Raw genomic sequence first — 55,348 nt, 5'->3', positions numbered from 1 at the left:
GGTTTCCCGGACGCGCTGCGCCGGGGAACCGGTCCGTCTTCCACGCGCATCGGCAGGCCAAACGAATTCATGGCATCCAGGAACTCCGGATAGGAGATGCGGTAGGCGTTGGGATAGCTGAGAGTGCTGCGTCCTACGGCACCGGAGGCAGCGACAGCGAGGGACATCAGGACCCGGTGGTCGTTAAAGGAGGAAAGATCCGCTGCCGTGAGGGTTTCCGTGCCCCGCACCACCAGGTCGTCTCCCGTGGTTCTGATCCCCGCGCCCATCGAATTCAGCTGGGCCATCGCTGCCACCCGGTCGGACTCCTTCAGCCGAACATGGCCGACATTCCGGAAAACACTCTCCCCGTCTGCGCGGGCTGCCATGGCGGAGAGAACCGGAAGCATGTCCGGCACCAGCCGGCAGTCGACGTCCGCAGGCTGCAGCCGGAGCCCGTCGTGCCGGATCCGCACGCCGTCCGCTCCGGCGTCGTAAGCCATCGGCAGCCCCATCTCCGCCGCAATGTCGAGGAAGTGGGACTCGGGGTGGTCTGTTCCGCGGGAGGTGAGGGAACGCAGGCCGCGCAGCAGCAGGTCGGAAGGGTGCAGCGCGGCGGCAGCCAGGCCGAAGGCAGCCGAGCCGATGTCTTCCGGAATCCTCAGCTGTGCGGGCACTGCCTCCTGGGCGGGTGGTATCTCGAAACGGTGCCAGTCCTCACCGACATCGACCTGCAGGCCGAAACTGCGCATCATCCGGACCGTGAGCTCCAGGTAGGTGCGTTCATTCAGCGGCCCGTCCACCACTACGGACGTGGGGCGCTTCGCGAACGGCGCAAGCAGCAGCAGGCCGGAGATCCACTGGGACAGCGTCCCTGCAATGTGGACTTCGCCCCCGGCCGGCCGGCGGGCACGCACCCGGATCGGCGGGCAGCCGGTAGGGGAGTCGACGTCGAGTCCCATCTGGGACAGGGCAGCCAGGAGAGGGCCAATGGGGCGGCGCTGGAAGTACTTCTGGCCCGTCACTGTGACGTCCCGCGTCCCCAGTGCTGCCAGTCCCACCATGAAGTACAAGGTGGTGCCTGAACTGCCCGCGGACACTTCGTTCCGGGAAGGCCGGTATGCTCCGCCGTGCACTACGTACGTGCCGCCGTCAATGTCGATCCGGGTGCCCAGCTGGCGGAGCATGGCCACGGTGTAGTGGACATGCCGGGCATCGGTAAGACCGGTGATCCTGGAGATACCGGGGGCCAGCGAGGCAAGAATCAGGGCCCGGTGGGCGTGGTACTTGGAGTTGGGCACCTGTGCTTCACCAAAGATGCGCTGCTGGGTTCCCAGGACCGAAAGATACATGGCAATCACGCCCTTCCGCCGGACTATCTCTGGCGGCCACCCCGGGGCTGACGTTACCAGTTGCCCCAGGGGGCCGGAACAGGCCGGAGACGCAGCGGGCCCGATGTGGCGGCATTAGTTGCACGGGCTCGGGTTTTCAACATACGGGCACGCCGCCAAGCACGTTCGGCGAAGGCCATCTAGGATGGGTTGGTCTTGACATCCAGGAGGAAAGCAGCAGGTCATGGGGGAGATTCTCTTTTTTCTCGTCGTCGCGGGCGCGGGATTTGCCGTTGGCCGGCTGACCTCCCGAAGACGGTCACTTCCCGGCAGTGATCCCTACGGGTATGGCAGGACGCTGCCCCATCCGGCGCAGATCTTCGAGGAAGGCTATGCTGCAGGACGGCGTGATGCCGTGCCAGCCGCGCAGCCTTCCGCTGCCCCACATCCTTCCGCTGCCGCATATCCTTCCGCTGCCCCGCAATCCTCCTTTGCACCGAAGGGCAGCTACGCGCCGCCTGCCGCGTCTCAATCCCCGGCGGCCAGTCCCTCAACTGCCCCGGCGGCCGCGCCCGGCCCTGCGCCCGTGGCCGGCCCTGCGCCCGCGCCGTCCCTGACCTGGCCGGCTGCGCCTCAGCCGTCCGTTCCCCGGACCGCCGGGCCCAACGCGCCCGGCTTGCCCCTCCCCGCGCCGCCGTCCGGGCTGCCGCCCCGACCGCCTGCCGGCCCCGGAGCGCCCCGTCCCGGCAACCCGGTTCTCAGCGAGGCAGGCGCACCGGCACGTGCCGTCCCGCCCCAGCGCCCTCCGCTCACTGAAGCGGAACTTCAGGAGCAGAAACGCCGCAGGGACCTTCGCAACATCAACATCACGCTGTACTCGGGAAGCCTGCTGCTGGTGGCGGCAGCGGCCCTGTTCATTGGGATTTCAATTCCGGAGCAGGCCCGGTTCGCGGGCGTGGCAGTTCTGGCAGCGCTCTTCTATGCCTCCGGGCTGGCGATCCACTCACGGAAGCAGGCCCTCCGCCCCGCAGCAGTGGCATTCACCGGAACCGGCCTGGCCCTGATCCCCGTGGTGGGGCTGGCGTTCTACAACCTGATCCTCGCCGAACCCGTGCTGGCCTGGCTTCTCACCTCGGTGGTTGGAACTGCAGCCTTTGCCTACGCAGCCGCCAGGCTGAACAGCAGGGTGGTGTCCTATCTGGCTCTGACATTCCTGCTCTCCACGGCACTGGCATCGGGTGCCGCACTCCGTTCCGGCATCGTGTGGTACTTCATCTGCACGGTGCTCCTGGCCACGCTGATCAGCCTCGCGGCGATCCGGAAACCGGGCTGGCTGCGAAACGTCTATCTTGAAGCATTCGTCACCTCGCATCGTTTCCTGGTGCCGGCAACCGCCGCAGCTGCCGTCCTGACAGCGCCGGACCTGGGCTCAGGACCGCTTTCCCTTCTCTTCCTGGCCTTTGCCGCCTACTACGGCGTACTGCTCTGGACCGCGCCGCGGAGCCAGGCACTGCTCCACAGCTACGGCTTGCGGTCAGCTGCGACGGCAGGCTTCGCGATACTTGCGTTCCGCCTAACGGACAGCTGGCCGGCTACGCTGCTGGCTGCCGCAGTCCTGCTCGGCGTGCAGGCTGCCCTTCTCTTCACCGGCCGGCCGCGGTACCTGCTCTTCGCGGCAGGTGCTGACCTGCCCGGTGCGGCACGTCCATCCCGGCGCGCCGGGATGGACGAAAGGGCCAGTAACGGCCGGAAGCGGGCCGAACGGACCTACCTGACGGATGTCCTGGTCATCCTGGCCCTGCAATACATGACCGGAACGGCAGCTGCGGTGGTGTACGCCCTGGACTCGCAGGGCGGCTCCGGGGAAAGCGTCCTGTTCGCCGTGTCTGCGGCGGCAGTGCAGGTGACACTGTGCGCGTCAGCCTGGCGACTTTCACAGCGGGCCGAATTACTGGCCGGTGCCGGTGTGCTTCTTCCCGCTGCAGCCAGCCTGTCAACCCCCGCTTCCCAGCTGTGGCCGGTGCTGCTGAATCTCGGTATCCTCACCGGCTACTTTGTCCTCCGGGCAGTGCGGTCCCGCGCCCGCGTGCGCTCCGGTTTCGTCCTGGCAGCCCGGGCCTCAGCCGCCGTCGCGCTGCCGCTGACAGTCTTCCTGGTGCTTCGGACCCAGGACGCAGGGACGGCGGGGAGCTGGACCGTAACGGCCGCCTTCCTGGCGGCAGCCGGCAGCCAGCTCTGGTCCGTGCTGGCCGCAGCGTCGGGCCGGAACGAACTGTTCCCGCGGACCGTGCCCGCCGTGTCCGCCGGTGCCGCAGTCCTGCTCGCCGCACTGCTGCGCTTCGAAGACCTTCCATCCACCGCACCGGCCGTGGGCGCTCTGTGGATCATTGTGCTGCTCAACGCTGCCTACTCCCTGCTGCCCATGCGCAGTAACCGCGAACTGGCGGCAGCTTACGCACCGGTTGGTTTCGTCACGGCGGCCGTCCTGGGTGCAGGGTTGTTCGGTGTGCGCGGGTACGGGCTGCTCACGGCAGCCGCTCTGGCCTACAGCCTGCTCCAATCCCTGAAACCGGTAGTCCCCGCACAGCGTGCCTGGCACTTCACCGCAGCACAGGTGCTGATGGCAGTACTGGCCGCACTCGCGGCTGCGGACCTTGGACTCGGAACAGACGGGGTCTTCGTCGTTGTTGCAGCGGTCCTCGCAGCCCAACACGCGGCCCGGACCCTGCTCGGGCGGCGGCTGGAGAAGTTTGGGCCCGTACATGCGCTCCGCTGGGGAACGCTGCTGGCGCTGGCCGCCGTGCCACCCTCGTACTACATGCTGCTTCCGTCTGAGGCGCGGGCGGAGACTGCGGCCGTTCTGCTGCTGACAGCCGCCGGAAGTGCGGTGCTCGCGCAGCTTGCTGCCGCACTGCGACCGCTGAGGGCTGGAGGCTTCGCCGGTGCGCCGGCGGCAGCTGCCGGGTTGGTTCTCCTACTCGCTGTGGGGGTGCGTGCCGCCGAGTTCCCGGCGGCGGCCCAGACACTGTGGGTGCTCTGGCTGGCCTTCACAGCCAACCTGCTGACAGCCGTCCTGCATCGGCGTACACGCCTTGCCTTCATGGCCCCAGCCGGATTCGCCGCCGCGACGCTGCTCGGAGCCGGCGTCCTTGGCATACGCGGCTATGAACTGATCCTTGCTGCAGCGCTCGCTTACTGCATGGCGCTGCTCCGGGACCGTTCGACGGGATTGCGGGGCATCTACCTCGCCGGCTCGCAGGGTGCCGGTACAGTCCTCGCGGCCCTGCTGGCGGCTGACGCAGCCGGGAACTCTGCCAGTGCCTTCGCCGCTGCACTGGGCCTGGGCCTGGCCGCGGGCCAGATCCTGCGGACCGTCCTCCACGACAGGGTGAAGGCGCTGGGCGCCGCCGAGACCCTGCGATGGGGCGGGCTCGCGGCGCTGGCCTTGGTTCCTGCTTCCTGTTTGCTTCTCGACGACTTGGTCGATCCGGCTGCGGTGCTCACCGCCGTGCTCAGCGCCGCAGCGGCGTTCGCAGTCAGCCAGCTGGACGCGGCACGCAGGAACGGCCGCGGCGTGCCCCTGCCGCATGCTGCGGCATTAATATTGGCTGCTGCAGCCGGTGCCGCCCTCGCCGTGCCGGCGGTGCGGGGAATCGACGGGCCTTATGCTCTCTGGGCACTGGCGGTTTTGTGGATTGGGCTTGGGGCCAACCTGGTTTGTTCGCTTCTGCTTGGACCGGGCCGCTGGGAACTCCTGGCAGCGGCGGGCTTCACCGTCGCCGCGGTTAGCGGTGCAGGACTGCTGGGACTGCGTGGGTACGAGCTGCTGGTCCTGGCGGCACTGGCCTGCGGATTGTTCCTGGCCCGGCACCGAAGGGCGCACCGGGGACAATACCTGCTGGCGGCGCAGTTGCTGGCGGGAATCCTCGCACTGCTGGTGGCGCGTGACGCCGGAGCAGACATTCACGGCCTGGCGGCCGCCGGCACCGCGGCCCTTGCAGCAGCGCAATTGCTTCGGACCGTCCTGGAGCCAAGGCCCGCAGCACCGTGGGCGCGGGCGGCACTGTGGACGAGTGTGGGCATCCTGGCGCTGACGCCTGCAGCCTACGCAGCCCTGGCGGAGGCGCCACACCGGGACGTCGTCACGTTGCAGCTGCTCCTCCTTCTGGCCGTCAGCGCCGCGGAGTTTGCCCGCAGCCGGCACACGCCGTCGCTGTTCCCGGGACTGTATGCGGTTGGCGCACTTCCGCTTGTCCTGTCCGACGCCGTCGGGCTGGCGTCCGGCGCCGTGCTCACCGGGGCGGTTATGCCGGCCGCAGCGGCGGGACTGGTCCTGGCGACCCTGAGTGCGGGAGCGCTCGCTGGGCATATCAGGGTGCACAGTCATGCCCGCCCGGCAACCGTGCTCCTTGCAGCTTCGGCCGCGTATGCCCTGGCCGTGCTGCCGGCTGCCGCGGCAGCCGACGGGAACCTGCTGCTGGCGGCTCTCACCCCCGCGCTGCTTGGTGCTGCCGTGCTGGCCGGATCCTATACCCGGAGCATTCCGTGGCTGGCGGCCGGAACGCCCGTGCTGCTGCTGGCTGCGGCCCTGCTCGCTGCAGCTGGATTCGAACAGGAGCTGCTGAACCGTCCGTTCCCTCCGGGGTACGGGCTGCTGTGGCCGGTCTGGGGGACTGCGCTTGCGCTGCAGGCCATTCGGCTGTTCCTATGCCTGGGCGAAAGCGTATCCACGCTGCGCGTACGCATCATGGGTGCTGCATCCTCCGCCGTGCTCCTGCTGGGCGCAGTGCCGGCGATGGCGGAATACAACGCTTCATCGGTAGCCGGGGCGCTGACCCTCGTTGCGGCTCTCGGTCTTGCCGTGCGGGAAGTTCCCGGGCCGTTGCGGGAGACGGCGGCCGAGGCAGCGTGCCTTCCGGCAGCACTCGCCGTGCAGCGGATTGCCTGGTTCACTGCCGGCAGCGTGGATGCGTTCTGGTCGGTCCAGTACTGGGTTGTGGTCCTCGCCGGGATCGCAGCTTGGGAATACCTGCGGAACCGCCCACGCCGGGGAACGGCGCTGCTCTCAGGGGCCGCGGTAATCCTCTCCGCCAGCGGACTGGGTACTGTCGTCTCCGGGGGGACGGGGGAACAGCTCTGGGCGCTCGTCGCCCATACCGGGCTCCTGGCCTTTGGCCTGCTGGCCAGCCGGAAGCTCTTTACGATGTGGGGAGCCGCAGGAGTGGCGCTCGCCGTGCTTTGGTACCTGCGGGGATACACGTTCCTGCTGCTCGCACTGCTGGCGGCGGGACTGATCGCACTGGCAATCTGGCGCCTGACACGTGTACGGACCGCACCGGAACAGCCCGTGGAAGAGGTACTGGAAGAGCGATGAACACGGGGAGGGGGAGCGGAACGGCCCGAGCCACCCGGCCCGCCCCGCTCCGGGCCTCCCCGCACTCGCTTGTGCCCGCCGCGGGCACGGGCCACCCTCGGCACGAGCCCCCCGGCCCTCGGCCCGACTATCGTGGCCCCAGCGGTCCGGCACCGGCTGGACCGTGGTTAGGGCGGGGCCTGACAGGGTGCAGTGCGCTCCGCTAGGCTCGGGGGATGGAGCTATTGATTTTCCTGATCGTTGCGGCAGTCGTTGTAGGCGGGCTGGCCTGGGGCCGCCGTCACTTCTCCCACGAAATTGACCGAGCCAAACGCATTCGCCGGTCCAACCGGGACCAGCGCTGACCGGACACAGTCCTGGCCAGGGACACGGACGTGGACAGATGCAGGTACATGGCAGGTACAGGTGCAGGCAGGGCTAGGTGTACTGAGACAGCACGTTAGTTACACCTGGTGATGGGTGCTTTGCCTCCGAGGCTGCCGTGTGGGCGTTGGTGGTTGTAGAAGTCTAGCCACGGTTGCAGGGCATCGGTGCGGGCTTGGTTGGAGTCGAAGACCTGCCGGTAGGCCCAGCCTTCCTGCAGGGTCCGGTTGAAGCGTTCGGCTTTGCCGTTCTGCCAAGGATGGCGGGGCTTGATCAGGATGTGCTTGGCACCCAACGTGGACAGCACCGCCTGGAAGTCATTGGAGAGCCGGTAAGCGAACGCGTTATCCGTCATGACTCGTTTCACCGGCGCTCCGTGCGCGGCCATGAACGCGGCAGCCCGCTGCAGGAACCCGGCGCAGGTCGGACCCTTCTCATCGGGGTGGACTTCCACGAACGCGAGCCTTGAGTGATCGTCCACGGCGACGTGGACGTAGTCGAAACCGACTCTCGTGTGGCCGGTGCTGTGGTTGCGAGCGGACTGATTCGGGTCTGCCCGCCAGCCGCCCCCGTCCGGGATCCGGCCGAGTTTCTTCACATCGATATGGACCATGTCCCCGGGAGCGTCGCGTTCATACCGGCGCTCCGTTGCCCGGGCGGCACGGATGCGGATACCGGTCAGCGGATCCAGCTCCCAGAGCTTGGGGACACCGGAACGAAGAAGGATCCGGGACACCGTGCGGACGCCTACCCCGGTGCGGGATGCGATATCGGCCGGCCCGGTGCGGTGCTCGGTACGGGTTGTTAGGACCTCGGCGGTTTTCTCCGGGCTGGTCGCGTGCGGGCACGTTTTGGGCTTCGAAGAACGGTCTTCCAAACCGGGCGGGCCTTCTTCCCGGTACCGGTTGACCCACCGGTAAGCGGTGGGCCGGGAGATACCCATTTCCTTCGCGACATGGGCTACCGGCCGCCCGGAAGCGACGCGCTGGACCAGGATCATTCTTCCGGCCGGAGCCAGACGGGCATTACCGTGGGACATGAAGACCTCTTGGGTTCGGCTGTGTGTGGTAACCACCAAACCTAAGAGGTCTTCACCCTATTCACGTGTAACTAACGTGGTGTCTCAGTACAGCTAGGGCCGAGGCCTGATTTCAGCACCAAACGGTGCTGGGTTAGACTTGGAAGAATGACGCGCCGCGAACCGGGGAATTCAGGTTCAGGGCAAATCCATATGCCAGAGGCCAGATGCAGCCGCAGGGCGCTGATTAGCGTTCCGGCCGGTGATCTGGCAGACTAGAGAAGTTGTTCAAGCGCTTTTGTGCCCGCACGCGCTTCAGCAGGCTGCTAACGCGGCACTGTGTGCGTGATGAGATCGCGTCCCGATCAGGATAATGCCTGGTGCAGGGTCGAATCCTTCAGGGGAAAAGCCCATATATAACCCGCCCCCATTCTTGAACGGGTGTTGCCAGTTTCGAATCTGCGACACGCCCGAGCGCGGGGGTCGGAGCCTCGGCAGGTTGAGGAACCCGGAGCTTCCGGATTCAGCTTGTTGGAGGAGCGCCGGGGCCAACATGGCCGCCAGGGGCAAAAACTGTACAGAGAGCAATACTCGAAGAAAGAGGCACGACGCCATGGCGGGACAAAAAATCCGCATCCGGCTGAAGTCGTATGACCACGAGGTCATCGACGTATCAGCACGGAAGATCGTTGAGACGGTCACGCGTGCAGGCGCAACGGTAGTAGGCCCCGTGCCGCTGCCCACGGAGAAGAACGTGTACTGCGTTATCCGTTCGCCGCACAAGTACAAGGACAGCCGCGAGCACTTTGAAATGCGCACGCACAAGCGTCTGATCGACATCATTGACCCCACGCCTAAGGCCGTTGACTCGCTGATGCGTCTTGACCTGCCTGCAGACGTGAACATCGAAATCAAGCTGTAGGGGGGAGCAGATACTTATGTCTTCTTCACTTACCCGCCAGGTTAAGGGCCTCCTGGGCACCAAGCTGGGCATGACCCAGGTCTGGGACGAGAACAACAAGCTCATCCCCGTCACCGTGGTCCAGGCTGATTCCAACGTCATCACCCAGCTGCGCAACGCGGACAAGGACGGCTACACCGCGGTTCAGATCGGCTACGGCCAGATTGATCCCCGCAAGGTCACCAAGCCGCTGGCCGGCCACTTCGAGAAGGCCGGCGTTACGCCGCGCCGCCACGTTGTTGAGCTGCGCACCGCTGACGCTGACACCTACGAGCTCGGCCAGGAACTCTCCGTTGAGATGTTCGAAGCCGGCCAGAGGGTCGACGTCGTCGGTACCTCCAAGGGCAAGGGCTTCGCAGGCGTTATGAAGCGTCACGGCTTCCACGGCGTCGGCGCTTCCCACGGTGCCCACAAGAACCACCGCAAGCCCGGCTCCATCGGTGGCGCATCCACCCCCGGCCGCGTCTTCAAGGGTCTCCGGATGGCCGGCCGCATGGGTGCCGTCCGCCACACCACGATGAACCTCACCGTCCACGCTGTGGATACCGAGAAGTCGCTGCTGCTGATCAAGGGTGCCGTTCCCGGCGCCCGCGGCCAGGTCGTCCTCGTACGCACCGCCGTGAAGGGAGCTTAGTCTCATGGCTAACAAAGCAACTGTTGAATTCCCCGCAGCAATCTTCGACGTTCAGACGAACGTTCCGCTGCTGCACCAGGTAGTTGTGGCCCAGCTTGCTGCTGCCCGCCAGGGTACGCACAAGACCAAGACCCGCGCCGAAGTTTCCGGTGCAGGCCGCAAGCCGTTCAAGCAGAAGGGCACCGGCCGCGCCCGTCAGGGTTCAATCCGTGCTCCTCACATGACCGGCGGCGGCGTGGTCCACGGACCGACGCCCCGCGACTACAGCCAGCGCACCCCCAAGAAGATGATTGCCGCCGCACTGCGCGGAGCACTCTCTGACCGGGCACGCAACGGCCGCATCCACGTGCTTGAATCCCTGGTAGCCGGAGAAACGCCGTCCACCAAGGCTGCACGCGAAGCGCTGCGTTCACTTACCGACCGCAAGAACATGCTCGTTGTCATCGAGCGCGCCAACGACGTTGCTGCACTGTCCGTGCGCAACCTCACCGATGTTCACGTGATCTACGTAGATCAGCTGAACACCTACGACGTGCTTGTTGCTGACGACGTGGTCTTCACCCAGGCCGCCTACGACGAGTTCGTCGGCAAGAACACTGTCAAGGAGGACGCCAAGTGAGCGCGACCACCGCTAAGGACCCTCGCGACGTGGTGCTTGCACCCGTCGTCTCGGAAAAGAGCTACGGCCTGATCGACGAAGGTAAGTACACCTTCCTGGTCGACCCCCGCTCGAACAAGACCGAGATCAAGCTGGCCGTGGAGAAGATCTTCTCCGTCAAGGTCGACTCGATCAACACCATCAACCGTGCCGGTAAGCGCAAGCGCACCAAATTCGGATGGGGACAGCGCAAGAGCACCAAGCGTGCGATTGTCACCCTGAAGGAAGGCACAATCGACATCTTCGGCGGTCCGCTCAGCTAGGGCGGAGACCACTTTAACGAGGAATAAATAATGGGAATCCGTAAATACAAGCCGACTACCCCGGGCCGCCGCGGCTCGAGCGTAGCCGACTTCACCGAAATCACGCGGTCGACGCCGGAAAAGTCGCTGGTACGTCCGCTGCCCAAAAAGGGCGGCCGTAACAACACCGGTAAGATCACGACCAGGCACAAGGGTGGCGGACACAAGCGCCAGTACCGCCTGATCGACTTCCGCCGGCACGACAAGGACGGCGTCAACGCCCGCGTTGCCGAGATCGAATACGATCCGAACCGCACCGCCCGCATTGCGCTGCTGCACTACGTTGATGGCACCAAGCGTTACATCATTGCGCCGAACAAGCTCAAGCAGGGCGACTTCGTCGAGGCCGGCGCCGGGGCTGACATCAAGCCCGGCAACAACCTGCCGCTGCGCAACATCCCCGTGGGTACCGTTATCCACGCCGTTGAACTGCGCCCGGGCGGCGGTGCCAAGATGGCTCGCTCCGCCGGTGCATCGGTTCAGCTGGTTGCAAAGGAAGGCCGCTTCGCCCAGCTGCGTCTGCCTTCCGGCGAAATCCGCAACGTCGACGTCCGCTGCCGCGCCACTATCGGCGAGGTCGGCAACGCCGAGCAGTCCAACATCAACTGGGGCAAGGCCGGCCGCATGCGCTGGAAGGGCGTTCGCCCGACCGTCCGCGGTGTCGCCATGAACCCGGTTGACCACCCGCATGGTGGTGGCGAAGGCAAGACCAGTGGTGGACGCCACCCGGTTAACCCGAACGGTAAGCCCGAGGGCCGTACCCGCCGTCCCAACAAAGAGAGCGACAAGCTTATTGTGCGTCGCCGTCGTTCCGGCAAGAACAAGCGATAGGAGCCTGGAAACATGCCACGCAGCCTGAAGAAAGGCCCCTTCGTCGACCAGCACCTCTTCCTTAAGGTGCAGGCCGAAAACGAGAAGGGCACCAAGAACGTCATCAAGACGTGGTCCCGCCGCTCGATGATCATCCCCGACATGCTCGGGCACACGATCGCCGTGCACGACGGACGCAAGCACATTCCGGTGTTTGTCACCGAGTCGATGGTCGGGCACAAGCTCGGCGAATTCGCTCTGACGCGTACATTCCGCGGCCATGTGAAGGACGACCGCAAGGGCAAGCGCCGCTAGGCGCTGCTCTTTCGGCAGAAGACGAGAGAAGGAAAGCAATGGAAGCCAAGGCAATTGCGCGTCATATCCGCGTAACGCCTATGAAGGCCCGGCGCGTCGTCAACCTTGTTCGTGGCAAGCAAGCGAATGAGGCATTGGCAATTCTGAAGTTTGCCCCCCAGGCAGCTTCGGAGCCGGTATTCAAGGTAGTTCAGTCGGCAATGGCCAACGCACGAGTCCTCGCGGACCGTGACGGCGTGGCCTTCGACGAAGGTGACCTCTACATCAGCGAAGCATTCGTTGACGAAGGACCCACCATGAAGCGGTTCCAGCCGCGGGCCCAGGGCCGCGCCTACCGCATCAACAAGCGGACCAGCCACGTCACCGTGGTAGTCGCAACCCCCGAGAACGAGGAGGACCGTTAAGTGGGACAGAAGGTAAACCCGCACGGGTTCCGACTCGGCATCACCACTGACCACGTTTCGCACTGGTTTGCTGACAGCAACAAGCCGGGCCAGCGTTACAAGGACTTCGTCCGCGAGGACATCAAGATCCGTCAGCTGATGTCCACCGGCATGGACCGCGCCGGCATCGCCAAGGTTGAGATCGAGCGCACCCGCGACCGTGTCCGTGTGGATATCCACACCGCACGTCCGGGTATCGTGATCGGCCGCCGCGGCGCTGAAGCGGACCGCATCCGCGGCGAGCTCGAAAAGCTCACCGGCAAGCAGGTCCAGCTGAACATCCTCGAGGTCAAGAACCCCGAGATGGAAGCACAGCTGGTTGCCCAGGGTGTTGCAGAGCAGCTCTCTTCCCGCGTGGCTTTCCGCCGTGCGATGAAGAAGGCCATCCAGTCCGCACAGCGTGCAGGCGCCAAGGGTATCCGTATCCAGTGCTCCGGCCGACTGGGCGGCGCTGAAATGAGCCGTTCGGAGTTCTACCGCGAAGGCCGTGTGCCCCTGCACACCCTGCGCGCGAACATCGACTACGGCTTCTTCGAAGCCAAGACCACCTTCGGCCGCATCGGCGTGAAGGTTTGGATCTACAAGGGCGACGTCACTTCCAAGGAACTGGCTGCACAGCAGGCTGCTGCACCGTCCCGCGGACGTTCCAACGACCGTCCGGGCCGCGGCCCGGCCGACCGCGGGGACCGTCGTCGTCGTAACGACCGCGGCGACAAGGCCGCCGCGCCTGCTGCAGAGGCTCCGGCCGCTGAGGCAGCTGCCCCCGCAGCAGAAGGAGGACAGGCTTAAATGCTTATCCCACGTCGAGTCAAGTACCGCAAGCAGCACCACCCGGGTCGTTCCGGCGCTGCAACCGGTGGCACCGCTGTCAGCTTCGGTGAATGGGGTATCCAGGCTCTCACGCCTGCGTACGTAACCAACCGCCAGATTGAAGCTGCACGTATTGCCATGACGCGCCACATCAAGCGCGGCGGCAAGGTCTGGATCAACATCTACCCGGACCGTCCGCTGACGAAGAAGCCGGCCGAAACCCGCATGGGTTCCGGTAAGGGTTCGCCGGAGTGGTGGGTTGCAAACGTCAAGCCGGGGCGGGTTCTGTTCGAACTCTCCGGTGTTTCCGAAGAGGTAGCTCGCGAGGCACTGCGCCTGGCGATCCATAAGCTGCCGTTGAAGGCACGCATTGTGCGTCGCGAGGGTGGTGAATAGCAATGGCTATCGGTTCAAAGGAACTTGCAACTGATCAGCTGGACGGGTTCGACAACGAGCGTCTCGTTGAAGAACTTCGCAAGGCTAAGGAGGAGCTGTTCAACCTCCGCTTCCAGTCCGCCACCGGGCAGCTGGAGAACAACGGACGGCTCCGTGCCGTAAAGCGCGACATCGCCCGCATCTACACGGTGCTCCGCGAGCGTGAACTGGGAATTCGTCCCGAGGCAGCTGCTCCCGTTGAGGAAGCAGCCCCCGAGAAGAAGAAGTCCAAGAAGAAGGCTGCGGAGTCCGAAGCTGCGGTTGCCGAGGATGATGCCAAATGAGCGAAAACAAGAATGAGGCAGCAGTGACAACTGACGCAAACGGAGCCGATGCCCGCGGGTACCGGAAGACCGCTCGCGGCTACGTGGTCTCCGACAAGATGGACAAGACCATCGTCGTCGAGGTCGAAGACCGCGTGAAGCACGCACTGTACGGCAAGGTTCTTCGCCGCACCGAGAAGCGCAAGGCCCATGACGAGCAGAACGCTGCCGGCATTGGTGACCTGGTGCTGATCGCCGAGACCCGCCCGCTTTCCGCTACCAAGCGGTGGCGCCTGGTGGAGATCATCGAAAAGGCCAAGTAGCCAAACGCCGCAAGGCAACAGCTGCAAAGCACAAAACAGGCCGGAGCGTGTGCCGGGGGAGAGGCTTTAGGGCAGATCCTTCGGCACACAGGCGCCGTCCACAGCGTCAGGGCCCCGGCGGCGAAATCATGCGATTTCGTTTCCGGGGCCTTTTCGCGGTAAACTTGAAATCTTGTCTGTGTGGTGCGGAAGCATGTCCTCTTTCGGATGCCCTTCCTCACCGCCGAATAAGGCAAAAGCCCGATAATCTTGTTCAGCATGGTGCTGCGGCTTGCGCTGCAGAGCGGCCCGTAGGGGCCGGTGCTGAGTACCAGTATTACGGGGTCCACCCATATCCGTTCCGCAAGGCTCAGGAAGACTGAGAACCAGCGCGACGACAGGAGTAATAAGTGATTCAGCAGGAGTCGCGACTGAAGGTCGCCGACAACACGGGTGCCAAGGAAATCTTGACCATCCGCGTTCTCGGTGGATCCGGCCGTCGCTACGCAGGCATTGGCGACACCATTGTTGCCACCGTCAAGGACGCAATTCCCGGCGGCAACGTCAAGAAGGGCGATGTGGTCAAGGCCGTCATCGTCCGTACCAAGAAGGAACGCCGCCGCCAGGACGGTTCCTACATCAAGTTCGATGAGAACGCTGCAGTGATCTTGAAGAACGACGGTGACCCCCGCGGTACCCGTATCTTCGGCCCGGTCGGCCGCGAACTTCGCGACAAGAAGTTCATGAAGATCATTTCGCTGGCTCCGGAGGTGCTGTAGATCATGGCAAAGATCAAGAAGGGTGACCTGGTTCAGGTCATCACCGGTGCCAAGGCTGAGCGCGGCGGAGACCGCGGCAAGCAGGGCAAGGTTCTGAAGGTTTTCCCCGAGACCAACCGCGTGCTCGTTGAGGGCATCAACCGCGTCACCAAGCACACCAAGGTTGGCCAGTCCTCCCGTGGTTCCAAGACCGGAGGCATCGAGGTTGTTGAGGCCCCGATCCACGTTTCGAACGTGGCCGTCGTGGATCCCGAGACGAAGAAGCCCACCCGTGTTGGCTACCGCACCGAAACCGTCGAAAAGGACGGCCGGACCCGCACTGTGCGAATCCGCGTCGCCAAGGGCTCTGGGAAGGACCTCTAATGACTGAGACTGTCACCAAGATCGTTCCCCGTCTGAAGACCCGCTACGCAGCGGAAATCAAGCAGACTCTGCAGGACGAATTCAACTACGCAAACGTCAACCAGGTTCCGCGCCTCGTCAAGGTCGTCGTGAACATGGGTGTTGGAGATGCCGCCAAGGACTCCAAGCTCATTGATGGTGCTGTACGCGACCTGACGGCCATCACCGGCCAGAAGCCGCAGATCACCAAGGCACGCAAGTCGATCGCACAGTTCAAGCTGCGCGAAGGCATGCCGATCGGTGCGCACGCTACGCTGCGCGGCGACCGCATGTGGGAGTTCGTAGACCGCCTGGTCACCCTGGCGCTCCCGCGTATCCGCGACTTCCGCGGCCTCAGCGGCAAGCAGTTCGACGGCAACGGCAACTACACGTTCGGTCTCACCGAGCAGTCGATGTTCCACGAAATCGATCAGGACAAGATCGACCGCGTTCGCGGTATGGACATCACCGTGGTTACCACCGCAAAGACCGATGACGAGGGACGCGCGCTTCTGAAGGCGCTCGGCTTCCCGTTCAAATCCGAAGACTAATTACTACGTAAAAGGTCTGTTGCTTAACGCAGGGCACGCTCCGCGCCGAGCAGCAGAAACCGTTACGAGGGAGGGCTAGAGCCCACATGACAATGACAGATCCTGTCGCAGACATGCTTACGCGTCTGCGCAACGCAAACTCGGCATACCACGACACAGTGTCCATGCCGTACAGCAAGCTCAAGGCACGCGTTGCCGACATCCTGAAGGCCGAGGGTTACATCGCCGGTTGGAAGGAAGAAGAGGCACAGGTTGGCAAGACGCTGACCCTGGACCTCAAGTTCGGTCCGAACCGCGAGCGTTCAATCGCCGGCGTACGCCGCATCTCCAAGCCGGGCCTGCGTGTATACGCAAAGTCCACCAACCTGCCGCGAGTTCTCGGTGGGCTGGGTATCGCCATCCTGTCGACGTCGTCAGGCCTGCTGACCGACCGCCAGGCCGCCAAGAAGGGTGTGGGTGGGGAAGTCCTCGCCTACGTCTGGTAGCAGGGAAGGGAAAGAATAATGTCACGTATTGGACGTCTGCCCATCTCTGTCCCCGCCGGTGTCGAGATTGCCATTGATGGCAACACCGTCACGGTCAAGGGTTCCAAGGGCGAGCTGAGCCACGTTGTGCCCAGCCCGATCTCGGTTTCCATGGACGAGAACACCATCACCGTCGCCCGCCCCAATGACGAGCGCGAATCCCGTTCCCTCCACGGCCTGACCCGCACCCTGATCTCCAACATGATCACCGGTGTGACCGAAGGCTACAAGAAGGACCTGGAAATCGTAGGCACCGGTTACCGCGTGCAGGCCAAGGGCTCGGACCTCGAGTTCGCCCTGGGCTACAGCCACCCGGTTTCCGTGAAGGCTCCGGAGGGTATCACGCTCACCGTTACGGGCCCCACGAAGCTCACCGTTTCCGGCATTGACAAGCAGCAGGTCGGCGAGGTTTCCGCCAACATCCGCAAGCTGCGCAAGCCTGACCCCTACAAGGGCAAGGGCATTCGTTACGCCGGCGAGATTGTCCGCCGCAAGGTCGGAAAGGCTGGTAAGTAATCATGGCCATCAGCATCAATAAGAAGCGCAATTCCAAGAGCAAGTCCGCTTCCCGGAGCCGCCGCCAGCTGCGGATCCGCAAGCGCATTGCCGGCACCGCGGCTCGTCCGCGCCTGGTCGTCAACCGCTCTGCCCGCCACGTATTCGTCCAGGTTGTCGATGACAGCCGCGGCGTAACCGTTGCATCCGCGTCCACCATGGAAGCAGACCTGCGTTCCATGGAGGGCGACAAGACCGCCAAGTCCAAGCGCGTCGGCGAGCTCGTTGCCGAACGTGCCAAGGCTGCCGGCGTCGAAGCCGTGGTGTTTGACCGCGGCGGCAACCGCTACCACGGCCGCATCGCGGCTGTCGCAGACGGCGCACGCGAAGGTGGGCTGGCACTGTGACCGAGGCAAACAAGGAAAAGGAAAATCAGGTGACTGAAGCTACATCTGCTGAGGCAACTGAGACCAAGGAAACCGCTGCCGCAGGCAACGACGACCGCCGCGGCGGCCGCCGGGGCGAGCAGCGCTCCGACCGTGGAGGCCGTGACCGCGGCGGACGCGGCGGACGCGACGGCGGACGCAATGATGACAAGGACAAGTTCATTGAACGCGTCGTGACCATCAACCGCGTCGCCAAGGTGGTCAAGGGTGGTCGTCGCTTCAGCTTCACCGCCCTGGTTGTTGTCGGTGACGGCAACGGCATGGTCGGCGTTGGCTACGGCAAGGCAAAGGAAGTTCCCTCGGCTATCGCCAAGGCAGTCGAGGAAGCGAAGAAGTCCTTCTTCCGCGTTCCCCGCATTGCCGGCACCGTCCCGCACCTGGTGCAGGGCGAGGCAGCCGCAGGCGTCGTCCTGCTCCGTCCGGCTTCCCCGGGTACCGGTGTTATCGCCGGTGGTCCGGTTCGTGCCATCCTCGAGTGCGCCGGTATCCACGACGTGCTTTCCAAGTCGCTGGGTTCCTCCAACGCGATCAACATCGTGCACGCCACGGTTGACGCGCTGAAGCGCCTCGAAGAGCCCCAGGCCGTGGCTGCCCGCCGTGGCCTGCCGCTGGACGAAGTTGCTCCCGCTGCGATGATCCGCAACATGCAGAAGGCTGGTGCATGATGACTACTCCGAAGCGCGTTGCCGTCAGCTCGGCACAGCTGGAAATCACCCAGATTAAGTCCACCATCGGTGGTAAGCAGAATCAGCGCGACACGCTGCGTTCACTCGGCCTGAAGCACATCGGCGACACCGTCGTCCGCAGTGCAGATGCCGTGACCGTTGGCATGATCAACACGGTTCCGCACCTCGTGAAGGTTGAGGAGGCGAAGTAAAATGGCCGAAGATAACAAGGCTCTGAAGGTCCACCACCTGCGTCCTGCTCCGGGTGCCAAGACGGCTAAGACCCGTGTTGGCCGCGGTGAAGGTTCCAAGGGCAAGACCGCTGGCCGCGGTACCAAGGGTACTGCCGCCCGCTACCAGGTCAAGGCCGGCTTCGCGGGCGGGCAGCTGCCGCTGCACATGCGCCTGCCGAAGCTGCGCGGCTTCAAGAACCCGTTCAAGGTCGAGTTCCAGGTTGTGAACCTGGACAAGATCTCCGAACTGTTCCCCGAAGGAGGCGAGGTCACCGTTGAGGCCCTCGTTGCCAAGGGTGCCGTGCGCAAGAACCAGCCCGTCAAGGTGCTCGGCACCGGTGACATCACCGTCAAGGTCAATGTCACGGCGGATGCGTTCTCTGCAAGCGCCGCTGAAAAGATCGCTGCAGCAGGCGGATCGACCACGGCGCTCTAAGCACCGTGTTCTTCCGCGCACTCACCGAGCTGCCGGTCCCGGGATTCCCGGGTGCCGGCAGCCGGTTGTGCGCCAAGCAGCATGACACTAAGCTCCCGGCAGGCCTTCAAAGGGCCGGCCGGGGGCTTGGTGCCTTTAACGCTCCCGCCGCTGTTATGTTCAATAACGCAACAGCGGCCCTGAGCGGATAGACTCAGGTTTTGTTCGGGTCCCGCCGGGACTCACTTCCACACTTTTCTTCAGGAGGACGCTTGCTTAGCGCTATTGGCCGGGCTTTCCGGACGCCAGACCTGCGACGCAAGCTGTTGTTTACGCTGGGAATCATCACTATCTTCCGCATGGGTGCTTTTATCCCGGCCCCGGGTGTTGACTACGGCAATGTGCAGCAGTGCTTGGCTCTTGGTGCCACCTCGGGTGGCCTTTACGAGTTCGTAAACCTCTTCAGCGGCGGCGCCCTGCTGCAGGTCTCAGTCTTTGCCCTCGGCATCATGCCGTACATCACCGCCAGCATCATCGTGCAGCTGCTGCGCGTCGTGATCCCGCACTTCCAGGCACTGTATGAGGAAGGCCAGCAGGGACAGTCAACACTTACGCAGTACACCCGCTACCTGACTATCGCCCTGGGCCTGCTGAACGCAACCACCGTGGTCTCCCTGGCCCGTTCCGGCGCGCTGTTCAACAACCAGTGCTCGGTGCCGATCATCCCGGATGACAACATCATCACCATCCTGCTGCTGATCATCACCCTGACTGCCGGCACCGGCCTGATCATGTGGATGGGCGAGCTGGTGACGGAGAAGGGCGTCGGCAACGGCATGTCCCTGCTCATCTTCACCTCGATCGTCGCGAGCTTCCCCAGCGCCCTCGGCGCCATCCTGACCGCCCAGGGCTGGACCATCTTCCTCGGCGTGATCGCCATCGGCATCGTCACCGTCGCGCTCGTGATCTTCGTGGAGCAGTCCCAGCGCCGCGTCCCCGTGCAGTACGCCAAGCGCATGGTGGGTCGGCGCACGGTCGGCGGCACGAACACCTACATCCCGATCAAGGTCAACATGGCCGGCGTGATTCCCGTGATCTTTGCGTCCTCCATGCTTTACCTGCCGTCGCTGCTGGCCCAGTTCAACACTCCCTCGGACGGATCTGCTCCGCCGGAATGGGTTGTCTGGATCAACAACTACCTGACGTCGGGTGACCACCCGCTGTACATGGCCGTGTATTTCCTGATGATCGTGTTCTTCACCTACTTCTACGTGTCGATCACCTTCAACCCCGAGGAAGTCTCGGAAAACATGAAGAAGTACGGCGGGTTCATCCCCGGCATCCGTGCCGGCCGCCCCACCGCCGAATACCTGCAGTACGTGCTTTCCCGCATCACCCTGCCCGGCGCCATGTATTTGGGCATTGTTGCCCTCATTCCGCTGATTGCCCTGGTGCTGGTCGGGGCAAACCAGAACTTCCCGTTCGGCGGAACCTCGATCCTCATCATGGTTGGTGTGGGACTCGAGACGGTCAAACAAATTGACGCGCAGCTCCAGCAGCGTCACTACGAAGGGTTATTGCGATGACACGTCTGCTCATTATTGGGCCCCCAGGTGCCGGCAAGGGAACACAGGCAACGCGTATTTCCGAACGGCTCGGTGTCAGCGCCATCTCCACCGGAGACATCTTCCGGCACAACGTGAAGAACCTGACCCCGCTTGGCATCGAAGCCAAGAAGTACATCGACGCCGGTAACTTCGTTCCGGACGAGGTCACCAACAACATGGTGCGTTCCCGCCTGCAGGAAGAAGATGTCCAGGACGGGTTTCTCCTGGACGGGTACCCGCGCACCGTGGCGCAGGTTGAGGAACTCGATGACATCCTCGCTGCCGGCGGCGACAGCCTGGATGCTGTGCTCCTGCTGACCGCCGATGACGAGGAACTGGTTTCCCGCCTTCTGCGCCGTGCTGAAATCGAAGGCCGCGCTGACGACAACGAGGAAGTCATTCGTCACCGGCTGGAGCTGTACAAGCAGCAGACCGCCGACGTCGTAGCCCGCTACGAGGACCGGGGAATCGTGACCCGCGTGAACGGCCTCGGAGACATCGATGAAGTCACCGAGCGCGTCATGCAGGCACTCAAGCAGACCAGCTAAACAGATAGAAGGCGAGACGTTGGCCCAGCCGCGGATCCAGTACAAGACAAACGCGCAGATGCGCACCATGCGCGAGGCAGGCCTCGTGCTCATCAAGGCACTGGACGCGGCGGTAGCCGCTGCGCGTCCCGGCATCACCACGGCGGAGATCGACAGGGTCTTCGCCGGGGTGCTGGCCGAGGCGGGCGCGACGTCGAACTTCCTGGGGTACTACGATTTCCCGGCCACCATCTGCACCTCGGTCAACGAGGAAGTAGTGCACGGCATCCCGGGCACCAGGGTGCTGGCCGACGGGGATATCATCTCGATCGACGGCGGTGCCGTCGTGGACGGCTGGCACTCCGACTCTGCGCGGACCGTCATCGTCGGCACTGCTGATCCGGAAGACCAGCGGCTGTCCGACGTCACCGAGAACGCCATGTGGCACGGTATCGCAGCTGCTGCCAAGGGCAGGTTCATCGGTGACATCGGTGCCGCGATCGACGATTACGTCAGTTCCGTTCCTGGAAAGCCGCTGGGCATCCTCGAGGATTACGTAGGCCACGGTATCGGCTCGGAAATGCATCAGGCCCCGGATGTGCTCAACTACCGGACCAGCCACCGCGGTCCCAAGCTGAAGCCGGGTATGTGCCTGGCCATCGAACCGATGCTGGTGCGCGGAGGCATTGAGACCGTGACGCTGGAAGATGACTGGACCGTAGTGACTACCGACGGCGCCAGGTCCTGCCAGTGGGAACACACCGTGGCGATCCACGACAAAGGAATTTGGGTGCTCACGGCTCCCGACGGCGGTGCCTCGCGGCTCGCGCCGCTAGGCGTCACACCGGTGCCTGTTCCCTGACGCCGGCTCTGCCGGCACCCCCACCGGGTGCCTGACCGAAAGGCCCGTCCTGCCCACCGGCAGGACGGGCCTTTCGGCTCTCCGGGCCTTTCCCAGGCACAGCCGGTTACCCAGCACGTCTTATCCTGGCACGGCCGAGTATTCGGGCACCGCCGGTGCGAAACGCCGCTGCGCCGGGCCCCGGTACCACTGGAGGCAGAAAATGATCATAACGGCGAGCTCCACGGCACCCCCGGCGTAGTACATTGCCATGGCTCCGGCCTCTGCTTCATCCGCTGGAATGCCCGCGGGAGGCTGGGCATAGAGGGACTTTGCCAGGACGTTGTGCGCGGCGGCGGTAAGGAGCAGGACCCCGGCCCGCAACGGCAGGCCCGCCCGGTGCGGGTTGGGGTCGCGTCCAATCAGTGCTGCCGTCCACAGGTACCCTGCCGCCACCAGGTGGAATGTGATGATCCAGTGCACGGGCGCGTGGGTACGCATGGCGTCAAAGAGGGGAGTGCGGAACATCAGGTACATGCCGCCGATGTTGAGCACCGCTGCGGCAAGGGGCCCGGAGAGTATTCGGGCCGGGGTGCTGCGCAGGATCCTCACGGTGCGCAGGGCTGGAATCCGGTCCATGGACCGCAGCGCGAGGGTAACGGGACGGGCAAGCACCAGGAGCACCGGAACCACCATCCCTGCCACAACGTGGGAAAGGGACAGGACGGTGAAGCTGCGGTGCGCGAGGCCGGGCAGCGGACCCAGGATGGTCAGCACGGCAAGAGCCACACCCAGGATAAACACCGCGGTGCGGCGCTTCGGCCAGCCGCGTGCCCTTCGCGAGCAGGCGCCGGCCACATAGGCAGCGGTCGCTGCGACTGCAGGGATCAGGAAGAACGCCTCGGCCGGGAACGTCCCCCCTGAATGGTCCATCAGCGCCGTGGATCGGACGGACGGGTGCGGAACAGCAGGAATATGCCCGCGCCGATCATCAGCACCGCGGCACTGTTCCACGCCAGGTCGTAGGGGAGAACTTCAACGTCGTAACGGATCTGGTGCAGGGTCAGCAGCTTGTGCTGGACGGTGCCGTCGTAGAGCTGGAAGGCTCCGGTGCCGAGCAGGACCGCTCCGGTCCACCGAACGGGGATGAATACATCGTGCCGGCGCAGGTCCGCGAAGAGGAACAGGCCGGCGACGACGGCGAACCACCCAAAGGCGTGGAACAGGCCGTCCGAGAACAGACCCGCCGACGCGGTGGACTTGTCGTAGAAGTGGTGCCATTGCAGCAGCTGGTGGAAGACCACTTCGTCGACGAATGCGGCAATGCCGATACCAACCAGGACTCCGGAGAGCACGTTCCTGCGGGCGGGCCTCAGCACTTCGGCACGTGGGGAGCTCATGAACCCGACCCTAGCAAATGTGCGCTGGACGGACCCGGCGTCACAAAGTGAACGCTCCCTTAACCCCTGTTGAAAGCACTTCCAACGGACGCTGAAGCCTTCGCTGCCCGGCCGGATACGGAGGCTGCGACCGGTTCAGGAAATCTACGCTGGAGGCGTCACCCAGCTCCCGACGAAGGTCTCACCTGTTATGTCTTCAACTATCTTGTCCCCGCCGGGGCATGGCCCCTCCCCGAGGCCGGGCTCCCCTTCCGCGGCGGCGGACTCCCCGCGTGCACGGGCCAGGCCCAGACCAGCAGGACGGCGCAGGGGCAGGCCCTCCAACTGGCTGCTGTTCGCGCTGCTGGCGGGCCCCAACATCGCCCTGCTGCTGGTCTTTACGTACAAGCCGCTGCTCCAGTCGCTGTACTACTCCACGCTCCAGTGGAACATCGGCTCGGCGATCGCGCGCCCGGTCGGCCTCCGCAACTACACCGACTGGTTTACTGCGCCCGGCACGCCGCAGATCGTCACGGTGACCGTGGTTTTCACCCTGGCAACCGTTGGCGGCGGGATGATCATCGGGCTCGCCCTGGCACTGCTCCTGAACAGCAAACTGAAACTGAAGGGGGCGGCACGCACCATCGTCGTCGCGCCCTACGTGCTCTCCGGCGTCGCCGTCGGGCTGCTGTGGCTGTTCGTCTTCGATCCGAATTTCGGCATCACCTCGGCGGTGCTGCAGGGCCTCGGAATGTCCTCGCCGGACTGGTACAACGACCCGGGGTACGCCCTGGCAATGGTCATCATCGTCTACCTCTGGAAAAACGTGGGGTATGTGGCCCTCATTTATCTGGCGGGCCTGCAGGCAATTCCCAGGGACCTGCTGGAAGCCGCGTCCCTGGACGGGGCAGGACGGATCCGCACGCTGCTGGGGATCACCCTGCCGCTGCTGGGGCCCACCACCTTCTTCCTCTCGGTGACGACGCTGCTTAGCTCGCTGCAGTCCTTCGACATCATCCAGGCGATGACCAAAGGCGGGCCGCTCGAAGGAACCACCACCATGATGTACCAGATCTACCAGCAGGGTTTCGTGGCGGGAACCGCCGGATACTCCTCGGCGATTGCCACCATCCTGTTCCTGGTGCTCCTGGCCGTAACGCTCCTGCAGCTCAAATTCGTTGAACGGAAGGTGCACTACTCGTGAGCACCGCAGTGCCCTCTCTCCAGCAGTCCGCGAAGCCGGGGTCCCGTGGCCGCCCACCGCGAAACCACGCCCCGGGGGGATACCTGTGGATGTTCGCGGCCGTGGCGGTGATGATCCTGCCGCTGGTCTGGATGCTGCTGGCCAGCTTCAAGGAACCGGAAGAAATCTACACGGTACCGATCCAGTGGCTTCCCGCAGGCTGGGACCTGTCCAACTATGCCCAGGCCCTGGAACGTGTTCCGTTCGGCTCTTTCTTCGCGAACTCGCTGCTCGTCACGCTCATCGGCGCCGGCCTGAAGATATTCCTCGGCCTGACCACCGCCTACGCCCTCGTGTTTGTGGACGTGCCCTTCAAGAAGGTGTTTTTCGCCGTCGTTGTCTTTGCCCTGCTCGTTCCGCAGCAGATCGTGATTATTCCCAACTACACCCTGGTGGCCGAGCTGGGCTGGCTCAACACCTACCAGGGGATCATCCTGCCCGGACTTGCCAGTGCCTTTGGCACGTTCCTGTTCCGCCAGCACTTCCTCTCGCTGCCGGCGTCGGTGATGGAGGCTGCGGTGCTCGACGGCGCCGGGCACCTCCGGCGGCTGTTCCAGTTCGTGGTCCCGATGTCAGCGCCCACCATCGCCGCCGTAGCGCTGGTCTCCGTCGTCAACGAGTGGAACGAGTACCTGTGGCCGCTGCTGGTGGTGGACCGGGCCGAAATGATGACCCTCCCCGTCGGCCTGACCCTCCTGCAGAACAACGACGGCGTCACCAACTGGGGAGTGCTCATGGCCGGAACCGTGCTGGTCACCGTCCCCGTCCTAGCCCTGTTTTTCGTCCTCCAGCGGCGGATCGTCTCCGGCCTGACCGCCGGAGCGGTGACCGGCTGACCAAACCGGCACCACCGCTTCCCCAACCAACATGCTCGAAGAACCCAACCCGAAGGAAATCATGAAGAACCGTTCTGCCTCCCGCCTTGCCTCCGGCACTTCGGCTGTCCCCGCGGGCCTCAGCCGCCGGAACCTCTTGACCCTCGCCGGCATCCTCGGCGGTTCCGCCGCCCTGGCTGCCTGCGGCGGTCCGTCCACCGCCGGTACCGGGGGAGCAGTGGAAAAGGCAGGGACTGACTGGGCCTCCGTCACGCCGGCCGGCAGGATTACCTGGTGGTCCAACCACCCTGGAGCTTCGAAGCCCATTGAAGAGGAACTGATCCGCCGGTTCACCGCTGAGACCGGCATCGAGGTGGACCTGGTAACTGCGGGTGCGAACTACGACGAGGTTGCGCAGCGGTTCCAGGCCTCGGCCGGAACCAACAACGTCCCGGACCTCGTCGGCGCCAGCGACGTCTGGTGGTTCCGGTACATGATCAACGGGCAGATCCTTCCCGTGGACGATGTGGCTGCCCACCTGGGAATCGACACGGCCGACTACAACACCGGCCTGTACAACGACTACGAGTTCGACGGCAGCCACTGGGCCTTCCCATATGCCCGTTCCACACCGCTCTTCTACTACAACCGCACCCTGTTCAAGGCCGCCGGGCTGCCCGACCGGGCGCCGAAAACCTGGGACGAGTACACCTCCTGGGCCCCGGCCCTCGCGGCGGCCAACGGCGGCGCGGTGCCCATGGCGCTGGGCTCGGACACCTCCTGGTCCGCCTGGTGGTTCTGCAACATCATGTGGGGACTCGGCGGACAGTACTCAAAAGAATGGACGCTGACACTGGATGATCCCAAGACGCTCGAAGCCGGGGAGTTCCTCCGCCGAATGATCCACCGGGACCAGACAGTTGCGGTTTCGGCCGCCGACTACGTCGCGGACTTCACCGCGGCCGTGAGCTCCTGCACCATCGCTTCCACGGGCTCACTCAGCGGGATCATGGAGGCGGCGAAGTTCGACGTCGGCACGGGGTTCCTGCCGGAAGGTCCGGCCGGTCCCGGCTGCCCCACCGGAGGCACCGGCATAGCGATCGCGGCCGAGAAGTCTCCGGAGCAGCAGCTTGCGGCGGCCATGTTCCTTCAGTTCATCGGCGAACCCGAGCAAACCGCGTACTTTTCCGCGAACACCGGCTACATGCCGGTTCGGACCTCGGCCGCGGACAGTGACGAAATGCAGGCCGTCTACGCCAAGGCACCCCAGTTCCGCACCGCCGTCGACCAGCTCGCCGCCACCCGGGTGCAGGACTGGGCACGTTCCTTCGTTCCCTCGGGGGACCAGCACTTGACCACGGCCCTGGAGAAGATCATGCTTCAGGACACACCCGCAGCGGAGGCCTTAGCGGCGGCAGCTGACGCCATCGCCAAGTCATTCGAACAGAACGTTGAGCCCTACCTGTGAACCTGCTGAACATAGCGCACCGCGGAAACTCATCCCGCGCACCCGAAAACACCCTCGCCGCCTTCGCATCAGCGGCCGCCGCCGGGGCCGGGATGATCGAAACCGACCTGCAGCTCAGCGCGGACGGGACAATCGTGCTCATCCACGATGAAACACTGGACCGCACCGGCGGGCGGAACGGACGGGTAGCGGAACTGTCCGGCGCCGCGCTGCGCGAGGCAGACGCCGGCAGCTGGTTCTCCTCCGAATACGCGGGGGAGGGCATACCGGACCTGGAAGACCTGGCCCGCTTTGCCTCTGCCAACCCGCAGCTGCGCTGGCTGCTGGAGTTCAAGGGGGAGTGGACCCCGGAACAGGCCGGCGTCGCCGCGCGCACTTTGAGGGAAACCGGGATCGCCGGCCGCTGCGTGCTTCAGGGTTTCTCCCGGCACACCGTGCGGAGCCTGTACGAGGCCGCGCCGGACATAGACCGTGGCCTGCTTATCGTGGCTGCGCCGGCACCTGCACGGCAGGAACCCCTGCTGGAGTTTCTTGCGGAGACCGCAAGCTCGTACTGCAACCCCCACGGCGGGGTATTGCGGGCATCCCCGAACCTGGTCCCGATGCTGCATGCCGCGGGCGTTCAAGTTCTCGTGTGGACCCTGAATGAAGCAGGGCAGTGGACGGAGGCCGCCGGGGCAGGCGTGGACGGGATCATCACCGACCGCCCCGGGGAGCTTGCTGCGTGGTCCGGGACGGACGCCTAAACCACGACACCGCCTGCCGCGGCCGGAACCGGCCTGAAGGATTTAACATAATCGGAGCTGTGCCGTAGAGTTATCTGTTGGTTGTCTCTACATTCGTGCCCTTTTCCATCCGCCTCCACGCGGGCTGGGACGGGGTTCGGCGAGAGAGGCCATCAAACACCAAAAACCGCTGCCCAAGCCAAATTGGGGCGGCACAGACGTTAGCGGAGGATATGGCCAAGAAAGACGGCGTCATAGAGATTGAGGGCTCGGTCAACGAAGCCCTGCCCAACGCGATGTTCCGCGTTGAGCTGGCCAATGGCCACATTGTGCTCGCACACATCTCGGGAAAGATGCGTCAACACTACATTCGCATCCTCCCCGGAGACCGCGTTGTGGTGGAACTTAGCCCGTACGACCTCACCCGGGGCCGTATCGTCTACCGCTACAAGTAACAACCAAGGCTCCGGTTCACTCCTCCGGGAGGGAACTGGAGTTCAACCCTGCAACCACGCAAAGGAAAACCATGAAGGTCCAGCCGAGCGTCAAGCAGATCTGCGATAAGTGCAAGGTGATTCGCCGTAACGGCCGAGTCATGGTGATCTGCGAGAACCCGCGCCACAAGCAGCGCCAGGGCTAACCAGCGGCTCCTGCTCCGGCCCGGTGCCGGAGCGCGCTCAGCCCACGCGTAGTAATTGAATATGAGCAGTACAGCGTCTGATACGCGTGACGCACACCCCCGGTACGGAGGCCGGGGACCTGGCAACAGGGACGTACTGCTTCAGACCTCCGGTAACACCAAAGGAGAACCGCCAATATGGCACGTCTCGCCGGCGTAGACATTCCCCGCGAAAAGCGGGTTGTCATTGCGCTTACCTACATCTACGGCGTGGGCAAGACCCGTGCAGAGCAGACCCTGGCAGAGACCGGCATCAGCCCGGATACTCGCGTCAAGGACCTCACCGACGCTGAACTCGTTCAGCTGCGTGACTACATCGAGGGCAACTTCAAGGTTGAGGGTGACCTCCGCCGCGAGGTAGCAGCCGACATCCGCCGCAAGGTCGAGATTGGCAGCTACCAGGGCATCCGCCACCGCCGCGGCATGCCTGTCCATGGCCAGCGCACCAAGACCAACGCTCGTACCCGCAAGGGCCCGAAGCGCACGGTTGCCGGTAAGAAGAAGGCCGGCCGCTAAATAACGCGGTCCAGGCCATGACCTGCACAGCCAGGTCACCTAAACCAAACTCTTTGTAGGAGAAGTAATGCCCCCCAAGACTCGTGGAGCGGTACGCAAGCCGCGTCGCAAGGATAAGAAGAATATCGCGCTGGGCCAGGCGCATATCAAGAGCACTTTCAACAACACCATCGTGTCCATTACGGACCCGACCGGTGCTGTCATCTCATGGGCTTCCGCCGGTGAGGTTGGCTTCAAGGGCTCCCGTAAGTCCACCCCGTTCGCTGCGCAGATGGCTGCTGAAGCCGCTGCCAAGCGCGCACAGGAGCACGGCGTCCGCAAGGTCGACGTCTTCGTGAAGGGTCCGGGATCCGGGCGCGAGACCGCAATCCGTTCGCTCCAGGCCACCGGCCTGGAAGTTGGCACCATCCAGGATGTCACCCCGAGCGCACACAACGGCTGCCGTCCCCCGAAGCGCCGCCGCGTCTAATTCGCATTCGTTGCCGGTGCCTGCGCCGCGTATCGGTTTCCTGCAGGGCAGGGAACCGGACGCGGCACAGGCCCGGGTGCGAGGCTGCTAGCCGTCCAAGACGCGCGCGGGGTGTCCCCGTCGTCGTCGTTTCCACCATTTGTGTTGCGTCATATAGCGGACGCTCGCTGAAAGGAAATGCAAGTGCTCATTGCACAGCGCCCCACCCTCACTGAAGAAGTAGTAGCCGACAACCGCTCCCGGTTCATCATCGAGCCGCTGGAGCCGGGCTTCGGCTACACGCTTGGCAACTCGCTTCGCCGTACGCTCCTTTCCTCCATCCCCGGTGCTGCCGTAACCAGCATCCGGATCGACGGAGTTCTGCATGAGTTCACCACCGTTCCGGGCGTTAAGGAGGATGTCACTGAGATCATCCTGAACGTCAAGAACCTCTCGGTGTCCTCCGAGCACGACGAGCCCGTCGTGGCCTACCTGCGCAAGCAGGGGCCCGGCGTCGTCACTGCCGCGGACATTGCTCCGCCGGCCGGCGTCGAGTTCCACAACCCGGATTTGCACATCGCCACCCTGAACTCGAAGGGCAAGTTCGAACTCGAACTGACCATCGAGCGTGGACGCGGCTATGTTTCCGCAAGCCAGAACAAGTCCGGCGACCAGGAGATTGGCCGTATTCCGGTTGACTCCATCTACTCGCCGGTCCTGAAGGTGACCTTCCGCGTGGAGGCCACCCGTGTCGAGCAGCGCACCGACTTCGACCGCCTGATCGTCGACGTCGAAACCAAGGATGCAATTGCACCGCGCGACGCCGTCGCCTCTGCAGGCACCACCCTGGTGGAGCTCTTCGGCCTGGCCCGCGAACTGAACACTGCAGCAGAAGGCATCGAAATCGGTCCGAGCCCCACGGACGCCGCACTGGCAGCCGACATGGCCCTGCCGATCGAGGACCTCGAGCTGACCGTGCGCTCCTACAACTGCCTCAAGCGCGAAGGCATCCACACCGTGGGTGAACTCGTAGCCCGCTCCGAGGCTGACCTGATGGACATCCGCAACTTCGGTGCGAAGTCCATCGACGAGGTGAAGGCGAAGCTGGTTGAACTGGGTCTGTCCCTGAAGGATTCCCCTCCCGGGTTTGATCTGGCCGCCCGCGCCGCAGCCATCGAAGAGGACGAGTCCGAATTCTCGGACGACGAGCTCTAAACACGCAAAATCTTGCCGTTAGTGCCAAGGAGCACTGCGCGGCACCGTTTGAGGAGAAAATGTAATGCCTACACCCACCAAGGGTAAGCGCCTCGGAGGCAGCCCGGCTCACCAGCGCCTGATGCTGGCGAACCTGGCAGCCCAGCTGTTCGAGCACAAGCAGATCACCACCACGGTGACCAAGGCCAAGCGCCTGCGCCCGTATGCCGAGCGCCTGATCACCTTCGCAAAGCGCGGAGACCTGTCTTCCCGCCGCCGCGTCCTGGCCCTGATCTCCGACAAGGGCCTCGTCCACGAGCTCTTCACCGAGATCGCGCCGGCCGTAGCACAGCGCGACGGCGGCTACACCCGCATCACCAAGATCGGCAACCGCAAGGGCGACAACGCTCCCATGGCCGTCATCGAACTGGTGCTGGAGCCGCTTTCCGCCAAGCAGTCCGTCGTGGCTGAGGCTTCCACCGCTGCTGCCGCCGCTGCTCCGGCTCCGGTTGCAGAGTCCGCCGATTCGGCTGACTCCAGCGATTCCGCCGATTCTGCTGAGTCTGCCGACTCGGCGGAATCCGCAGAGTCTGCAGACTCCGCTGACGAAGCTGCCGAGGAAACCGAAGAGAAGAAGTAATTCTCGGATTTCCGCGCTGTGCCCTTAATATTGGGGCATGACGATCGAGAGGCCCGCTGTCCCTAACCCGGACGGCGGGCCTCTTCGTATTCGGCTTGACCTTTCCTACGACGGCGCTCCGTTTGCAGGCTGGGCCACGCAGCCGGGGCTGGTGACCGTCCAGGGAACACTGGAGGTTTCACTGGCGGTGCTCTTCCGCCGTCCGGTGCGCGTTACTGTCGCAGGACGGACCGATGCCGGGGTACACGCACGCGGGCAGGTGGTGCACTTCGACGCCGCCGCTGATGAATGGACCGGCCTGGCCCGGAGTACTGACCTTCCTCCGGACGAAGCGTTCAGGCGCAGGCTGCGCGGAGTCCTGAACCGTGAGCTGACGGTACCGCTCAAGGAAGCCGGCCTGTCACGAAGGGCCGTGGAAGCCATGGCCGGCGCCATCGAGGTTCACCGGGCTTCGCTTGCCCCTGAGGGCTTCGACGCCCGGTTCTCGGCGCTGTGGCGCCGCTACAGCTACCGCATCGCCGACAACCAGCAGGGCTGGGATCCGCTGCAGCGCGGCACCACCCTGTGGCACAAGGCGGAACTGAATGAAGCAGCGATGAATGAGGCTGCTTCGGGCGTGCTTGGCGTGCAGGATTTCCTCTCCTTCTGCAAACCCCGCGAGCGTGCAACGACAGTGCGTGAACTGCAGGAGTTCACGTTTACCAGGCGAGAGGACGGCATCCTCGAAGCACGGCTGAAGGCCGATGCCTTCTGCCACAACATGGTCCGCTCCCTGATTGGCGGTTCGCTGCTGGTGGGAACGGGGGAAAGGGCCCCGGGCTGGCTGGCCGAACGGATGTTCGCCAGGGTCCGGGACTCAAAGTCCAAGCTCGCCCCGCCCCATCCGCTGGTGCTTGAAGAAGTGAAGTATCCCGGGGAGGCCGAGCTCCGCGCCCGGGCGGAAGCAACGCGGGCCCGGAGGGAATAGAATAGTCCCGGACAGTGGCATGCCTGCCGGTACTTTGACCTGACCCGGCAAGCAGGCTATTGTTTATAGTCGTTGTGCGTGTCCTACCTCGATAGGCCTATGCCCACGGGAGCGGCTCAGTTGCAGAGCCACCTGGCCCCGGGGAGATAGCCGAGATCTCAGGACCACTGGTTAATTCAGTCCTCACCTGACCATCCGGTAACGCATAGAGAAGCTGCACTGCGTATGGCATCCATGCGCAGCGCGCCACCTAAGAAGAAGAAACGAAGGCAAAAACCGTGCGTACGTACACCCCGAAGCCCGGCGACATCAACCGCCAGTGGCACGTCATTGACGCCACCGACGTTGTCCTAGGCCGTCTTGCCAGCCAGACCGCAACACTGCTGCGCGGAAAGCACAAGCCGACCTTTGCTCCCCACATGGACATGGGCGATTTCGTCATCATCATCAACGCTGAGAAGGTTGCCCTGACCGGCGCCAAGCTCGAACAGAAGCGTGCCTACCGCCACTCGGGTTTCCCGGGCGGCCTGTCCTCCGTCAACTACGCCGAACTGCTGGAGAAGAACCCGGTGCGCGCAGTTGAGAAGGCCATCCGCGGCATGCTGCCCAAGAATTCCCTTGCTGCACAGCAGATGGGCAAGCTGAAGGTGTACAAGGGTGCCGAGCACCCGCACGCCGCCCAGCAGCCCAAGACCTTCGAAATCACCCAGGTCGCCCAGTAGTTCTGGCCCGCCAACTAAGAAATAAATTCAAGGAGAATCGTGGCTCAGAACACTGAAGAGCTGAATGAAAACACCGAGGAGCTCACCAGCTACACCTCGGAATCCCCTGACGCTGCCGAATCGGCCGTTAAGGAGCGCCCGGCCCTGACCGTTGCAGGTTCCGCAGTTGGCCGCCGCAAGGAAGCAATCGCCCGCGTGCGCGTTGTTCCCGGTACCGGCAAGTGGATCGTTAACGGCCGCGAACTGGCTGACTACTTCCCGAACAAGCTGCACCAGCAGGAAGTCAACGAGCCGTTCAAGCTCCTCGACCTCGACGGCGCCTACGACGTCATCGCCCGCATCCATGGTGGCGGCGCGTCCGGCCAGGCCGGCGCACTGCGTCTCGGCGTGGCCCGCTCGCTGAACGAGATCGACCGCGAGAACAACCGCCCGGCACTGAAGAAGGCCGGCTTCCTGACTCGTGATGCCCGCGTCATCGAGCGCAAGAAGGCTGGTCTCAAGAAGGCCCGCAAGGCGCCTCAGTACTCCAAGCGCTAATTCAGCGCTACCCAAAGGGCAGGCGCCGGAGCGCCTGCCCTTTGGGGCCCTCGCGCCGAATTGGCGCTTGGCTCCACAAGCGCTAAAACGCGCCGTCCCGATCGGCAGGTGCTGGAGCGCCTGTCCTTTTGGGGCCCTCGCGCCGAATTGGCACTTGGCTCCACAAGCGCTTGTTTGGGCGGGTGGAATCAGAGGGTTTATGCGGAAGGCCCCCGGCAGTTGCCGGGGGCCTTCCGCATGCCCGGCCCTATGTAGGCCCGTTAAGAAGCAGAACCCGGGGCCTCCAGGTGTTGGAAACCAGAGTTGGAGCCGGCACAGCGGGGGCGGCCCGGAGCGGGTGCCAAGCGGGTAAGTGTGCCGCATCGGACACCGAAGGGCTGAAGTCCCAAGCCAGCGCGGGATTCCCGGACCTGTGGAAAGAAAAATACGCCCATTCGACCCGACGGGAGGGGCCGGGGGTTTCGCCGCGGACGATAATGTGGTGGCAGAATGGGCGCGGGGGTCGTGCCTGCCCCCGGCCGGGCAGCCCCCCACGTTCCCGGTTCTTCCTGGCGGCCGCATGCTTTAAGGATATTTTTATGACACGACTGTTTGGTACCGACGGGGTTCGGGGCCTGGCCAACGGACTCATTACCGCAGAGGTCGCCCTGGGACTGGCGCAAGCGGCAGCGGTGGTGCTCGGTCACCGGCAGGTGCCCGGCGGTAAGCGTCCGGTTGCAGTGGTGGCGCGGGACCCGCGTATCAGCGGCGACTTCATCTCCGCAGCCGTGGAGGCCGGACTGGCCAGTTCAGGGGTGGACGTCTTCGACGCCGGGATCCTGCCCACTCCGGCTGCAGCGTTCCTGGTAGCGGACCTTGAAGCAGACTTCGGCGTCATGATCTCCGCTTCCCACAACGCCGCACCGGATAACGGCATCAAGTTCCTGGCCCGCGGCGGGCAGAAGCTCGACGACGCACTTGAAGACGCCATCGAGGCCGAGATGCAGGTACCCAGCCTCCGGCCTACCGGAGCCGCAGTGGGACGCATCAAGCGTTTTGCGGACGCTGAGGACCGCTATGTAGTTCACCTGCTGCAGACTCTTCCCAACCGGCTTGACGGCATCAAGGTGGTGCTGGACTGCGCGCATGGTGCTGCCAGCGGCTGCTCACCCCAGGTCTTCGCAGACGCCGGGGCGGAGGTAGTTGTCATCGGCGCCGATCCTGACGGCGTCAACATCAATGACGGCTACGGATCAACGCACCTGGGGCAGCTGCAGGCCGCTGTCCTTGAGCATGGGGCGGACCTTGGCATCGCGCACGACGGCGATGCGGACCGCTGCCTCGCCGTGGACGCCGAAGGCAGCATTGTGGACGGTGACCAGATCATGGCGATCATGGCCGTAGCCATGAAAGCGTCGGGAGAACTCAAGGACGACGCCCTCGTCGCCACGGTCATGAGCAACCTTGGCCTCAAGCTGGCGCTGCGCGAGGCCGGCATCAGCATCCGCGAAACCGGGGTTGGGGACCGGTACGTGCTCGAAGCCATGCGCGAAGGCGGTTACAGCCTGGGCGGTGAGCAGTCCGGCCACGTCATCTTCTCGAAGTACGCCACCACCGGTGACGGCGTCCTGACCGGCCTGCAGCTGGCCGCTCAGCTGGCCAAGACGGGCCGCAGCCTCAAGCAGCTTGCGAGCATCATGGACAAGCTCCCACAGGTGCTCATCAACGTCAAGAACGTAGACAAGACGGCAGCGGCCACCAACGAGGCTGTCCGCCAGGCCGTCATCGATGCCCAGGAGAAGCTTGGGGAAACCGGCAGGGTCCTGCTGCGGCCGTCGGGAACCGAACCGCTGGTGCGCGTCATGGTTGAAGCGGCGGACATGGACACCGCGCAGAGCGTCGCGGCGAAACTCGCCGAGGTCGTCGAAGCTAACCTCTCGCTGAAAGCCTCTGAAGGCGCGGGAGTCTAATCCGGCCAGCCCCGGGCGGGACTAGTGCTTGGACCCGCCCGGTGCCTGGGCCGCGAGGACGTCCCGGATCTCGGTCAGCAGCATGACCTGGGGATCCGCACTCTCTTCCGGTGTTATTCCCAACCGGCGGTTCCGGCGTTCAATCATCCTGTTCATCGGCAGCACGATCACGAAGTACACGGCTGCTGCCACGAGCAGGAAGTTGACGACGGCCGTGAGCAGGAGGCCGAACTGGATTTGGTTCCCGTTGAAGTCAATCGAGGCGAAACTGTCGAAGTTCGGCGACCCGACGAGCCCGGAGATGAACGGCATAAGCACCGCGTTGACCAGGGCGTTCACAACAGTCGTGAACGCAGCACCGATGATCACGGCGACTGCCAGATCCAGCACGTTGCCCTTCAGGATGAAGTCTTTGAATCCCTTTAGCATTCCGCCAGCGTAACTGTCCGGGCCCGGGGCTTCGCACGCCGCAGGTGTCAGGTCTTGCGCAGCAGCATGCGCCGTACGGAATGGTCAGCGTCCTTGGTCAGTACCAGCTGGGCGCGGCCGCGGGTGGGAAGCACATTGGTTACCAAGTTGGGTTCGTTGATCCGCTTCCAGATATCCAGGGCAGTCTCGCGGGCTTCGTGGTCGGTGAGGGCCGCATAGCGGTGGAAGTACGATGCCGGATTGGCGAACGCACCGCTGCGCAGTGACTGGAAACGCTGGACGTACCACTCCTCTATGTAGGAGGTACGGGCGTCAACGTAGATCGAGAAGTCGAAGAAGTCGCTCAGGGCCAGGCCGGACCGGCCGTCCGGACGGGTACGGGCCGGGGCCAGCACGTTCAGCCCTTCGACGATGAGGACATCAGGGCGCCGGACCACGATTTCAGAATCGGGAACTATGTCATATGTCAGGTGTGAATACCGCGGCGCCCGCACTTCCTCCGCCCCGGACTTCACTGCGCTGACGAAACGCAGCAGGCGGCGGCGGTCGTAGCTTTCCGGGAATCCTTTGCGCTCCATGAGTCCGCGGCGCTTCAGTTCCTCGTTCGGGTACAGGAATCCGTCGGTCGTGATCAGCTCGACGTTCGGGGTGTCCGGCCAGCGCCGCAGCATCTCCCGCAGCACGCGGGCCGTGGTGGATTTGCCGACGGCGACCGAACCGGCGACGCCGATGACGAAAGGAGTGCGCCTCGTCTGCTCACCCAGGAAGGTCGTCGTGGCGCTGTGAAGTTTTCCGGCCGCTGCCACGTAGAGGTTCAGCAGCCTGGACAGCGGAAGGTAGACCTCCCGAACCTCGTCGAGGTTCAGCTGGTCACCGAGCCCCCGGAGGCGGGTGATGTCCTCCTGGTTCAGCGGGGACTCGATTTCATGGGACAGCCGCGACCAGGTTTGCCGGTCCAGCTCAACGAAGGGCGTGAAGTTGCTCTCATGGCCGTTGCCTGGCGCCGGCTTCGGAGTTGGTTCGGTCACTCTAGGAATTGTGCACTGCCCCGGCGGGCAAACCAAACGGGGTGGGCGCCTGTCCGACTCACCGAAGCCGCAGGGGAACCGTGCCCTTTGGACCGGCAGCGGCTCCTGCCGGTAGTCTTAGCCCCATGTGTGGAATCGTAGGTTATACAGGCCGCCCGGGCGCGGCCGCAGCAGTTGGACACAGCGCCCTGGACGTTGTCATGGAGGGCCTTAAGCGCCTCGAGTACCGGGGCTATGACTCCGCCGGAGTAGCTGTCCTCGCCCCCGGGGGAGTCGATTCGAGGAAGAAGTCCGGCAAGCTCGCGAACCTGGTCGCTGAACTGGAAGCCGCGCCCCTGCCTGAGGCAACTACCGGCATTGGCCACACCCGCTGGGCCACCCACGGCGGACCCACGGACGGCAACGCCCACCCGCACCTCGCGGACAACGACCGTCTTGCGCTGATCCACAATGGAATTATCGAGAACTTTGCCGAGCTGAAGGAAGAACTCCTGGCAGCCGGCGCGGTCTTCCGCTCCGAAACCGACACCGAGGTGGCCGCGGCACTGCTGGGCAGCATTTATGCCGGTGACGGCAACAAGGACCTCGCCGTAAGCATGCAGCTTGCCTGCCAGCGCCTTGAAGGTGCGTTCACCCTGCTCGCCGTCCATGCCGATTCCCCTGACACCGTGGTGGCCGCACGCCGGAACTCGCCGCTCGTCGTCGGCCTCGGTAACGGCGAGAACTTCCTGGGTTCCGATGTTTCAGGGTTCATCGACTTCACCCGCCGGGCCGTGGAACTGGGCCAGGACCAGATCGTCATCATCACCCCGGACAGCGTCGAAATCACGGATTTCCACGGAGCACCCGCTGAGGGTACCGAGTTCGACGTGAACTGGGATGCAGCCGCCGCTGAGAAGGGCGGTTACGACTCCTTCATGGAAAAGGAGATCAATGACCAGCCCCAGGCCGTGGCAGACACCCTGCTGGGCCGCTCGGACGCGGACGGCCGGCTGACGCTGGACGAGCTGCGCGTGAGCCCCGAGGAACTGAAGTCGATCAACAAGATCATGGTCCTGGCCTGCGGAACCTCCGCCTACGCCGGCCAGGTGGCCAAGTACGCCATTGAGCACTGGTGCCGGATTCCCGTGGAGGTCGAGCTCAGCCACGAGTTCCGTTACCGGGATCCGATCGTTGACGCCAACACGCTGATCGTGGCGATCTCCCAGTCGGGGGAGACCATGGATACGCTCATGGCTGTCCGGTACGCCAAGGAGCAGGGAGCCAAGGTCCTGGCCATCTGCAACACCAACGGTTCCACCATCCCGCGTGAGGCAGACGCCGTGCTGTATACCCACGCAGGCCCGGAAATCGCAGTGGCATCGACGAAGGCGTTCCTTGCCCAGATCACCGCCACCTACCTGCTGGGCCTTTATCTTGCGCAGCTCCGCGGCAACAAGTTCCAGGGCGAGATCAAGGACATCCTGACGGACCTGGGCAAGGTTCCATCCAAGATCCAGCAGGTCCTGGACAGTGCAGGGGAGGTCAAGGAACTTGGCACCCTGATGTCCGGCACCTCCTCAGTCCTGTTCCTGGGCCGCCACGTGGGCTTCCCCGTAGCCATGGAAGGCGCACTGAAGCTGAAGGAACTGGCCTACATCCACGCCGAAGGCTTCGCCGCCGGCGAGCTGAAGCACGGGCCGATTGCACTGATTGAAGAGGGCCAGCCGGTCTTCGTGGTGGTGCCTTCGCCGCGCGGACGGGATTCGCTGCACGCCAAGGTGGTTTCCAACATCCAGGAGATCCGCGCCCGCGGCGCGAAGACCATTGTGATTGCCGAAGAGGGCGACGACGCCGTCAAGGCCTACGCTGAGCACGTCTTCTACGTGCCGGAGACGCCTACGCTGCTCGCTCCGCTGCTGACCACGGTTCCGCTGCAGATCTTTGCCTGTGCCCTGGCCACTGCCAAGGGATACGACGTAGACCAGCCGCGTAACCTGGCCAAGTCAGTCACCGTCGAATAAACGGGCAGCAAGGAACCAGGGGGAACGCCATGATTGTCGGTATCGGAGTGGACGTGGTGGATGTCCCGCGGTTCGGGCGGCAGCTTGAACGCACGCCGGGCCTGCGGGCCCGGCTGTTCGTCCCGGCAGAACGGGAACTGAACCTGCGGTCCCTGGCAGCCAGGTTCGCTGCCAAGGAAGCGGTGGCCAAGGCACTCGGCGCGCCGGCAGGCATGAACTGGCAGCACTGCCAGATTGAACTTGACGCCGCCGGTGCACCCAGGATCCGGATCGAGGGGACGGTTGCCGCAGCCGCCGAGGCACGCGGTGTACGGGTTTGGCACCTGTCGCTGAGCCATGACGGGGACCTGGCCACTGCCATGGTGGTCGCGGAAGGCTAGTCTTGTACGCATGATGAGTGCGTACTCCGGGACCGCGGTCCGGGCAGCCGAGCGTCCGCTGTTGGATGCCGGTGCTGACGCGGAGCTTATGCAGCTGGCGGCTCACGGGCTTTATGCGGTCTCCGCCGCGCTGCTCAAAGAACGCCGCGGCCGAATCTACGGTGCCTCCTGCGTAGTCCTTGCCGGCGCGGGCAACAACGGGGGAGATGCGCTCTACGCCGCAGCCCGGCTGCTCCGCCGGGGCTGCGCAGCCACCGCAGTCCTCACGTCATCCTCCGCGCACGCCGGTGCCCTTACAGCGTTCCTGGCCGGTGGTGGACGGGTACTGGAGCTCAGCGAAGATAACGCTGGGGAGGCCAGGCGCCTCTGTGAAGACTCGGATGTGGTCCTGGATGGAATTCTCGGCACAGGCGGGAAGGGAGGCCTGCGGGGGTCCGCAGTCCATCTGGCCGGCCTGTCACCTGCGAGGCTGCGCCGCGGACAGGCGCCCGCCGTTGTCGCGTGCGACCTGCCCAGCGGCATCGACACGGACACGGGACGGGCTCCCGGACCACACCTGAGTGCCGACGTCACCGTGACTTTCGGTTCCATGAAAACCGGCCTCGTCGCCGGACCCGGCGCGGAAGCCTCTGGACGCATCGAGATAGTCGACATTGGAATCACCCCATATCTGGGAACACCGGCAGTAAGGCGGCTGCAGGCGCCGGACATTGCGGCCATGCTGCCCCGGCCCGCGGCCGGGGACCAAAAATACAGCAGGGGAGTACTCGGCATCGCGGCCGGATCTGACACCTATCCGGGGGCGGCCGTACTGGCGACCGGCGCTGCGCTGGCCACCGGAACCGGCATGGTCCGCTACCTGGGGCCGGAGCCGGTGCGCCGGCTCATCAACCAGGCGCATCCGGAGGTTGTCTGCGCGGACAGCACCGTTCCCCTCACACATGTCCAGGCCTGGGTCGCCGGACCCGGCGCAGGTACGGATGAGGCGCAGCGCCGCCGCGCCGTGGACGCAATGGCGTCAGGCCTGCCGTGCGTGATTGACGCTGATGCGCTCTCCGCCGTCGAGCCGGGAGCCGGCGAGCAGGTGATTCTCACCCCGCATGCCGGTGAACTGACCGCGCTGCTGAACCGTCTCGGCGAAAAGACAGACCGGGAAACGATTGAAGCCGATCCATTCACGTGGGTGCAGACGGCTGCAGCCCTGACCGGTGCAACAGTCCTCCTGAAGGGATGGGCAACACTGGTCGCAGCACCCGCCGGCCCTGTCTTCAGCCAGGCGGACGCCACTCCCTGGCTGGCGACGGCGGGAAGCGGGGACACCCTCTCCGGCATCCTTGGGGCGATGCTCTCCACCGCCCGGGAGTCTTCCCACCGGGCCGGATATTACGCAGCGGTGGCCGCGGCGGCGGCCAGTATCCATGGCCGGGCCGGAAGGCTCGCCGCTGAACAGGGCCCGGTGCAGCCATCGCTTCTTCCCGAAGCCATCCGCCGGGTGGTCTCGGCCATGGAACAGTGGCGTCCGGGGCCCGGAGAAGCTGGCATACTGTAGAAAAGTAAGCAGGCATAGTATTTTGCCTGCTACCCACGCAGCGAGGAGCTTTGAATGGAAGTGTGGCCCGGAGATGCCTACCCGTTGGGAGCAACTTACGACGGAAACGGCACGAACTTCGCTCTCTACAGTGAAGTCGCGGATTCAGTAAATCTCTGCCTGTTTGACGACGACGACACCGAAACCTGCATTTCACTCACCGAAGTGGATGGCTACGTGTGGCACTGCTATCTGCCGCACGTGGTTCCGGGGCAGAAGTACGGCTACCGAGTGGACGGACCGAACGACCCTGAACAGGGCAACCGCTGCAACCCCAACAAGCTGCTGCTGGACCCCTATGCCAAGGCTGTCTCCGGCCAGATTGACTGGAACCAATCCCTGTTCGGCTACAACTTTGGCGACGAAGATTCCCGCAATGACGAGGACTCGGCGCCCCACATGATGAAGGCCGTGGTGGTCAACCCGTTCTTCGACTGGGACGGTGACCGGCGTCCGCGCACTGAATACCACCAGTCCGTGATCTACGAGGCCCACGTCAAGGGCCTCACCGAGCTGCACCCCGAGGTGCCCGAAGAGCAGCGCGGCACTTATGCCGGCATCGCCCACCCCGCCGTGATCGCGCATCTGGAGAAGCTGGGTGTGACGGCACTCGAGCTGATGCCCGTGCACCAGTTCGTGAACGATTCAACGCTGCAGGAAAAAGGCCTCTCCAACTACTGGGGCTATAACACCATTGGGTTCTTCGCCCCGCAGAACACCTACGGCTCCACTGGTGAGGACGGACAGCAGGTCCAGGAGTTCAAGGCCATGGTCAAGGCCCTGCATGCGGCCGGCATCGAAGTGATCCTGGATGTGGTCTATAACCACACGGCCGAGGGCAACCACATGGGACCCACGCTCTCCTTCCGCGGCATCGACAACGCGGCCTACTACCGGCTGGTGGAAGACGACAAGCGCTACTACATGGACTACACGGGCACCGGCAATTCCCTGAATGTCGGCAACCCGCACTCCCTGCAGCTGATCATGGACTCGCTGCGCTACTGGGTGACGGAAATGCACGTAGACGGATTCCGTTTCGACCTCGCTTCGACCCTGGCCCGCGAGTTTTACGATGTGGACAAGCTGTCCACGTTCTTCGAGCTTGTGCAGCAGGACCCGGTTGTCTCCCAGGTCAAACTGATCGCCGAACCGTGGGACATCGGACCGGGCGGCTACCAGGTGGGCAACTTCCCGCCGCAGTGGACGGAATGGAACGGCAAGTACCGTGACACGGTCCGGGATTTCTGGCGCGGTGAGCCCTCGACGCTGGGTGAATTCGCCTCCCGCATCACGGGTTCGGCTGACCTCTACGAGTCCTCGGGACGCCGTCCCGTCGCCTCCATCAACTTCGTCACGGCCCACGACGGGTTTACCCTGCGGGACCTGGTCTCCTACAACGAGAAGCACAACGAGGCCAACGGCGAAGACAATAACGACGGCGAGTCCCACAACCGTTCGTGGAACTGCGGCGCCGAGGGTCCCACGGATGACCCGGAGGTCCTGTCACTGCGCGCCCGGCAGCAGCGCAACGTCCTGGCCACGCTGCTGCTATCCCAGGGCGTTCCCATGATCTCCCACGGCGACGAGCTGGGCCGTACCCAAAACGGCAACAACAACGGCTACGCCCAGGATTCCGAGCTGACCTGGATCAACTGGGAAAACATGGATGCCCCGCTGATGGAATTCACCGCCGCGGTGAACCGGCTGCGCGCCGAGCATCCGACGTTCCGCCGGCGGCGGTTCTTCGATGGACGCCCGGTGGAGCGAGGCGAAGAAGACGTCCTTCCGGACATTGTCTGGCTCAACGAGGACGGGTCGCCGATGAAGCCCGAGGACTGGGACAGCCAGCTGGGCCGTTCCCTGGGCGTCTTCCTGAACGGGCAGGGCATTCGCGGCAACGACCGCCGGGGCCAGCCGATCACGGATGACAGTTTCCTGCTGTACTTCAATGCGGCCGACGAGGCCGTGACCGTGACCCTTCCTCCGCAGGAGTACGGGGATCTCTGGGACCAGGTCATCGACACCGCAGGGCAGGGGGCGGACTCCGATCCCATCGGCAGTGACGGCAAGCTTGAGGTGGCAGCCAAGTCCATGATCGTGCTGCGCGCCCACCGGCAGGAAGACGAAGTCCACGACCACTCCGTTGCGGCGTCCCTCGCGGTGCTCGCCGAAGCCAGGACCCGGGAGAGCGCGGTATGAGGGCACCCCGCTCCACGTATCGGCTGCAGCTGCATGAGGGTTTCACCCTGCACGACGCCGCCGCCCTGGTCCCGTACCTGCAGGACCTGGGTGCGGATTGGGTCTATCTCTCCCCGCTGCTGACAGCGGAGGAGAGGTCAACGCACGGCTACGACGTCACGGATCCTTCCACCGTCGATCCGGTCCGCGGTGGTGCGGAAGGGCTGCAGGCGCTGGCGGATGCCGCCCATCAGGCCGGTATGGGTGTGCTGGTGGACATTGTTCCGAACCACATGGGCGTCGCGACGCCGTCAGCCAACCGGTGGTGGTGGTCGGTGCTTCAGGAGGGCCGCGGATCCCGGTATGCCGAGGCTTTCGATATCGACTGGGACGCCGGTGCGGGACGGCTGCGGCTGCCGGTGCTGGGGGATAACAGCGATGCGCTGGATGAACTGCGGATCGGGGACGGTGCCCTGCACTATTACGAGCAGTCGTTCCCGATCTCCGAAGGTACCTACGCGCCCGGAGACACGCCCCGTGAGGTCCACGACCGCCAGCACTACGAATTGGTGAGCTGGCGCCGTGCCGACGCTGAACTCAACTACCGGCGGTTCTTCGGCGTTAACAGCCTGGCCGGTGTCCGCGTGGAAGTTCCGTGGGTCTTCGAAGAAACCCACGCCGAGGTAGGACGCTGGTTCCGCGAGGGACTGGTAGACGGCCTGCGGATTGACCATCCGGACGGACTGGCAGATCCAGCTGGTTACCTGGAACAGCTCAGCGAGCTTACCGGCGGGTCCTACATCCTGGTGGAAAAGATCCTGGAGCCCGGCGAGAAGCTTCCCGAACGCTGGCCCGTAGCCGGGACCACCGGCTACGACGCGCTCGCCGAGGTGGACCGGCTGTTCGTGGACCCGCAGGCTGCGGCGGTGCTCACTGACGCTTCCGACGCCGAGCCCTACCGCCACATGATCCACGACACCAAAAGGGCCGTTGCTGATGGCCTGCTGCATTCCGAGGTGCAGCGTCTGGTGCGGCTGCTGCCCGAAGGCTCCGGCCTGGATGCACCGACGGCTGCGGATGCGATTGCCGAACTGCTGGCCTGCTTCCCCGTGTACCGAAGCTATCTTCCCGACGGCGCCGCGTACCTGGAGGAGGCCGGACTGAACGCCCGGGTGCGGCGGCCCGACCTCGAACCGGCCTTCGATGTCCTGCTGCCACTGCTGCACGGTGAGGGCAGCGGGTCTTCCGCCGGGCTGGGCGAACTGCCCCTACGGTTCCAGCAAACGTCCGGCATGGTGATGGCGAAGGGAGTCGAGGACACCGCGTTCTACCGCTATTCCCGGCTCACATCGCTGAACGAGGTTGGCGCCGACCCCTCCATTTTTGCGCTGGAGCCGCATGACCTGCACCTTGCCATGATGGTGCGCCAGCAGGAAGCCCCGCTGGCGATGACCACCCTGAGTACCCACGACACCAAGCGCAGCGAGGACACCCGGGCGCGGATCAGCGTCCTGTCGGAGATCCCGCACGAGTGGACCGAAGCCGTGGCCGCCCTCGGGGAAATCCTGCCCCTGGGCGACCGTCCGCTGGCAGACCTGGTGTGGCAGGCCCTTGCCGGAACCTGGCCGCTGGAGCGCGACCGCGCTCACGCGTACGTTGAGAAGGCCGCCCGTGAGGCCGGACAAAGCACTGCCTGGACCGCACCGGACGAAGCCTTCGAAAAGCAGCTCCACGCGCTGGTGGACGGCGCCTATGACCACCCCGAAGCCAATGCCCTCCTGTCCTCCGTGGCCGAGCGCATCACCGGAGCCGGGCGGACCAACGCCCTGGGCGCCAAGCTAGTGCAGCTGACCATGCCCGGTGTCCCTGACGTGTATCAGGGGACGGAACTTTGGGACCACTCCCTGGTGGACCCGGACAACCGGCGCCCGGTGGACTTCTCGCTCCGTGCGGCTGCGGCCGCAGCCGGACAGGGCACACCCGGACCGGTGGACGAGTCGGGAGCAGCGAAGTTCCGCGTCACCCGGGAGGCCCTGCGCCTGCGCCGGGAACGGCCGGAACTCTTCAGCGGCTATTCAGCCCTCGGTACTGAGGGGCCGGCAGCGGAGCACGTCTTTGGATTCGACCGCGGAGGTGCGCTGTCCGTGGTGACCCGGCTTCCCCTGGGGCTTGCGGCCGCAGGCGGCTGGCGGGGCACGACCGTTCATCTCCCCTCCGGCAGCTACACGGACCAGCTGAGCGGCAAGAGACACGAGGGCGGGAACGTGAAGGCAGAAGAGCTGTTCGAGTACTACCCCGTGGCGCTGCTGGTCCGCCAGGAGGAATCATGAGCAGGAAATTCAGCGTCTGGGCTCCCCAGGCACAGTCCATGCGGCTGCTTGCGGGCGGACGCGAGGTGCCCATGGCCGCCGGGGCCGGGGGATGGTGGCATGCCGACCATGCACTGGACGCGGAAACGCCCGGCACGGAGATCGACTACGGGTACCTGATTGATGACGCCACCACCCCGGTTCCGGATCCGCGTTCCCGCCGGCAGCCCGACGGCGTCCACGGCCTCTCGCGGACCTTCGATCCCTCCGCGTTCCAGTGGACGGACTCCGGCTGGGTCTCTCCCGGGATGGCGGGCGGAGCGATCTACGAACTGCACATCGGGACTTTCACGCCCGAGGGCACTCTCGATGCGGCCGCGGCGAAACTGGGCTATCTGGCGGATTTGGGTGTGCAGTATGTGGAGCTGATGCCGGTCAACGCTTTCAACGGCACCCATAACTGGGGTTACGACGGCGTGCTCTGGTACGCGGTCCATGAGGCCTACGGCGGGCCAGCGGCTTACCAGCGTTTCGTTGACGCTGCGCATGCCCACGGAATCGGGGTCATCCAGGACGTTGTCTACAACCACCTGGGTCCCAGCGGCAACTACCTGCCGCGGTTCGGACCGTACCTGCAGCAGGGCAGCGCCACCTCGTGGGGTGATTCGTTGAACCTGGACGGTCCGCATTCGGACCCGGTCCGCGAGTACATCCTGGACAACATGGAAATGTGGTTCCGTGATTACCACGTAGACGGCCTGCGCCTGGACGCCGTGCATGCTCTGCGGGACGAGCGCGCCATCCACATCCTGGAGGAAATGGCCGCCCTGACGGACGACCTCTCGGCGGACCTGGGCGGAGCCCTGTTCCTGATCGCCGAGTCGGACCTGAACAATCCCCGGCTGATCACGCCCAGGCAGCTGAACGGCTACGGGATTGGGGGCCAGTGGTCCGATGACTTCCATCACGCTGTGCACAGCAACCTCACCGGCGAAACCCAGGGGTACTATGCGGACTTCGATTCGCTGGAGGCGATCGCGAAGGTCATCACCGACGGCTACTTCCATGACGGCAGCTTCTCCTCCTTCCGGCAGCGAAGCCACGGCCGGCCGCTGGACAAGTCAGTGATCACCCCGCGGCAGCTGGTGGTTGCGGTGCAAAACCATGACCAGATCGGCAACCGGGCGGCGGGGGACCGGAACACGGCTGCCCTTAGCTATGACCAGCTGGCACTCGCCGCAGTCCTGAACCTCTCGTCGTCGAACACTCCCATGATCTTCATGGGTGAGGAGTTCGGTGCTTCCACTCCGTGGCAGTTCTTCACGTCCCACCCGGAAGAGGCATTGGGCAGGGCTACGGCTGAGGGGCGGCTCGCGGAGTTCGAGAGGATGGGGTGGGACCCGTCCCTGGTTCCCGACCCTCAGGACCCCGAGACTTTTACGCGCTCAAAACTCGACTGGTCCGAAGTCGGAGATGACGGGCATGCCCGGCTGCACCGGCTCTACCGCGACCTGCTCATTCTGCGACGGACAGTGCCGGAACTGACAGAACCGGACTTTCGGAAGATCAGCGTGGACTTTGACGAAATATCGCGCTGGCTGACCATTCACCGCGGCGGCGTCGTCGTTGCCCTGAATTTCGCCGACTCTCCCCGTGAGCTGCCTGTTCCCGTAACCGGAGGTGCGCAGGTCCTGCTGGAGACAGCACCGGTGCGGACCTACGACGGCGGAGTGGAACTTCCTGCCTACGGAGCGGCAATCCTCGCCGGAAACATCAACCAGGACTAACAACACCGCCTCCTCGATTCGCGAGGGCAGCGGTGGCAGGATGGAGCCATGACTTTTACTCCCGCTGAAGACCGCTACGAAACCATGCCGTACCGCCGTGTTGGCCGCAGCGGACTGCAGCTGCCGGCCGTGTCGCTGGGCCTGTGGCACAACTTCGGAGACGACGTTCCGTTCGAGACCCAGCGCTCCATCCTGCGCCGGGCCTTTGACCTGGGAGTCACGCACTTCGATCTGGCGAATAACTACGGACCGCCTTACGGCAGCGCGGAAACCAACTTCGGCCGGCACCTCAAGGACGACTTCCGGCCCTTCCGGGACGAGCTGGTCATTTCCAGCAAGGCCGGTTATGACATGTGGCCCGGCCCCTACGGCAACTGGGGTTCCCGGAAGTACCTGCTGGCCAGCCTGGACCAGTCGCTGGAGCGTATGGGACTGGACTACGTGGATATTTTCTACAGCCACCGTCCGGACCCGGAGACGCCGCTTGAGGAGACCATGGGCGCGCTCGACACCGCCGTTCGGTCAGGCCGGGCACTGTACGCGGGCATCTCGTCCTACTCTGCGGAAAAGACCATTGAGGCCGCGCGCATCCTGCGAGAGATGGGCACGCCGCTGCTGATCCACCAGCCTTCATACTCCATGCTCAACCGCTGGGTGGAACAGGGCGATCCGAACCTGTTCCACGCCCTTGAAGAGACCGGTGCGGGGTCCATCGCCTTCTCCCCGCTCGCGCAGGGCCTGCTGACCAGCAAGTACCTCGGGGGGGTCCCGGAGAATTCCCGCGCCGCCGCCGGAAAGTCCCTCGACCCGTCGCAGCTCTCGGAGGAGAACCTGGACCGGGTCCGCGGCTTGAACCGTCTTGCCGAGTCCCGCGGACAGACGCTGGCCCAGATGGCCATAGCCTGGGTGCTGCGGCCGCAGCGCAACGGCAACTCCATCACGTCCGCACTGGTGGGTGCTTCCAGCGTCAAGCAGCTCGAAGACAGCCTGGCAGCGGTGCAGAACCTCGGGTTCACGGACAAGGAACTCGCAGAGATCGACACCTTTGCCCAGGACTCGGACATCAACCTGTGGGCCGCCGCCCTCGACGCCTGAGCCGAGTCTTGGGACCTTGGATTCGGGAAGCCGCGGACGGAGACTGGCCGGACCTCTGGGCAGTCATGGAGCCTATCGTGCGGAGCGGTGAAACATACTGCTGGGAGCGGGACATGCCGGAAGAAGCTGCACGGTCCATCTGGCTTGAGCCCCGCCCAGCGTATGTCTATGTCGCGGAGGAAGCCGGAGAGGTCCTTGGGACGGCGCAGCTGCACCCCAACCGCGCCGGCGCGGGCAGCCATGTGGCCAACGCATCATTTATGACAGCGGGGTGGGCGAGCGGCCGGGGTATTGCCCGGGCGCTCGCCGCCCACGTGCTGGAGCGGGCCGCGGCACAGGGCTACCGCGCCATGCAGTTCAACGCCGTCGTCGAGACAAACACGCGGGCGGTCGCGCTCTGGCAGTCCCTCGGTTTCAGGATCCTCACCACAGTTCCGGAAGCTTTCGCCCACCCGGTCCACGGATTCACCGGCCTGCACATCATGCACAAGCACCTCGCGGAGCCGGGCCGGTGACTTGCTGCCGGGGACGCAGTGGAAGAATGGATCCGTGAACTACCTCGAAACTGTCCCAGCGGCGGAGCGCAGCGCCGTCGTCGATCTCGCCGCGATCCGGCACAATGTCAGCCACCTGGCCGAAATCGCCAAGCCCGCCCGGATTATGGCGGTGGTCAAGGCCGACGCGTACGGGCACGGCGCACTGGAAGTAGCCCGCGCTGCGATCGACGCCGGAGCCTCTTGGCTGGGCACGGCACATATTTCCGAGGCCCTGGCCCTGCGCACGGCGGGAGTATCAGCGCCCGTACTGGCCTGGCTGCACACGGCAGACAGTGACTTCTCCGCGGCCATCGCCGCGAACGTCGACATTGGCGTTTCCGGCTGGGAGCTTGAAGCCGTGGTGGCCGCAGCCCGCGAACTGGAAGTTCCTGCCCGGGTGCACCTGAAGATTGACACCGGGCTGGGACGCAACGGCTGTCCAGAAGAACTGTGGGAGTCCTTCGTCGGCGCCGCGCTGGCGTACCAGGAAGACGGCCTCCTCCGGGTCGTGGGCATCTTCTCCCACCTTGCAGTAGCCGACGAGCCGCGACGGCAGGAAACCGACCAGCAGCTGCAGAAGTTCCGCGAAGCAGTGGCGGTGGCCGAGGACGCAGGGGTGGACCACGAGGTGCGCCACATTGCCAACACTCCGGCTGTCCTCTCCCGCCCGGATTCGCACTTCGATCTGGTCCGGGTGGGGCTCGGCATGTTCGGGCTGTCCCCGTTCCCGGGCCAGAGCGCGCAGGAACTGGGACTCGTTCCGGCCATGACGCTCAAAACCACGATTGCCAACTGCAAGGAAGTCCCGGCAGGACAGGGTGTGTCCTACGGGCTGCACTACCGCACCGCCACTCCCACAACCCTGGCGCTGGTGCCGGTGGGATACGCGGACGGGATTCCCCGCGTTGCCACAGGCGGCCCCGTTATGGTCGACGGCGAGGTCTTCCCGGTAGTGGGCCGCATTGCCATGGACCAGATGGTGATTGACCTGGGCCGCACGGGTGTGGCAGGTACCCCGGAGACGTTCCTGGGCAGGGAAGCGGTTCTCTTCGGGCCGTCCGGTTACCCGAGCGTGGACGAGTGGGCCCAGGCCAGCGGCTCGATCAACTATGAGATCATCACCCGGATCAGCGGACGCGTGACCCGGAGTTACATCGACTCGGGGGCGGCAGACACTGCCGTAGGCCTCGACCAGGACGCACAGGCAGCGCTGCCGTGACAGCCGGGTGTGATGTTCCGGCATGGGAGCTTGAGTACAAGACTTCCAGCGCTGCTCAGACGCAGGAACTGGCCCGCACACTAGGCGGCGCGCTGCGAGCCGGGGACCTGCTCCTCCTGACGGGGGAGCTGGGCGCGGGGAAGACCACGTTTACGCAGGGGCTCGGCGAAGGCCTGGGGGTTAGGCAAGGAATCATTTCCCCCACCTTCGTGCTGGTGCGCATCCATCCCGCGCTGGGCGCCGGTCCGGACCTGGTGCACGTGGATGCCTACCGGCTCGGGTCTGCTGCCGAGATCGACGACATCGACCTCGAAAACACCTTGGATTCTTCCGTCACAGTGGTGGAGTGGGGGCATGGCCTGGTGGAGCATCTCTCCGAGAGCCGCCTTGAAGTCACCCTGCTGCGTGCCACCGGCGGAGAATCCGCCGGAGCAGGCGAGCTGGTCACCGACTTCTCGGCAGAAGACGACGACGAGGAACGGACCATCCGGATCGCCGGGTACGGTCCGCGCTGGGCGGCCGGCCCTGTGCCGGTTCCCTAAGCGGGCTCCCAAACGGGCCCCCTGACTGGATACACAGCTGCGATGGGCAGTTCTCCCCATCGCAGCTGCGTCCGGGCCCCGGATACGATAAGACGCAACCGGATATCGCTTTGGGGGAGGGACATGGCCAGCTGGAACATTGACGTGGCAACGGCACGATCTGTGGTGAACCGCACCGCCGAGGAAGCCGCTAACCTGGCCGAGGCGGCCAGAAGCCTGCAGGAGGCAGCGGAAGGGGCACAGGCTGCCGCGCGCAGCGCCGTCGTCGGAGATGCGTTAAAGGCGGCGTACGAGCAGTACGCCGCACTCCTGATCGCCAACGCCAGGAATCGCGCTGAGACCGCTTGCTCGTCCCTTCACGAGGCACTGAACGCTTATCGGGACGCCGATCTTGACATGGCTGCCCGCGCCCAGGCAAACGCAGCGGAGGCTGGATGACCGCCGTGGATTTCTCCTCACTCCCGGATTTCGCGGAGGCCGGGGAGCTTGAACGCCAAGCAGAGTTGATTGCTTCCGCCGGGACGGATGCCTCAGGCACCGCCACGTCCAGCCGGGAAATCTGGCTGGGGCTGGGCGCGGTCTACAGTGCACCGGAAGCGGAGACAGCGTACGGTGCCTTCGACAAGGTCCAGGCATTCGGGAATGAGGCCGAAACCGTCACCGGCCTGATCCGGACAGCCCTGGTGGATTTCGCCGTGGATGCCAGGGCCCTCAGGCAGCAGGCCAGTGACCTGATTGCGCTCTCCGGCCAGTGCAGTGCCCCGCCGGACGCGGACACCGACCCGGATAGCCGGGCAGCGGAGGTTGCCGCCCTGCAGCTGCGGGTTCAGGAGTTATGCCGAAAATATGCGGAAGCAGAGGACCGGTGCGCCGGTTCAATCCGCGCAGCGGCGGGCCTGCTGCCGGACAGCGGAATCCTGGGCAGCACCGGATTCGGTACCACCACGTCCCTGGCGGACACCGTGCTGGAGCACGTCCATCAGTCACAGCTGCACGTCCGCCAAACCGTTGATGTCAGCGGCGACCTCGCCGCGGAACTGCGGCTGGAGAACATTCCTTACGAAGTGGTCGACGGCGGTGTGCGCTATACCAGGTCTCCGTCAGGCATCCTCATTCCTGTTGAGCGCTCAGTGGACCTGACCCGTGTCCCGTTCCCGGACGACGGCTTCGCCCGTCCGGGCCCTGAGCTTCGTCTCAATGCCGAAGCAGCTACTCCACCTGCCTGGGCCCGCTGGGGCGGACGCGGACTGTTTGTCCTGGACGCCGGGATAACCGCCTGGGACCAGGGCAGTGAACAGTTCAACTCGGACCTGATTGAACATCCGGATTGGACGGCCAGCCAGCGGGCCCTGTCCGTGACGGAGAACGTTGCGATTGTTGGAGGCGCTTCCCTGGCCGCAGGCGCCGGCGGCGCCTGGGCAGGAGCGAAGGGCGGCGCCGTCGTCGGCGGTGTTGTTGGCAGCTGGATCCCCGTGGTGGGAACGGCCGCTGGTGCGGTTGCCGGCGGTATTGTGGGTGGCATTGCCGGCGGCATCATTGGCAGCGGCGTCGGAGAAAAGATAGGAAAGAAGGCCAAGGATCTATGGGATTCATTCTGGGGCTGATCCTGGGACTCGTGGTGCTGGTCATGGGATGGCGCGCCTACACCGGCCGCTGGCGCACATGGCTCGGGCACCCGGGACTCTTGCCGAAAGTGAAGGCCTATCCCGCCCTGGGCATGCTCTACGGCGGCATAGGGCTGCTAACCGGTTCGCTGCTGTGGGATGTGGACGGAGACTCCCTGCCCCGGCCCCTCCTGGGAGTGCTGCTGGCACTCATGCTGGGCGGAATCTGGACCTTCCTCATGAGCCTGGTATGGCTCCCGCGCTTCATGCTTCCCCGATGGGTCAAAATGGCTGAGCACGCGAAAGCGCGGACCGCGTGAACCCGATGGACATCCTTATTGCTGATTGTGTGTCAATGCAAATTCCGTCCGGCTGGGAAGCCAGCCAAGCGGGTGCAGAGGCGCTGGTCCTGGCGCCGTCAACCGGCGGGTTCCGGCCCAGCCTGACCCTGCGCACGCGTCCGTTTGAGGGGACGGCGGGCCGGGCAGCAACCCAGGAGATAGCCGGCGTGCTCGCCGCCCTTGAATCTCCCCAGGTGCTGAGCTGGAACCTCTGGCCTTACAGCGGCGCCGAAGGCCGCTGGATTGAGTACACCTACGAAACGTCCGAGGCGGTCCTGCATGTCCAGCAGTGGTTCCACCTCCGGGACGGCTTGCTGACTACCTGTACAGCCACCTGCAGGACTTCCCAGCTCCCTGCCTATGACAACGCCTTCTCGGTCATGGCGGGCAGCGTTGCAGCAACGGAGGGAACCGGCGATGAGTGACTTTCCGGCGGCAGAGCCGCGCCTTGAGCCTTTCGCATCACAGCAGGCGGGTGAACCGCTTGAAGCCCTGTCCGGGCTGGCAGCGACGCAGGATTTCCGCTCCGAGGGCCCGTGGCTTACCCCGGCCGCCCAGGACGTCCTCCTCCTGCTGGGCAGGGGAGGCAAGCTGGGACGCTTCGGCTTAGGCAGCGCCCAGGACGGCTTGGAAGAGCTCGTCGCCGCCGGGTTGGCAACGGGCAGGGGCGGGCTGACGGCCGAAGGCCGGCTTGTCGTTTCACCGCTCGGCGGCACATCAGGCAGCGTGCAGTTTACCGCGGGCAGCGGCGGCGGAAAGTCTGCGTTCTACGGCGCGCTGGGCAGCGAAGGTGTCCTTGTACTGGCCGGACCGTCAGGTGCCAGGCTGCGGATGGGGGAGCAGGCAGAGGCAGGCCAGCGGCAGGTTGATTTCCTTTCCCTCGACCAGTTTTTCCCCGCGCTCGCAGCGTGGCTCGGCCTGGGACCTTCGTGGCTCCTGGACGCTGAGGTAAACGTATCCCCGGCGGCTGCGCAGGCACGGATGTCCGGCGCGTCCGGTACGGTGGTTCCTCTTCCCGACGAGGCGGACGCAGCGGTCCGGCACATGTGGGAGCAGGAGTGGTTTATCTGGCAGCAGGTGGGGGGACGCACTGGCCTCCCAACCGGTATCCAGGCGGGGTCCGCTGGCACCTGGCAGTTGGTGAACACCGCGAGCGGTCTGCTGCTGAAGCCCTGGCCCTCGGCGCAGGCGTACAGGGGGCTGCTGCAGACGGTCAGCGCCGAGCTGCCCTGACCGTTTGTCCGGCAGCTAACCTTCCGCACGGGGAGCCGCGGGCAACGGCGTAAACTGAACACCGTGCTTATCCTCGCCATCGACACCTCTGCCATAGCCAGCGCGGCACTTCTCAACGGTGAGGGCGACACGCTTGCGGCCTTCGCTACCGAGGACACCAGATCTCATGCGGAGGTGCTGGCGCCGGGTATCCAGAGGCTCCTCAGCGACGCCGGTGTCTCCGGGGATCGGGTCGATGCGATTGTCACGGGTGTGGGTCCCGGGCCGTTTACCGGGCTGCGGTCGGGCATAGCCACGGCGCGCACCTTTGCCTTCGCCTGGAACAAGCCGCTGCACGGGGTCATGAGCCTGGATGCCATTGCCGTGGACGCTGCCCTGGACGCGTGGCGCGCCGGAGTGGATGAGTTCGTTGTGGCTACAGATGCCCGGCGCAAAGAGGTTTACTGGGCGCGTTACCGCAGTACCGGCGGCACTGCCGAACTCCTCGACGGGCCGCATGTTTCTGCCCCGTCTGAGGTTCCGGATCTGCCTGCATACGGTGCAGGTGCAGGACTGTATCCGGAGGAGCTGCGCACGGTGCAGGACTTTGCCGCAGCCCAGCCGACGGCTGAGGCGCTGGGGCGCACCGCCGTCGTGCGTTTGGTCCGTGGACTGGAGCTGCTTCCGGACCTGCCGCTCTATCTTCGTGAATCCGATGCCAAGGTGCCCGGTCCGCGGAAGCGCGCACTGTGATGGGGCAGCCTGCCGTGATCCGGGCGATGACCGAGGACGACATCCCGGCTGTGGATGCGCTGGAAAAGGGAATGTTCCCGGTTGATGCGTGGCCTACCGAGATGTTCTACGACGAACTGCGCCAGCGCGATACCCGTTCGTACTATGTTGCCGAGGACTCAGACGGCAGAGTGATCGGATATGCCGGGCTGATGTGCGTACTGCCCATCGCGGATGTGCAGACCATTGCCGTGGACAGAGCCCATGAAGGTGCCGGAACGGGCTCCAGGCTTCTCTCAACCCTTATTGATGAGGCTAAACAGCGGGGTGCGGATGACGTGCTTCTCGAAGTGCGCGCTGACAATCCCCGGGCGCAGCGGCTCTACCGCTGGTTTGGCTTTGAACAGATCCACGTCCGTCCGAGGTACTACCGGGACGGAGCGGATGCCTTGATTATGCGTCTGGAGCTTTCCTCCTGGGAAGGGGCTCCGGTGCGCGAATCCAACCCTGTGAAGGACGTCCAATGAACCGCACCGAACCTCTGGTGCTTGGCATCGAATCCTCCTGCGATGAAACCGGTGTCGGTATTGTCCGCGGCGATACCCTGCTGACCAATGCCGTGTCTTCCTCGATGGAGGAGCATGTCCGATATGGCGGCGTTATTCCGGAGATCGCCTCGCGTGCGCATCTGGATGCTTTTGTTCCGACCCTGCGCCAGGCCCTGGGTGAGGCCGGTGTAACGCTGGAGGACATCGATGCGATTGCTGTGACCTCCGGACCCGGTCTTGCCGGTGCCTTGATGGTTGGTGTTTGCGCTGCGAAGGCCCTGGCTGTGGCTACGGGCAAACCGCTGTACGCGATCAATCATCTGGTGGCGCATGTGGGTGTTGGTGTTCTTGACGGCGGCAAGCTTCCCGAGAACCTTGGTGCGTTGCTGGTTTCCGGCGGCCACACGGAGATCCTTCGCGTTGGGTCCCTGACCACGGATGTCCAGCTTCTTGGTTCCACCATTGATGATGCTGCCGGTGAGGCGTATGACAAGGTTGCCCGGATTCTGGGTCTTGGATATCCCGGTGGTCCGGCTATCGACAAGCTTGCCCGGCAGGGGAATCCGAAGGCTATCCGTTTTCCCCGCGGACTGACCCAGCCGAAGTACATGGGTACTTCCGAGGCTCCCGGTCCGCACCGCTATGACTGGTCTTTCTCCGGTTTAAAGACTGCTGTTGCCCGTTGTGTGGAGCAGCATGAAGCTGCTGGCCAGGAGCTTCCGGTTGCGGATATTGCTGCCTCGTTCCAGGAAGCTGTTGTGGATGTGATTACGTCCAAGGCCGTGCTTGCCTGTACTGAGCAGGGGATTAGGAACCTTCTGCTGGGTGGCGGTGTTGCTGCCAATTCGCGTCTTCGTGAGCTGACTGCCGAGCGTTGTGCTGCTGCCGGGATTGCGCTTCGGGTTCCTCCGATCCGTCTGTGCACTGACAACGGTGCGATGGTCGCTGCCCTGGGTGCACAGATTGTCATGGCTGGTGGAGAGCCTTCCGATGTGGACTTCACGCCGGATCCTTCGCAGCCTGTGACCAGCATTCACCTTCCTGCTGCGTAGCGGTGGGGGTGGCTGTGT

Annotated in this window: 63 protein-coding genes (1 of these 63 cut by a window edge); 57 read left to right on the top strand and 6 right to left on the bottom strand. The window is 64.6% G+C overall.

What is annotated here, in order from left to right; translation table 11 throughout:
- Positions 1-1,331, bottom strand: partial view of a 3-phosphoshikimate 1-carboxyvinyltransferase gene (gene aroA / locus ITX31_RS07180; RefSeq protein WP_194783550.1) — the start only. It extends 1,717 nt beyond the left edge of the window; the window shows 1,331 of its 3,048 coding nt (coding positions 1-1,331); the start codon lies at positions 1,329-1,331; its stop codon lies beyond the left edge, outside the window.
- A 655-nt stretch (positions 1,332-1,986) separates the two neighbouring features.
- Here aroA and ITX31_RS07175 point away from each other — a divergent pair.
- Together ITX31_RS07175 and ITX31_RS15975 are read left to right on the top strand one after the other, a co-directional pair.
- Positions 1,987-6,684: a hypothetical protein gene (locus ITX31_RS07175; protein ID WP_194782760.1), complete on the top strand. Its 4,698-nt coding sequence runs from the start codon at positions 1,987-1,989 to the stop codon at positions 6,682-6,684.
- 215 nt (positions 6,685-6,899) lie between these two features.
- Positions 6,900-7,028 (top strand): hypothetical protein, encoded by a 129-nt coding sequence (locus ITX31_RS15975; RefSeq protein WP_267240592.1) that lies wholly within the window; start codon positions 6,900-6,902, stop codon positions 7,026-7,028.
- Between the two features lie 95 nt (positions 7,029-7,123).
- On the opposite strand, the gene ITX31_RS07170 is transcribed toward ITX31_RS15975, so the two are convergent.
- Entirely contained in the window at positions 7,124-8,086 is a 963-nt protein-coding gene (locus ITX31_RS07170; protein ID WP_194781813.1) for an IS481 family transposase, read from the bottom strand.
- A gap of 592 nt (positions 8,087-8,678) precedes the next feature.
- On the opposite strand from ITX31_RS07170, the gene rpsJ reads away from it, so the two are divergent.
- The 23 genes from rpsJ (at position 8,679) to map (ending at position 21,483) form a co-directional block, all read left to right on the top strand.
- Positions 8,679-8,987, top strand: coding sequence for a 30S ribosomal protein S10 (rpsJ, locus tag ITX31_RS07165; protein WP_003803825.1), 309 nt, complete (start codon positions 8,679-8,681; stop codon positions 8,985-8,987).
- Positions 8,988-9,003: 16 nt separating this feature from the next.
- Entirely contained in the window at positions 9,004-9,660 is a 657-nt protein-coding gene (rplC, locus tag ITX31_RS07160) for a 50S ribosomal protein L3 (protein ID WP_194782759.1), read from the top strand.
- Positions 9,661-9,664: 4 nt separating this feature from the next.
- Entirely contained in the window at positions 9,665-10,279 is a 615-nt protein-coding gene (gene rplD, locus ITX31_RS07155; RefSeq protein ID WP_194782758.1) for a 50S ribosomal protein L4, read from the top strand.
- Positions 10,276-10,581 (top strand): 50S ribosomal protein L23, encoded by a 306-nt coding sequence (gene rplW / locus ITX31_RS07150; protein WP_055239348.1) that lies wholly within the window; start codon positions 10,276-10,278, stop codon positions 10,579-10,581. Before rplD ends, rplW begins: the two co-directional genes overlap by 4 nt.
- Before the next feature lie 30 nt (positions 10,582-10,611).
- Entirely contained in the window at positions 10,612-11,451 is an 840-nt protein-coding gene (gene rplB / locus ITX31_RS07145; protein WP_055239349.1) for a 50S ribosomal protein L2, read from the top strand.
- Positions 11,452-11,463: 12 nt separating this feature from the next.
- A complete protein-coding gene (rpsS, locus tag ITX31_RS07140; protein WP_055239350.1) occupies positions 11,464-11,745 on the top strand; it encodes a 30S ribosomal protein S19 in 282 nt (93 codons plus the stop codon).
- A gap of 38 nt (positions 11,746-11,783) precedes the next feature.
- A complete protein-coding gene (gene rplV, locus ITX31_RS07135) occupies positions 11,784-12,149 on the top strand; it encodes a 50S ribosomal protein L22 (RefSeq protein ID WP_055239351.1) in 366 nt (121 codons plus the stop codon).
- The gene (gene rpsC, locus ITX31_RS07130; RefSeq protein ID WP_055239352.1) at positions 12,150-12,977 is read left to right on the top strand and encodes a 30S ribosomal protein S3; all 828 of its coding nucleotides are present in this window, start codon (positions 12,150-12,152) and stop codon (positions 12,975-12,977) included.
- Positions 12,978-13,394, top strand: a complete 417-nt coding sequence (rplP, locus tag ITX31_RS07125) for a 50S ribosomal protein L16 (RefSeq protein ID WP_055239353.1) — start codon at positions 12,978-12,980, stop codon at positions 13,392-13,394. It abuts the gene before it with no gap.
- Between the two features lie 2 nt (positions 13,395-13,396).
- Positions 13,397-13,717, top strand: a complete 321-nt coding sequence (rpmC, locus tag ITX31_RS07120; protein ID WP_191807525.1) for a 50S ribosomal protein L29 — start codon at positions 13,397-13,399, stop codon at positions 13,715-13,717.
- A complete protein-coding gene (gene rpsQ, locus ITX31_RS07115; RefSeq protein WP_055239355.1) occupies positions 13,714-14,019 on the top strand; it encodes a 30S ribosomal protein S17 in 306 nt (101 codons plus the stop codon). The genes rpmC and rpsQ overlap by 4 nt, the downstream gene beginning before the upstream one ends.
- A 389-nt stretch (positions 14,020-14,408) precedes the next feature.
- Positions 14,409-14,777, top strand: coding sequence for a 50S ribosomal protein L14 (gene rplN / locus ITX31_RS07110; protein WP_055239356.1), 369 nt, complete (start codon positions 14,409-14,411; stop codon positions 14,775-14,777).
- A gap of 3 nt (positions 14,778-14,780) precedes the next feature.
- Entirely contained in the window at positions 14,781-15,140 is a 360-nt protein-coding gene (gene rplX, locus ITX31_RS07105; RefSeq protein WP_191807526.1) for a 50S ribosomal protein L24, read from the top strand.
- Positions 15,140-15,709: a 50S ribosomal protein L5 gene (rplE, locus tag ITX31_RS07100; protein ID WP_055239358.1), complete on the top strand. Its 570-nt coding sequence runs from the start codon at positions 15,140-15,142 to the stop codon at positions 15,707-15,709. The genes rplX and rplE overlap by 1 nt, the downstream gene beginning before the upstream one ends.
- 86 nt (positions 15,710-15,795) lie before the next feature.
- On the top strand, positions 15,796-16,194 hold the full coding sequence (gene rpsH / locus ITX31_RS07095) for a 30S ribosomal protein S8 (protein WP_055239359.1): 399 nt from the start codon (positions 15,796-15,798) through the stop codon (positions 16,192-16,194).
- 18 nt (positions 16,195-16,212) lie between these two features.
- A complete protein-coding gene (rplF, locus tag ITX31_RS07090) occupies positions 16,213-16,749 on the top strand; it encodes a 50S ribosomal protein L6 (RefSeq protein ID WP_194782757.1) in 537 nt (178 codons plus the stop codon).
- A gap of 2 nt (positions 16,750-16,751) precedes the next feature.
- The gene (gene rplR, locus ITX31_RS07085; RefSeq protein ID WP_091602676.1) at positions 16,752-17,135 is read left to right on the top strand and encodes a 50S ribosomal protein L18; all 384 of its coding nucleotides are present in this window, start codon (positions 16,752-16,754) and stop codon (positions 17,133-17,135) included.
- Positions 17,136-17,164: 29 nt separating this feature from the next.
- Positions 17,165-17,839, top strand: a complete 675-nt coding sequence (rpsE, locus tag ITX31_RS07080; RefSeq protein ID WP_176697540.1) for a 30S ribosomal protein S5 — start codon at positions 17,165-17,167, stop codon at positions 17,837-17,839.
- A complete protein-coding gene (gene rpmD / locus ITX31_RS07075; RefSeq protein WP_152227310.1) occupies positions 17,839-18,051 on the top strand; it encodes a 50S ribosomal protein L30 in 213 nt (70 codons plus the stop codon). Before rpsE ends, rpmD begins: the two co-directional genes overlap by 1 nt.
- A 1-nt stretch (position 18,052) precedes the next feature.
- A complete protein-coding gene (gene rplO / locus ITX31_RS07070) occupies positions 18,053-18,508 on the top strand; it encodes a 50S ribosomal protein L15 (RefSeq protein WP_194782756.1) in 456 nt (151 codons plus the stop codon).
- A gap of 251 nt (positions 18,509-18,759) precedes the next feature.
- Positions 18,760-20,073 carry a preprotein translocase subunit SecY gene (gene secY, locus ITX31_RS07065; protein ID WP_194782755.1) on the top strand — a complete coding sequence of 438 codons (1,314 nt, stop codon included), beginning with the start codon at positions 18,760-18,762 and terminating at the stop codon, positions 20,071-20,073.
- Positions 20,070-20,642 (top strand): adenylate kinase, encoded by a 573-nt coding sequence (locus tag ITX31_RS07060; RefSeq protein ID WP_194782754.1) that lies wholly within the window; start codon positions 20,070-20,072, stop codon positions 20,640-20,642. Before secY ends, ITX31_RS07060 begins: the two co-directional genes overlap by 4 nt.
- Positions 20,643-20,661: 19 nt before the next feature.
- A complete protein-coding gene (gene map / locus ITX31_RS07055) occupies positions 20,662-21,483 on the top strand; it encodes a type I methionyl aminopeptidase (RefSeq protein WP_228529093.1) in 822 nt (273 codons plus the stop codon).
- A 120-nt stretch (positions 21,484-21,603) separates the two neighbouring features.
- On the opposite strand, the gene ITX31_RS07050 is transcribed toward map, so the two are convergent.
- A complete protein-coding gene (locus tag ITX31_RS07050) occupies positions 21,604-22,395 on the bottom strand; it encodes a cytochrome c oxidase assembly protein (RefSeq protein WP_194782752.1) in 792 nt (263 codons plus the stop codon).
- Entirely contained in the window at positions 22,395-22,862 is a 468-nt protein-coding gene (locus ITX31_RS07045) for a DUF2243 domain-containing protein (RefSeq protein WP_194782751.1), read from the bottom strand. Before ITX31_RS07045 ends, ITX31_RS07050 begins: the two co-directional genes overlap by 1 nt.
- A gap of 190 nt (positions 22,863-23,052) precedes the next feature.
- Between ITX31_RS07045 and ITX31_RS07040 the strand changes: the two genes are divergently transcribed.
- The 14 genes from ITX31_RS07040 to glmM all read left to right on the top strand — a co-directional run bounded on the left by ITX31_RS07040 (position 23,053) and on the right by glmM (position 34,744).
- A complete protein-coding gene (locus tag ITX31_RS07040) occupies positions 23,053-24,045 on the top strand; it encodes a carbohydrate ABC transporter permease (RefSeq protein ID WP_194782750.1) in 993 nt (330 codons plus the stop codon).
- The gene (locus ITX31_RS07035; RefSeq protein WP_416354795.1) at positions 24,042-24,920 is read left to right on the top strand and encodes a carbohydrate ABC transporter permease; all 879 of its coding nucleotides are present in this window, start codon (positions 24,042-24,044) and stop codon (positions 24,918-24,920) included. The genes ITX31_RS07040 and ITX31_RS07035 overlap by 4 nt, the downstream gene beginning before the upstream one ends.
- 61 nt (positions 24,921-24,981) lie before the next feature.
- Positions 24,982-26,367, top strand: coding sequence for an ABC transporter substrate-binding protein (locus tag ITX31_RS07030; protein WP_194782748.1), 1,386 nt, complete (start codon positions 24,982-24,984; stop codon positions 26,365-26,367).
- A complete protein-coding gene (locus ITX31_RS07025; protein WP_194782747.1) occupies positions 26,364-27,113 on the top strand; it encodes a glycerophosphodiester phosphodiesterase in 750 nt (249 codons plus the stop codon). The genes ITX31_RS07030 and ITX31_RS07025 overlap by 4 nt, the downstream gene beginning before the upstream one ends.
- 212 nt (positions 27,114-27,325) lie before the next feature.
- A complete protein-coding gene (gene infA, locus ITX31_RS07020) occupies positions 27,326-27,547 on the top strand; it encodes a translation initiation factor IF-1 (RefSeq protein WP_055239372.1) in 222 nt (73 codons plus the stop codon).
- A 71-nt stretch (positions 27,548-27,618) separates the two neighbouring features.
- Positions 27,619-27,732 (top strand): 50S ribosomal protein L36, encoded by a 114-nt coding sequence (gene rpmJ, locus ITX31_RS07015; protein WP_012397712.1) that lies wholly within the window; start codon positions 27,619-27,621, stop codon positions 27,730-27,732.
- 177 nt (positions 27,733-27,909) lie between these two features.
- Positions 27,910-28,287, top strand: a complete 378-nt coding sequence (gene rpsM / locus ITX31_RS07010; RefSeq protein WP_055239373.1) for a 30S ribosomal protein S13 — start codon at positions 27,910-27,912, stop codon at positions 28,285-28,287.
- Positions 28,288-28,354: 67 nt separating this feature from the next.
- Positions 28,355-28,756: a 30S ribosomal protein S11 gene (gene rpsK, locus ITX31_RS07005; protein ID WP_055239374.1), complete on the top strand. Its 402-nt coding sequence runs from the start codon at positions 28,355-28,357 to the stop codon at positions 28,754-28,756.
- A gap of 183 nt (positions 28,757-28,939) precedes the next feature.
- Positions 28,940-29,950 (top strand): DNA-directed RNA polymerase subunit alpha, encoded by a 1,011-nt coding sequence (locus ITX31_RS07000; RefSeq protein ID WP_055239375.1) that lies wholly within the window; start codon positions 28,940-28,942, stop codon positions 29,948-29,950.
- Between the two features lie 64 nt (positions 29,951-30,014).
- Positions 30,015-30,569 (top strand): 50S ribosomal protein L17, encoded by a 555-nt coding sequence (gene rplQ / locus ITX31_RS06995; RefSeq protein ID WP_194782746.1) that lies wholly within the window; start codon positions 30,015-30,017, stop codon positions 30,567-30,569.
- A 37-nt stretch (positions 30,570-30,606) separates the two neighbouring features.
- The gene (locus ITX31_RS06990; RefSeq protein WP_194782745.1) at positions 30,607-31,536 is read left to right on the top strand and encodes a tRNA pseudouridine synthase A; all 930 of its coding nucleotides are present in this window, start codon (positions 30,607-30,609) and stop codon (positions 31,534-31,536) included.
- Positions 31,537-31,814: 278 nt separating this feature from the next.
- Complete coding sequence (gene rplM / locus ITX31_RS06985) at positions 31,815-32,258, top strand: 50S ribosomal protein L13 (RefSeq protein ID WP_055239378.1); 444 nt, start codon at positions 31,815-31,817, stop codon at positions 32,256-32,258.
- Between the two features lie 39 nt (positions 32,259-32,297).
- Positions 32,298-32,795, top strand: a complete 498-nt coding sequence (gene rpsI / locus ITX31_RS06980) for a 30S ribosomal protein S9 (RefSeq protein WP_194782744.1) — start codon at positions 32,298-32,300, stop codon at positions 32,793-32,795.
- A 578-nt stretch (positions 32,796-33,373) separates the two neighbouring features.
- Positions 33,374-34,744, top strand: coding sequence for a phosphoglucosamine mutase (gene glmM, locus ITX31_RS06975; RefSeq protein WP_194782743.1), 1,371 nt, complete (start codon positions 33,374-33,376; stop codon positions 34,742-34,744).
- Between the two features lie 21 nt (positions 34,745-34,765).
- Here glmM and mscL read toward each other — a convergent pair whose 3' ends face one another.
- Both mscL and coaA read right to left on the bottom strand, forming a co-directional pair.
- Entirely contained in the window at positions 34,766-35,173 is a 408-nt protein-coding gene (gene mscL / locus ITX31_RS06970) for a large conductance mechanosensitive channel protein MscL (RefSeq protein ID WP_194782742.1), read from the bottom strand.
- 47 nt (positions 35,174-35,220) lie between these two features.
- Positions 35,221-36,201 carry a type I pantothenate kinase gene (gene coaA, locus ITX31_RS06965; protein ID WP_194782741.1) on the bottom strand — a complete coding sequence of 327 codons (981 nt, stop codon included), beginning with the start codon at positions 36,199-36,201 and terminating at the stop codon, positions 35,221-35,223.
- 125 nt (positions 36,202-36,326) lie between these two features.
- On the opposite strand from coaA, the gene glmS reads away from it, so the two are divergent.
- From glmS to tsaD, 18 genes are all read left to right on the top strand, one after another.
- Positions 36,327-38,204: a glutamine--fructose-6-phosphate transaminase (isomerizing) gene (glmS, locus tag ITX31_RS06960; RefSeq protein WP_194782740.1), complete on the top strand. Its 1,878-nt coding sequence runs from the start codon at positions 36,327-36,329 to the stop codon at positions 38,202-38,204.
- 29 nt (positions 38,205-38,233) lie between these two features.
- Positions 38,234-38,584 (top strand): holo-ACP synthase, encoded by a 351-nt coding sequence (locus ITX31_RS06955; RefSeq protein WP_194782739.1) that lies wholly within the window; start codon positions 38,234-38,236, stop codon positions 38,582-38,584.
- Between the two features lie 10 nt (positions 38,585-38,594).
- Positions 38,595-40,133 carry an NAD(P)H-hydrate dehydratase gene (locus ITX31_RS06950; RefSeq protein ID WP_194782738.1) on the top strand — a complete coding sequence of 513 codons (1,539 nt, stop codon included), beginning with the start codon at positions 38,595-38,597 and terminating at the stop codon, positions 40,131-40,133.
- Between the two features lie 54 nt (positions 40,134-40,187).
- Positions 40,188-42,374: a glycogen debranching protein GlgX gene (glgX, locus tag ITX31_RS06945; RefSeq protein WP_194782737.1), complete on the top strand. Its 2,187-nt coding sequence runs from the start codon at positions 40,188-40,190 to the stop codon at positions 42,372-42,374.
- The gene (gene treY / locus ITX31_RS06940) at positions 42,371-44,683 is read left to right on the top strand and encodes a malto-oligosyltrehalose synthase (RefSeq protein WP_194782736.1); all 2,313 of its coding nucleotides are present in this window, start codon (positions 42,371-42,373) and stop codon (positions 44,681-44,683) included. Before glgX ends, treY begins: the two co-directional genes overlap by 4 nt.
- A complete protein-coding gene (gene treZ, locus ITX31_RS06935; protein WP_194782735.1) occupies positions 44,680-46,449 on the top strand; it encodes a malto-oligosyltrehalose trehalohydrolase in 1,770 nt (589 codons plus the stop codon). The genes treY and treZ overlap by 4 nt, the downstream gene beginning before the upstream one ends.
- Positions 46,450-46,497: 48 nt before the next feature.
- Positions 46,498-47,544 carry an L-glyceraldehyde 3-phosphate reductase gene (gene mgrA / locus ITX31_RS06930; RefSeq protein ID WP_194782734.1) on the top strand — a complete coding sequence of 349 codons (1,047 nt, stop codon included), beginning with the start codon at positions 46,498-46,500 and terminating at the stop codon, positions 47,542-47,544.
- 65 nt (positions 47,545-47,609) lie between these two features.
- Positions 47,610-48,059, top strand: a complete 450-nt coding sequence (locus ITX31_RS06925) for a GNAT family N-acetyltransferase (RefSeq protein ID WP_194783549.1) — start codon at positions 47,610-47,612, stop codon at positions 48,057-48,059.
- Between the two features lie 34 nt (positions 48,060-48,093).
- Positions 48,094-49,299, top strand: a complete 1,206-nt coding sequence (gene alr, locus ITX31_RS06920; protein ID WP_194782733.1) for an alanine racemase — start codon at positions 48,094-48,096, stop codon at positions 49,297-49,299.
- Entirely contained in the window at positions 49,296-49,841 is a 546-nt protein-coding gene (gene tsaE, locus ITX31_RS06915; protein ID WP_194782732.1) for a tRNA (adenosine(37)-N6)-threonylcarbamoyltransferase complex ATPase subunit type 1 TsaE, read from the top strand. Before alr ends, tsaE begins: the two co-directional genes overlap by 4 nt.
- Before the next feature lie 123 nt (positions 49,842-49,964).
- Positions 49,965-50,279: a DUF6507 family protein gene (locus ITX31_RS06910; protein WP_194782731.1), complete on the top strand. Its 315-nt coding sequence runs from the start codon at positions 49,965-49,967 to the stop codon at positions 50,277-50,279.
- Positions 50,276-51,445 (top strand): hypothetical protein, encoded by a 1,170-nt coding sequence (locus tag ITX31_RS06905; RefSeq protein WP_194782730.1) that lies wholly within the window; start codon positions 50,276-50,278, stop codon positions 51,443-51,445. Before ITX31_RS06910 ends, ITX31_RS06905 begins: the two co-directional genes overlap by 4 nt.
- Positions 51,424-51,765: a hypothetical protein gene (locus ITX31_RS06900; protein ID WP_194782729.1), complete on the top strand. Its 342-nt coding sequence runs from the start codon at positions 51,424-51,426 to the stop codon at positions 51,763-51,765. Before ITX31_RS06905 ends, ITX31_RS06900 begins: the two co-directional genes overlap by 22 nt.
- A 35-nt stretch (positions 51,766-51,800) precedes the next feature.
- Positions 51,801-52,211 (top strand): hypothetical protein, encoded by a 411-nt coding sequence (locus tag ITX31_RS06895; protein ID WP_194782728.1) that lies wholly within the window; start codon positions 51,801-51,803, stop codon positions 52,209-52,211.
- Complete coding sequence (locus tag ITX31_RS06890) at positions 52,204-53,019, top strand: hypothetical protein (RefSeq protein WP_194782727.1); 816 nt, start codon at positions 52,204-52,206, stop codon at positions 53,017-53,019. Before ITX31_RS06895 ends, ITX31_RS06890 begins: the two co-directional genes overlap by 8 nt.
- 63 nt (positions 53,020-53,082) lie before the next feature.
- Complete coding sequence (gene tsaB / locus ITX31_RS06885; protein WP_194782726.1) at positions 53,083-53,751, top strand: tRNA (adenosine(37)-N6)-threonylcarbamoyltransferase complex dimerization subunit type 1 TsaB; 669 nt, start codon at positions 53,083-53,085, stop codon at positions 53,749-53,751.
- Positions 53,751-54,257, top strand: coding sequence for a ribosomal protein S18-alanine N-acetyltransferase (rimI, locus tag ITX31_RS06880; protein ID WP_194782725.1), 507 nt, complete (start codon positions 53,751-53,753; stop codon positions 54,255-54,257). The genes tsaB and rimI overlap by 1 nt, the downstream gene beginning before the upstream one ends.
- Complete coding sequence (gene tsaD / locus ITX31_RS06875; RefSeq protein WP_194782724.1) at positions 54,254-55,330, top strand: tRNA (adenosine(37)-N6)-threonylcarbamoyltransferase complex transferase subunit TsaD; 1,077 nt, start codon at positions 54,254-54,256, stop codon at positions 55,328-55,330. Before rimI ends, tsaD begins: the two co-directional genes overlap by 4 nt.
- The last annotated feature ends 18 nt before the right edge of the window (positions 55,331-55,348 follow it).

The sequence above is a fragment of the Arthrobacter gandavensis genome (assembly GCF_015355785.1).
GTDB lineage: Bacteria > Actinomycetota > Actinomycetes > Actinomycetales > Micrococcaceae > Arthrobacter_B > Arthrobacter_B gandavensis_A.
Note: the sequence above shows the minus strand (reverse complement) of the source record. Positions and strands in the feature narration are given on the sequence as shown.

Coding starts and splice junctions, on each gene's coding strand:
- rplF (WP_194782757.1), top strand. CDS start 16,213: ATGTCACGTATTGGACGTCTGCCCATCTCTGTCCCCGCCGGTGTCGAG.
- tsaD (WP_194782724.1), top strand. CDS start 54,254: ATGAACCGCACCGAACCTCTGGTGCTTGGCATCGAATCCTCCTGCGAT.
- rpsH (WP_055239359.1), top strand. CDS start 15,796: ATGACAATGACAGATCCTGTCGCAGACATGCTTACGCGTCTGCGCAAC.
- ITX31_RS07040 (WP_194782750.1), top strand. CDS start 23,053: ATGTCTTCAACTATCTTGTCCCCGCCGGGGCATGGCCCCTCCCCGAGG.
- glmS (WP_194782740.1), top strand. CDS start 36,327: ATGTGTGGAATCGTAGGTTATACAGGCCGCCCGGGCGCGGCCGCAGCA.
- rpsM (WP_055239373.1), top strand. CDS start 27,910: ATGGCACGTCTCGCCGGCGTAGACATTCCCCGCGAAAAGCGGGTTGTC.
- rplC (WP_194782759.1), top strand. CDS start 9,004: ATGTCTTCTTCACTTACCCGCCAGGTTAAGGGCCTCCTGGGCACCAAG.
- rpmD (WP_152227310.1), top strand. CDS start 17,839: ATGACTACTCCGAAGCGCGTTGCCGTCAGCTCGGCACAGCTGGAAATC.
- rpmJ (WP_012397712.1), top strand. CDS start 27,619: ATGAAGGTCCAGCCGAGCGTCAAGCAGATCTGCGATAAGTGCAAGGTG.
- treY (WP_194782736.1), top strand. CDS start 42,371: ATGAGGGCACCCCGCTCCACGTATCGGCTGCAGCTGCATGAGGGTTTC.
- ITX31_RS06990 (WP_194782745.1), top strand. CDS start 30,607: ATGACGATCGAGAGGCCCGCTGTCCCTAACCCGGACGGCGGGCCTCTT.
- ITX31_RS07060 (WP_194782754.1), top strand. CDS start 20,070: ATGACACGTCTGCTCATTATTGGGCCCCCAGGTGCCGGCAAGGGAACA.
- infA (WP_055239372.1), top strand. CDS start 27,326: ATGGCCAAGAAAGACGGCGTCATAGAGATTGAGGGCTCGGTCAACGAA.
- ITX31_RS06950 (WP_194782738.1), top strand. CDS start 38,595: ATGATGAGTGCGTACTCCGGGACCGCGGTCCGGGCAGCCGAGCGTCCG.
- rpsJ (WP_003803825.1), top strand. CDS start 8,679: ATGGCGGGACAAAAAATCCGCATCCGGCTGAAGTCGTATGACCACGAG.
- ITX31_RS06910 (WP_194782731.1), top strand. CDS start 49,965: ATGGCCAGCTGGAACATTGACGTGGCAACGGCACGATCTGTGGTGAAC.
- rplD (WP_194782758.1), top strand. CDS start 9,665: ATGGCTAACAAAGCAACTGTTGAATTCCCCGCAGCAATCTTCGACGTT.
- ITX31_RS07045 (WP_194782751.1), bottom strand. CDS start 22,862: ATGAGCTCCCCACGTGCCGAAGTGCTGAGGCCCGCCCGCAGGAACGTG.
- rpsQ (WP_055239355.1), top strand. CDS start 13,714: ATGAGCGAAAACAAGAATGAGGCAGCAGTGACAACTGACGCAAACGGA.
- rplE (WP_055239358.1), top strand. CDS start 15,140: ATGACTGAGACTGTCACCAAGATCGTTCCCCGTCTGAAGACCCGCTAC.
- rpsS (WP_055239350.1), top strand. CDS start 11,464: ATGCCACGCAGCCTGAAGAAAGGCCCCTTCGTCGACCAGCACCTCTTC.
- ITX31_RS06890 (WP_194782727.1), top strand. CDS start 52,204: ATGAGTGACTTTCCGGCGGCAGAGCCGCGCCTTGAGCCTTTCGCATCA.
- rplR (WP_091602676.1), top strand. CDS start 16,752: ATGGCCATCAGCATCAATAAGAAGCGCAATTCCAAGAGCAAGTCCGCT.
- mscL (WP_194782742.1), bottom strand. CDS start 35,173: ATGCTAAAGGGATTCAAAGACTTCATCCTGAAGGGCAACGTGCTGGAT.
- rpmC (WP_191807525.1), top strand. CDS start 13,397: ATGGCTATCGGTTCAAAGGAACTTGCAACTGATCAGCTGGACGGGTTC.
- ITX31_RS06925 (WP_194783549.1), top strand. CDS start 47,610: ATGGAGCCTATCGTGCGGAGCGGTGAAACATACTGCTGGGAGCGGGAC.
- rplX (WP_191807526.1), top strand. CDS start 14,781: ATGGCAAAGATCAAGAAGGGTGACCTGGTTCAGGTCATCACCGGTGCC.
- mgrA (WP_194782734.1), top strand. CDS start 46,498: ATGACTTTTACTCCCGCTGAAGACCGCTACGAAACCATGCCGTACCGC.
- rplQ (WP_194782746.1), top strand. CDS start 30,015: ATGCCTACACCCACCAAGGGTAAGCGCCTCGGAGGCAGCCCGGCTCAC.
- rpsK (WP_055239374.1), top strand. CDS start 28,355: ATGCCCCCCAAGACTCGTGGAGCGGTACGCAAGCCGCGTCGCAAGGAT.
- rplP (WP_055239353.1), top strand. CDS start 12,978: ATGCTTATCCCACGTCGAGTCAAGTACCGCAAGCAGCACCACCCGGGT.
- treZ (WP_194782735.1), top strand. CDS start 44,680: ATGAGCAGGAAATTCAGCGTCTGGGCTCCCCAGGCACAGTCCATGCGG.
- glgX (WP_194782737.1), top strand. CDS start 40,188: ATGGAAGTGTGGCCCGGAGATGCCTACCCGTTGGGAGCAACTTACGAC.
- ITX31_RS06895 (WP_194782728.1), top strand. CDS start 51,801: ATGCAAATTCCGTCCGGCTGGGAAGCCAGCCAAGCGGGTGCAGAGGCG.
- glmM (WP_194782743.1), top strand. CDS start 33,374: ATGACACGACTGTTTGGTACCGACGGGGTTCGGGGCCTGGCCAACGGA.
- ITX31_RS07030 (WP_194782748.1), top strand. CDS start 24,982: ATGAAGAACCGTTCTGCCTCCCGCCTTGCCTCCGGCACTTCGGCTGTC.
- ITX31_RS06900 (WP_194782729.1), top strand. CDS start 51,424: ATGGGATTCATTCTGGGGCTGATCCTGGGACTCGTGGTGCTGGTCATG.
- ITX31_RS06905 (WP_194782730.1), top strand. CDS start 50,276: ATGACCGCCGTGGATTTCTCCTCACTCCCGGATTTCGCGGAGGCCGGG.
- rplV (WP_055239351.1), top strand. CDS start 11,784: ATGGAAGCCAAGGCAATTGCGCGTCATATCCGCGTAACGCCTATGAAG.
- rplO (WP_194782756.1), top strand. CDS start 18,053: ATGGCCGAAGATAACAAGGCTCTGAAGGTCCACCACCTGCGTCCTGCT.
- ITX31_RS15975 (WP_267240592.1), top strand. CDS start 6,900: ATGGAGCTATTGATTTTCCTGATCGTTGCGGCAGTCGTTGTAGGCGGG.
- rplB (WP_055239349.1), top strand. CDS start 10,612: ATGGGAATCCGTAAATACAAGCCGACTACCCCGGGCCGCCGCGGCTCG.
- ITX31_RS06955 (WP_194782739.1), top strand. CDS start 38,234: ATGATTGTCGGTATCGGAGTGGACGTGGTGGATGTCCCGCGGTTCGGG.
- ITX31_RS07050 (WP_194782752.1), bottom strand. CDS start 22,395: ATGGACCATTCAGGGGGGACGTTCCCGGCCGAGGCGTTCTTCCTGATC.
- ITX31_RS07170 (WP_194781813.1), bottom strand. CDS start 8,086: ATGTCCCACGGTAATGCCCGTCTGGCTCCGGCCGGAAGAATGATCCTG.
- rimI (WP_194782725.1), top strand. CDS start 53,751: ATGGGGCAGCCTGCCGTGATCCGGGCGATGACCGAGGACGACATCCCG.